At 51.7% G+C, this 57671-nt stretch carries 47 protein-coding genes (2 of these 47 cut by a window edge); 8 read left to right on the forward strand and 39 right to left on the reverse strand.

Features of this window, described 5'->3' with window-relative positions:
• From K1558_RS20970 to K1558_RS21015, 10 genes are all read right to left on the reverse strand, one after another.
• A protein-coding gene (locus tag K1558_RS20970) for a carbohydrate ABC transporter permease (protein ID WP_420800457.1) crosses the window boundary here: on the reverse strand, positions 1 to 184 show its 5' portion. It extends 587 nt beyond the left edge of the window; 184 of the gene's 771 nt are visible here — the first part of the coding sequence; it begins with the start codon at positions 182 to 184; its stop codon lies off the left edge, out of view.
• A 56-nt stretch (positions 185 to 240) separates the two neighbouring features.
• Entirely contained in the window at positions 241 to 1128 is an 888-nt protein-coding gene (locus K1558_RS20975) for a carbohydrate ABC transporter permease (protein WP_238653622.1), read from the reverse strand.
• A gap of 13 nt (positions 1129 to 1141) precedes the next feature.
• Positions 1142 to 2545, reverse strand: coding sequence for an ABC transporter substrate-binding protein (locus tag K1558_RS20980; protein ID WP_238653623.1), 1404 nt, complete (start codon positions 2543 to 2545; stop codon positions 1142 to 1144).
• Positions 2546 to 2677: 132 nt separating this feature from the next.
• Positions 2678 to 4444: a sensor histidine kinase gene (locus tag K1558_RS20985; protein WP_238653624.1), complete on the reverse strand. Its 1767-nt coding sequence runs from the start codon at positions 4442 to 4444 to the stop codon at positions 2678 to 2680.
• Complete coding sequence (locus K1558_RS20990) at positions 4441 to 6027, reverse strand: response regulator transcription factor (protein ID WP_238653625.1); 1587 nt, start codon at positions 6025 to 6027, stop codon at positions 4441 to 4443. Before K1558_RS20990 ends, K1558_RS20985 begins: the two co-directional genes overlap by 4 nt.
• Before the next feature lie 497 nt (positions 6028 to 6524).
• Positions 6525 to 7823, reverse strand: a complete 1299-nt coding sequence (yunB, locus tag K1558_RS33195; protein ID WP_420800456.1) for a sporulation protein YunB — start codon at positions 7821 to 7823, stop codon at positions 6525 to 6527.
• 170 nt (positions 7824 to 7993) lie between these two features.
• Positions 7994 to 8608 carry a TVP38/TMEM64 family protein gene (locus tag K1558_RS21000; RefSeq protein ID WP_238653626.1) on the reverse strand — a complete coding sequence of 205 codons (615 nt, stop codon included), beginning with the start codon at positions 8606 to 8608 and terminating at the stop codon, positions 7994 to 7996.
• A 216-nt stretch (positions 8609 to 8824) separates the two neighbouring features.
• Positions 8825 to 9715 (reverse strand): glycine betaine ABC transporter substrate-binding protein, encoded by an 891-nt coding sequence (locus K1558_RS21005; RefSeq protein WP_238653627.1) that lies wholly within the window; start codon positions 9713 to 9715, stop codon positions 8825 to 8827.
• 16 nt (positions 9716 to 9731) lie between these two features.
• Positions 9732 to 10568: an ABC transporter permease gene (locus K1558_RS21010; protein WP_238653628.1), complete on the reverse strand. Its 837-nt coding sequence runs from the start codon at positions 10566 to 10568 to the stop codon at positions 9732 to 9734.
• Positions 10565 to 11764 carry a quaternary amine ABC transporter ATP-binding protein gene (locus K1558_RS21015; RefSeq protein ID WP_238653629.1) on the reverse strand — a complete coding sequence of 400 codons (1200 nt, stop codon included), beginning with the start codon at positions 11762 to 11764 and terminating at the stop codon, positions 10565 to 10567. Before K1558_RS21015 ends, K1558_RS21010 begins: the two co-directional genes overlap by 4 nt.
• A gap of 260 nt (positions 11765 to 12024) precedes the next feature.
• On the opposite strand from K1558_RS21015, the gene K1558_RS21020 reads away from it, so the two are divergent.
• Positions 12025 to 12579 (forward strand): GbsR/MarR family transcriptional regulator, encoded by a 555-nt coding sequence (locus K1558_RS21020; RefSeq protein ID WP_238653630.1) that lies wholly within the window; start codon positions 12025 to 12027, stop codon positions 12577 to 12579.
• 445 nt (positions 12580 to 13024) lie between these two features.
• Here the strand turns inward: K1558_RS21020 and K1558_RS21025 are convergent, their stop codons facing one another.
• Positions 13025 to 18172: a carbohydrate binding domain-containing protein gene (locus tag K1558_RS21025; protein ID WP_238653631.1), complete on the reverse strand. Its 5148-nt coding sequence runs from the start codon at positions 18170 to 18172 to the stop codon at positions 13025 to 13027.
• A gap of 280 nt (positions 18173 to 18452) precedes the next feature.
• On the opposite strand from K1558_RS21025, the gene K1558_RS21030 reads away from it, so the two are divergent.
• The gene (locus K1558_RS21030; RefSeq protein WP_238653685.1) at positions 18453 to 19469 is read left to right on the forward strand and encodes a LacI family DNA-binding transcriptional regulator; all 1017 of its coding nucleotides are present in this window, start codon (positions 18453 to 18455) and stop codon (positions 19467 to 19469) included.
• 202 nt (positions 19470 to 19671) lie between these two features.
• On the opposite strand, the gene K1558_RS21035 is transcribed toward K1558_RS21030, so the two are convergent.
• Complete coding sequence (locus K1558_RS21035) at positions 19672 to 20682, reverse strand: ketoacyl-ACP synthase III (RefSeq protein WP_238653632.1); 1011 nt, start codon at positions 20680 to 20682, stop codon at positions 19672 to 19674.
• 207 nt (positions 20683 to 20889) lie between these two features.
• Between K1558_RS21035 and K1558_RS21040 the strand changes: the two genes are divergently transcribed.
• Genes K1558_RS21040 through K1558_RS21050 form a run of 3 tightly spaced genes read left to right on the forward strand, consistent with a single transcriptional unit; the run spans position 20890 to position 22618 of the window.
• Positions 20890 to 21459, forward strand: coding sequence for a TetR/AcrR family transcriptional regulator (locus tag K1558_RS21040; RefSeq protein ID WP_238653633.1), 570 nt, complete (start codon positions 20890 to 20892; stop codon positions 21457 to 21459).
• A 14-nt stretch (positions 21460 to 21473) separates the two neighbouring features.
• Positions 21474 to 21983: a flavodoxin family protein gene (locus K1558_RS21045; RefSeq protein ID WP_238653634.1), complete on the forward strand. Its 510-nt coding sequence runs from the start codon at positions 21474 to 21476 to the stop codon at positions 21981 to 21983.
• Entirely contained in the window at positions 21980 to 22618 is a 639-nt protein-coding gene (locus K1558_RS21050; RefSeq protein ID WP_238653635.1) for an NAD(P)H-dependent oxidoreductase, read from the forward strand. Before K1558_RS21045 ends, K1558_RS21050 begins: the two co-directional genes overlap by 4 nt.
• 2 nt (positions 22619 to 22620) lie before the next feature.
• On the opposite strand, the gene K1558_RS21055 is transcribed toward K1558_RS21050, so the two are convergent.
• The 17 genes from K1558_RS21055 to K1558_RS21135 all read right to left on the reverse strand — a co-directional run bounded on the left by K1558_RS21055 (position 22621) and on the right by K1558_RS21135 (position 41677).
• Positions 22621 to 23877, reverse strand: coding sequence for a hypothetical protein (locus tag K1558_RS21055; protein ID WP_238653636.1), 1257 nt, complete (start codon positions 23875 to 23877; stop codon positions 22621 to 22623).
• Positions 23874 to 24704 carry an ATP-binding cassette domain-containing protein gene (locus K1558_RS21060; protein ID WP_238653637.1) on the reverse strand — a complete coding sequence of 277 codons (831 nt, stop codon included), beginning with the start codon at positions 24702 to 24704 and terminating at the stop codon, positions 23874 to 23876. Before K1558_RS21060 ends, K1558_RS21055 begins: the two co-directional genes overlap by 4 nt.
• Positions 24705 to 24896: 192 nt before the next feature.
• Complete coding sequence (locus K1558_RS21065; protein WP_238653638.1) at positions 24897 to 25451, reverse strand: VanZ family protein; 555 nt, start codon at positions 25449 to 25451, stop codon at positions 24897 to 24899.
• A gap of 1 nt (position 25452) precedes the next feature.
• Positions 25453 to 26589, reverse strand: a complete 1137-nt coding sequence (locus tag K1558_RS21070; protein WP_238653639.1) for a sensor histidine kinase — start codon at positions 26587 to 26589, stop codon at positions 25453 to 25455.
• Positions 26579 to 27274 (reverse strand): VanR-ABDEGLN family response regulator transcription factor, encoded by a 696-nt coding sequence (gene vanR, locus K1558_RS21075; protein WP_238653640.1) that lies wholly within the window; start codon positions 27272 to 27274, stop codon positions 26579 to 26581. Before vanR ends, K1558_RS21070 begins: the two co-directional genes overlap by 11 nt.
• Before the next feature lie 86 nt (positions 27275 to 27360).
• Positions 27361 to 28602 (reverse strand): insulinase family protein, encoded by a 1242-nt coding sequence (locus tag K1558_RS21080; RefSeq protein WP_238653641.1) that lies wholly within the window; start codon positions 28600 to 28602, stop codon positions 27361 to 27363.
• On the reverse strand, positions 28574 to 30409 hold the full coding sequence (locus tag K1558_RS21085) for an ABC transporter ATP-binding protein (protein ID WP_238653642.1): 1836 nt from the start codon (positions 30407 to 30409) through the stop codon (positions 28574 to 28576). The genes K1558_RS21080 and K1558_RS21085 overlap by 29 nt, the downstream gene beginning before the upstream one ends.
• A 74-nt stretch (positions 30410 to 30483) precedes the next feature.
• Positions 30484 to 30696: an Apre_1838 family putative sactipeptide bacteriocin gene (locus tag K1558_RS21090; RefSeq protein ID WP_076161002.1), complete on the reverse strand. Its 213-nt coding sequence runs from the start codon at positions 30694 to 30696 to the stop codon at positions 30484 to 30486.
• 57 nt (positions 30697 to 30753) lie between these two features.
• On the reverse strand, positions 30754 to 32328 hold the full coding sequence (locus K1558_RS21095; protein WP_238653643.1) for a radical SAM protein: 1575 nt from the start codon (positions 32326 to 32328) through the stop codon (positions 30754 to 30756).
• Positions 32329 to 32490: 162 nt separating this feature from the next.
• Complete coding sequence (locus tag K1558_RS33095) at positions 32491 to 33795, reverse strand: sensor histidine kinase (RefSeq protein ID WP_238653644.1); 1305 nt, start codon at positions 33793 to 33795, stop codon at positions 32491 to 32493.
• The gene (locus K1558_RS21105; RefSeq protein ID WP_238653645.1) at positions 33789 to 34532 is read right to left on the reverse strand and encodes a LytR/AlgR family response regulator transcription factor; all 744 of its coding nucleotides are present in this window, start codon (positions 34530 to 34532) and stop codon (positions 33789 to 33791) included. Before K1558_RS21105 ends, K1558_RS33095 begins: the two co-directional genes overlap by 7 nt.
• 168 nt (positions 34533 to 34700) lie before the next feature.
• Positions 34701 to 36023, reverse strand: a complete 1323-nt coding sequence (locus K1558_RS21110; protein WP_238653646.1) for a glycoside hydrolase family 28 protein — start codon at positions 36021 to 36023, stop codon at positions 34701 to 34703.
• A complete protein-coding gene (locus K1558_RS21115; protein ID WP_238653647.1) occupies positions 36016 to 37143 on the reverse strand; it encodes a glycoside hydrolase family 88/105 protein in 1128 nt (375 codons plus the stop codon). Before K1558_RS21115 ends, K1558_RS21110 begins: the two co-directional genes overlap by 8 nt.
• 53 nt (positions 37144 to 37196) lie before the next feature.
• On the reverse strand, positions 37197 to 38072 hold the full coding sequence (locus K1558_RS21120) for a carbohydrate ABC transporter permease (protein ID WP_238653648.1): 876 nt from the start codon (positions 38070 to 38072) through the stop codon (positions 37197 to 37199).
• Between the two features lie 21 nt (positions 38073 to 38093).
• The gene (locus K1558_RS21125; protein WP_238653649.1) at positions 38094 to 39062 is read right to left on the reverse strand and encodes an ABC transporter permease; all 969 of its coding nucleotides are present in this window, start codon (positions 39060 to 39062) and stop codon (positions 38094 to 38096) included.
• A 112-nt stretch (positions 39063 to 39174) separates the two neighbouring features.
• The gene (locus tag K1558_RS21130) at positions 39175 to 40725 is read right to left on the reverse strand and encodes an extracellular solute-binding protein (protein WP_238653650.1); all 1551 of its coding nucleotides are present in this window, start codon (positions 40723 to 40725) and stop codon (positions 39175 to 39177) included.
• A 691-nt stretch (positions 40726 to 41416) separates the two neighbouring features.
• On the reverse strand, positions 41417 to 41677 hold the full coding sequence (locus K1558_RS21135; protein WP_238653651.1) for a hypothetical protein: 261 nt from the start codon (positions 41675 to 41677) through the stop codon (positions 41417 to 41419).
• 163 nt (positions 41678 to 41840) lie between these two features.
• Here K1558_RS21135 and K1558_RS21140 point away from each other — a divergent pair, with 163 nt between their 5' ends.
• Positions 41841 to 42020, forward strand: coding sequence for a CopG family transcriptional regulator (locus K1558_RS21140; RefSeq protein WP_238653652.1), 180 nt, complete (start codon positions 41841 to 41843; stop codon positions 42018 to 42020).
• A 140-nt stretch (positions 42021 to 42160) separates the two neighbouring features.
• Positions 42161 to 42433 carry a DUF6809 family protein gene (locus K1558_RS21145; RefSeq protein ID WP_238653653.1) on the forward strand — a complete coding sequence of 91 codons (273 nt, stop codon included), beginning with the start codon at positions 42161 to 42163 and terminating at the stop codon, positions 42431 to 42433.
• Positions 42434 to 42640: 207 nt separating this feature from the next.
• Here K1558_RS21145 and K1558_RS21150 read toward each other — a convergent pair whose 3' ends face one another.
• The 4 genes from K1558_RS21150 to K1558_RS21165 are packed head-to-tail and all read right to left on the reverse strand — an operon-like array spanning position 42641 to position 47364.
• The gene (locus tag K1558_RS21150; RefSeq protein WP_238653654.1) at positions 42641 to 44488 is read right to left on the reverse strand and encodes a hypothetical protein; all 1848 of its coding nucleotides are present in this window, start codon (positions 44486 to 44488) and stop codon (positions 42641 to 42643) included.
• A 40-nt stretch (positions 44489 to 44528) separates the two neighbouring features.
• The gene (locus K1558_RS21155; protein ID WP_238653655.1) at positions 44529 to 44972 is read right to left on the reverse strand and encodes a GNAT family N-acetyltransferase; all 444 of its coding nucleotides are present in this window, start codon (positions 44970 to 44972) and stop codon (positions 44529 to 44531) included.
• 29 nt (positions 44973 to 45001) lie between these two features.
• Positions 45002 to 45844, reverse strand: a complete 843-nt coding sequence (locus K1558_RS21160) for a DUF4037 domain-containing protein (RefSeq protein WP_238653656.1) — start codon at positions 45842 to 45844, stop codon at positions 45002 to 45004.
• Positions 45841 to 47364, reverse strand: a complete 1524-nt coding sequence (locus K1558_RS21165) for an extracellular solute-binding protein (protein WP_238653657.1) — start codon at positions 47362 to 47364, stop codon at positions 45841 to 45843. The genes K1558_RS21160 and K1558_RS21165 overlap by 4 nt, the downstream gene beginning before the upstream one ends.
• A gap of 396 nt (positions 47365 to 47760) precedes the next feature.
• Between K1558_RS21165 and K1558_RS21170 the strand changes: the two genes are divergently transcribed.
• Positions 47761 to 50100, forward strand: coding sequence for an AraC family transcriptional regulator (locus K1558_RS21170; RefSeq protein WP_238653658.1), 2340 nt, complete (start codon positions 47761 to 47763; stop codon positions 50098 to 50100).
• Here the strand turns inward: K1558_RS21170 and K1558_RS21175 are convergent.
• From K1558_RS21175 to K1558_RS21200, 6 genes are all read right to left on the reverse strand, one after another.
• On the reverse strand, positions 50075 to 50845 hold the full coding sequence (locus tag K1558_RS21175) for an EGFR-like transmembrane domain-containing protein (RefSeq protein WP_238653659.1): 771 nt from the start codon (positions 50843 to 50845) through the stop codon (positions 50075 to 50077). The two genes, K1558_RS21170 and K1558_RS21175, sit on opposite strands and share 26 nt — an antisense overlap.
• A gap of 66 nt (positions 50846 to 50911) precedes the next feature.
• Positions 50912 to 51661 carry a VOC family protein gene (locus tag K1558_RS21180; RefSeq protein WP_238653660.1) on the reverse strand — a complete coding sequence of 250 codons (750 nt, stop codon included), beginning with the start codon at positions 51659 to 51661 and terminating at the stop codon, positions 50912 to 50914.
• A 126-nt stretch (positions 51662 to 51787) separates the two neighbouring features.
• On the reverse strand, positions 51788 to 53617 hold the full coding sequence (locus tag K1558_RS21185; RefSeq protein ID WP_238653686.1) for an APC family permease: 1830 nt from the start codon (positions 53615 to 53617) through the stop codon (positions 51788 to 51790).
• Between the two features lie 235 nt (positions 53618 to 53852).
• Positions 53853 to 55295, reverse strand: coding sequence for a glycoside hydrolase family 32 protein (locus K1558_RS21190; protein ID WP_238653661.1), 1443 nt, complete (start codon positions 55293 to 55295; stop codon positions 53853 to 53855).
• 69 nt (positions 55296 to 55364) lie between these two features.
• Positions 55365 to 56984, reverse strand: a complete 1620-nt coding sequence (locus K1558_RS21195; RefSeq protein WP_238653662.1) for an ABC transporter substrate-binding protein — start codon at positions 56982 to 56984, stop codon at positions 55365 to 55367.
• Between the two features lie 20 nt (positions 56985 to 57004).
• Positions 57005 to 57671: the 3' portion of a carbohydrate ABC transporter permease gene (locus tag K1558_RS21200; RefSeq protein ID WP_238653663.1), read on the reverse strand. Its footprint extends 215 nt past the window's final position; the window shows 667 of its 882 coding nt (coding positions 216–882); its start codon lies beyond the right edge, outside the window; the stop codon is at positions 57005 to 57007.

A 57671-nucleotide genomic window follows, 5' to 3' on the forward strand; every position in this document is an offset into this window, starting at 1 on the left:
CCAGTACAGTAACCACGATAATCAGCGTGTTCCGGAAGAAAATATCGAACGGCAGCAACGTAAGCGCTTTATGAAAATTACTCCATTGAAACGGCGCGGGAATCCATTCCGGCGGCATGGTGAAGATCTGTGACAGATTCATCAGCGAGCTGCGGATCAGCCAGACAAACGGAATGATGAACATTCCCGAGATCAGGATCAGCGCCCCGTAGCCTGCGGCAAGTGACAGCTTCGATGGCCTCAAGCGCGGTCCCCCCCTTCGTAATACACCCATGACTTCGAGGTTCTGAAGACGATGAAGGTGAAGAACAGAATGATGAGGAACAGCACCCAGGCCAGCGCAGACGCATAGCCCATCTCGGCATCCCGGAAGCCCGTTCTCCACAGATAGAAGACATAGAACAGACTCTGATTATTCGGCCCGCCTTGCGTCAGAATATACGCTTCATTGAATACCTGGAAGGACCCGATAATCGTCATGATCGTATTGAAAAAAATAGTGGGCGTGACCATCGGAATGGTCACATGGCTCAGCTTGTGCAGCCAGCCGCCCCCGTCCACCTCAATCGCCTCGTAATACTGCCGGGGAATGCCGGACAAGCCGGCGAGGAAGATAATCACGGTGCTCCCGATGCCCCATAATGTGGTCAGCACTACCGATGGAATGACACTGCTCTCCCCGTATAGCCAATTGCTGGTCGGCAGATGCAGACGGCTCAGCAGCGAGTTGATCAGGCCGAGGTCGGGGTTAAGCAGCCACATCCAGATCATCGCCGAGGCGACTGCCGGAACGATACTCGGAAGGTAGATGATCGTGCGGAAGATCGCCCTTCCCTTGACGTTGAGATTCAGCAGCAGCGCGATGCCGAAGGAGATCAGAATGACCGCAGGCACACGCAATAAGACGAAATAAAAGGTGATTCCCAGCGATTTATAGAACAGCTCATCCTTGCCTGAGAATAGCTGAATGTAATGGTCCAGACCGGTAAAAGCAGTCTGTTCCTTGAATACATTATAGTTGGTCAGGCTAAGCACCAGACTGGCGATCATCGGCCCCAGCGTGAAGATGGCAAACCCGAGGATGGCGGGGGCCGTGAACAGCAGCCCGTAGAACATTCCTTTTCGCATACCGGCCTCCAGTCTATTCCTTGATATCGCGCCGCCCCTTAATCTGGGCCTGAGCCTTCTGCGCAATCGAGTCCATCGCTTCCTGAGACGTCTGCTGTCCGAGCCACACCTTATCCAGCGCAGGATTGACCAGATCCATAATATTGTTGAAATTCTTCACATAGCCGGTCGGGGTCTGATGCCCCTTGGTCAGAATCACATCGACAATGGCTTCCTTATAGCCGGACGGTCTGGCGTCCAGATTCTCCGTCCATTTGGCCAGAAGTGCAGGATCGGTATACCAGTCCTTGGGAGCCGGCATCCAGGTCCCCGCTGTAAGCATGTCAATGGAGGCTTCAGGATCAAGCAGTGCCTTCAGCAGCTCCCAGGCCTCCTGGGGATGCTTGGAGGATTTGAAGATGGAGAACATCCCGCAGACGACGGTAGTCACCGGCTCCTTCATCACAGGCATAACCCCGACATTGAAATTGAACTTGGATTGGGCGAGAGCTGCACTGGCCCATTGCCCGTCTACCGTCATCGCTACTTTTTTGGTCTGAAGCGCCACATTGGTCGACGGAATGTTTTTGGACTGCACTGGTGAAGGAGAGACATGGTGGACATTCATCAGGTCGGATATTTTCTGGAGCGCCTCCACCGCCTCCGGCTGGTTCAGCCCGAAGGTTTTGCCGTCTGCCGAGATGAAATCCCCGCCGTTAGAATAGATGAAGTTACTGTACACCCCCCACCAGGTGGAGATATTTACGCCATATTGCTTGATTTTTTTAGGATCGAAGTCCGGGTCAGCCGCTGTTTTGCCATTGGTATCCACCGTCAGCTTTTTGGCCACCTCAACGAATTCATCCCAGGTCCAGGCATCGGCCACATTCGACGGGGGAGGCGCAATGCCGGCGTCCTTGAAGATATCCTCATTGTAAAATAAGCCGAACGATTCGGGCCCAGGCCCGATTCCGATCACATTGCCCGGCTCCAGGGAATAGGTGATATTAGGAACCAGCGTATCGGGACTGATCTCGGTATCCTTATCGAGGAATTCCTGAAGATTATAGAATTTGCCCTGCTCCGCCATCGGAAAAGCAATCGTACCCGACTCCATCATCGCGATGTCAGGCACATCATTGCCGGCAACCATCGTGGTCAGCTTGGTGTCATAATCAGCGGCAATATGCTGAAGCTCAACCTTGACGTTCGGATGCTTGGACTCGAAATTCTGGATGGCCTTTTTGTAAGGAGCCACTTCCTCCGGTGAGCCCCAGACGGTCATGCGCAGCTTAATATTTTCCTTCGCTCCGGCATTCCCCGAAGACGCGGAAGCCCCGGGATCGGCAGTATTGGCGTTAGAGCAGGCAGACAACACAGCGGCAAGCATCAGCACCAGAGCCATGGCCAGGAAGACCGGTTTCTTGGGTTGCAACATATTTCTGAGCCCCTCTCCATTCTTAAGTTGAGACCGGATCATAGCTGCAGTCTATGATGTGCTTTTAGTATAAAATATTAGTTAGCGCTTACATAACCCTAATCTCTTTGGATTGGTGGACTGGGATTGGGCTTACTGCGGCAGCGTGATACGCACCCTGGTTCCCTGTCCCGGCGAAGAGAGGATCGAGATTCCATACTCGCTCCCGTAGGTCATCTGAATCCGGTCAATGGTATTCTTAATGCCCACCGAAGCAGACTTATGGTGCAGAATCGCGTCTACCGTCTCCCGGCTCATGCCGCGTCCGTTGTCCTCCACCTCGAAATACCGTGCCGCCCCCTCCAGCCAGCCGCGGATACGGATGACGCCGCCCGATCCCGTCTGGTCGAAGCCGTGCAGAATCGCATTCTCTACAAACGGCTGGAACAGCAGCCTCGGCACCTCGGTCTCCATAAGAGAGGGGTCCATAGCGTACTCGACGGTGAATTTGTCCTCGAAACGAATCGACATAATATAGAAATAATTCTCCATCCAGTTCATCTCTTCGGACAACGGCACGGCGGCCCAGGTCTTCCTGGAGGTATAGTGCAGCATACTTGACAGGCAGACCAGCATCCGGCTAAGCTCCTGCTGATCATTTTCAATCGCCGTCCAGTTCATCACATTCAGCGTATTGTAGAGGAAATGCGGATGCATCTGCATGTTCAGCGCCTGAATCTCGGCCTCCTTCTCCTTCAGCCTGATCTCGTAATTCTCCGTCACCAGCAGGTGAATCCGGTCATTCATCCGGTTAAAGCGCTGCGTCAGGATGCCAAATTCATCATGGCCCACCACCTCCACGCGGGTCTGAAAATCTCCCTCAGCGACCGACCTCATCGCACTTAACAGCCGCTTAATCGGCTTGGTGATTTTGCCGGCCATGAAGAAGGCGAAGCTCATAGCCACGATCCCCATGACTACCGCCAGAACCGTAAGGGACGTACGAATCACCGGCACGAAGCTGCTCACCAGCCCCGCCTCCGGCATCCACACCACCGACAGCCATCCGGTGACCTCCGAACGGTCGAAGCAGACGATGAACACTTCGCCGTTCAGCTTCATCCGCCGCGCCCCGCTGTTCTCCTGCTGCAGCTCGTCCAGCCATGCTTCCCTGTTCGTCTGCGCAGCCGTCCCCGGCTCACTGCCGGCGACCACTCTGCCTTGCGGATCAAGCAACATATAATGCGAGCCTCGCGGAATGCTGTCAGCATACAAGGAATTCAGCACCTCAGATTTGAAGCTGATGACAAGTACAGGACGTTCCACGCCGGCATCCATTTTGGCAAGCCTGGTATTGCCCAGATAGGTGAAGTCAAGCAGGCGTGCGGCCGAGAACAGATAGCGGAATTCCAGATTGCCTTCCTGCAGGTACGGCTGATTGAACATGGTTACGAAGTCGTATGTGGGCACCCACACCAGCTTGCCCCCTGCCTGCCGGGCCATCCGGTCAATCTCCGATTGAGTGGGCTCTCCTTGGGGCAACGTCTGTCCGAAGGTGAAATAGGAGGTCCACAACTGATAGGCATAGATATCCTGATTCTGTGAAAAGGTCTTGCCCAGTACAGCCGTCACCTGCCGGTCCGCTGAGAACAACTCTGCCGGGTTGGCGGGATCAAGCTGGCTGAAGATACGGAACAGATCCTTATCGAGAAATAAGGACATGCTGTTCTGGTCGATGATCCGCAGCTTCGTATCCATAACCTCATTGCTCTTTTTGACAATCTCATACACATTCTTCTGGGCCTGCTCCGTAATGATCTTCAGGCTGGTCCGGTAGAACAACGCGCCCAATACAAGCAGGGGAATCGCAATCAGCAGGATGTAGCTGGCCAGCAGCCGGTAACGAAAGGTAATCCTCATGCTTCCCGCTTCCTTTGGGAGAGTGCCTGCTGGTAGGCCTTGGGCGACAGGCCGTAAGACTTCTTAAACACGCGGCAAAAATATTTGGTATCCTGAAACCCGCATTCCTGCGCAATCTCGTATATCCGCTGCTGCGGCTCGGCAAGCAGTGCCTTGGCCCGCTTCATCCGGGCTGCCGTCACATGCTCGGAGAAGGTGGTGCCGGTTCTCCCTTTGATCAGCGTACTGAAATAGGAGGGATTGAAGTGGAAATGCTCCGCTGCCCGCTCCAGCGTAAGCTCCTCCTTCATATGCCGCTGTATCCAGCTTAGGCATTCAGCGATCATGCTCTCGCCCTGATTCTGCCGGGCTACGGTTAAGGCCCGATGCGCTTCGCGGAGGGCCTGCCCCAGCTGGGAGACCAGTCCGCTGTAAGCGCTGCATGAACGGATCAGCAGCGTGGCCGTATCGGTCAGGAGCTGCCCGGCCTTTTTGCCCAGGAGCTCCTGATGGTCACTGCGGACCTGAAGCAGCATCAGCGAGGCCTGCTCCTTCAGCAGTACCGGGCGGGTCCGCCCGCCGCATGACAGCCGTTCGACCTCCTCCGCGCAAGCTTTCTGAACCAGCGCGGCATCATCTGTGTACAGCGCCGCATACAGCTTGCTCCAATCCGCAGCAAGGACCGCCGGGGCGGCCATCCACTCATCTGCGAACAGCAGCCCCTGCCGGAAATCGTAAAAGTTGTAGCTGTTCACCGTCCGGGCGGCCAGATAGGAATCCGGTGCTTCAGTCAGGAGGGAACGGCAGTGTGGCCCGATGGTGTGGACCAGCTGCCCTGCACCCGCACACTCCGCCCCGAGCGCCTGGGCAATCGCCCCCGCCTCCTCGCGGGTCTCCCGGGTCAGCCGGGGCTGCTCCACCAGAGTAACGGCGGACAGCAGGCCATCCTCCGGTATCCTGTTCAGGGGAACCGTTATGGATCTGCCCCACTGATTCCAAGCCTGCTCCAGAGCGCGGATGAAGGCGGCGCTGTCCGGGCTGTCACCGCAGCCTTTCAGCTCCGAGTACACGATAGCCCCGCCCTCCTTCAGCCACTCATGCCGCTTCAGCTCCTCCAGCTCCTCCGGGGCGGCGCTTCCGTTCAGCCAGGACAGCATTAGCCGGTTCAAATTCTCGGAGGAAGCCAGCGCAAGCCGCTGCTGCAATTCCTCTTCTTCCCGGCGCCGCTCCTGTTCAGCGGTTAACAGCTGGTCGATCCGGCTTAACACCTCAGAGACCTTTTGGATATCCACCGGCTTCAGCAGGTAATCATAAGCGCCGTGGCGTACCGCCTTCTGCGCATACTCGAACAGATTGTAAGCGGATACCATTACAACCCTGGTGCGGAGTCGCTCGGTCTTCAGCTGCTCCAGAAATTCAAGTCCGTCCATGCCGGGCATGCGGATATCGGTGAATATGGCGTCCGGCTGGTGCGCTTTTGCCCAAGCCATCGCGGACAGGCCATCCTTCACCGCCTCCACCTGATCCTCCGGCCGCAGGCGTCCGATCAGATTGACCATCCCTCTAAGATGTCTGGGCTCATCATCCACGATCAATATTCTCATTATGCTCAGCTCCCCAAGATTGGCTTACAGCCGCTGTCAGCCGCAGCGTTGCCCTTATTATAGAAGCCATCCCGGTTCATTCCTAGTGGATTCATATTGGAAAGGTGGATTTGGATTAGGTTGGCCCGGCCGCACCAGGAAACCGCCATTCGTCCATTAACAAGTGCCCTAAATCCACCTGCTTCTCTCTCACCATCCATCGACCTCACCGCCCGGCAGACTGCCAACTTATCCACACTTCATCCGCACTAACTCGTAGCAACCCGTCCGGCACAATAAAAAAGGGACTCCCATTCAGCCATCTGATGACTGCCGGAGTCCTTTTCCTTGGTTATCTAGTTCTCTCTTGTCTGATTACCCGGTTATCTGTTTATCTGTTTATCTGCTTATCTGCTTATCTGCTTAACTGTCTCCCTGTCTGCCTTCCTACTATTTCACTCTTTCACTATTCCCCTGTTTCTCTTCTCTCTTATCCCAACCTTGTCCGCGGCCCTTTCCTACTCCGAGCCGTCCCCCGCATCTCCGCCTCCGCTTCCTGCATCCGGCGCATTATTGCCGCCGGCTGGCGCGGGGCTCTCCCCGCTGCCCGCAATTCCGCCTGATCCGGCGGGGACGGAGCCGCTGCCGCCTGAAGGCGTGCCTTCCGTGCCTGAGCTACCCTTCTCGGTGTTCAGCGAAGGGGCCGGGATGGCGATGCCCGGAGCGTTGCTGCCGTTCTCGCCGACCGGCTTGCCCTGGTTGTCGTAGTAGTACATCGGAACATCGCCGACGACCATCAGGTAGGAGACCGGGATCTCGGTGTCCACCACCTGCGGTTCCATATCGAACGGGACCACGACGGCGACCTCAGTCACGATATGAATATAGACCTCAACGAGGATCATATTGATGCCGGCATTCTTCTGCCGGGTATTCAGCTCGACCTTGACCGCACCCTGCGGCTCGACCTTGACCGGAATGTCCGGTCCATAGGAGGCAACCAGCGGGCTGCCGAGCGCCTGGCCGAGCGGAATATGCTCCGTCCGGTTATGCAATTCCTGCAGGGTGGACTGAATGACCTCGGCGGCCTGCGAGGTGATCCGCATATGCTCCTTGTAATTGAGCATGAAGCCGGAGATTTTACCGTTCTTATCCGTCTTCCAGTCGATCAGCGCCTCCGCGTTCCCGCCATCCGCTACTTGGGATGTAATCGCCTTGTTAATGGATTCCGTCGCAATCTGCTTCACCCGGATCTGGGCGAGGTGGGTAATCGGCGGCTTCAGATGCTTCTCGACATAACGCAGCCCCTGGAGCACGGCCAGCATCAGGAGCAGGCTCAGGATGATCCAGAACCTGGCCCGTCTGCGCGGCCTCCGACCTACTCCGCCCGCCGCCTCCGGCCGCTGCCCGGACCCCGACCGGCTCCCGAACAGGCGGAAGCGGCCGCCGCCAGTCCGCCCGGCCTTCCGCCAAACCCGGTGTCCCGGAGCACCCTTCGCCGTTCCGGACGGCCTGGCCGCTTCGTAACCCGCTCCGCTGCCGCTCAGCCGGACACCGGACCTGGAGGGCTTCGCCACGAACCGGGCGCTCCGCCCCCAGCCCCAGCCGGACGCCCCTGCCCCCGCTCCAGTCCGGGACGGCTTCGCCTCGAATCTGGCGCTCCCGCCCGGCGGCCGGAGTCCGGCACGGGACGGTCTGGCCTTGAACCGCCGTCCGCCCGTCCCCCCAAGACCGCTGAAGCCCAGTCTCGGCAGCCGGAGACGGCTAAGCAGCGGCAAGCCTGCTTTCCGGTTTCCCCATTTTCTGATTCTGCCCATGCCCTGCCGTCCCTCCCGACATTCCGGCGGTCAAGCCGCCCTGTACTACTAACCTATTCAGCGCCCGCACGAAATAACCCCACAAAAAGTGGGGCTATCGCTTTGATTATGGAGCAGGATTGTTGCAAAAAAAAGAACATCCCCGCGACATCCGCCGCAGCAACGTTCTTCTAATGTCCCATCCGCTTGCGCTTATCCTCCTGGAGATGCCCCCAGTGCAGGCGGACAAAGACGGCGAGCAGAATCAGCATAAACACCCCGTACCACAGCAGAAAACCGTTCCAGTCCTCACGCGGCACGATCAGCGAGGAGCTGATGGTACCGAACAGCCAGATGAAGGACAGATTGCCCAGCACCGTGCCCCAGATGTAAGCCGCAGGCTTCATGGAAGACACCGCCGACATCAGATTGATGATATTGCTCGGCACAATCGGGACCGTACGCAGCAGCACCAGTGTCCAGATACCGTAGCGGTCCAGGTAGACCTGCCATTTGTCATACTTCTTGAGCCTGTATCCCCACTTCCGGTCGAACCAGTCGAAGAGATACCGCCGGAACAGATAATAGACCAGCACCGCCGCTACATTGCAGGCAATCCAGCTTACTGCCATCCCGCCAATAATCTCAAACACAGAGACATGAAGCACAATCAGCACCGCGAGGGGGAAGAATCCGAACAAGCTCTGCAGGATAGTAAGCGGAAAGGTGGCGAATACAATGTAAGGGCCGCTAAGTCCAAGGCTCTGCAGCAGCCAGTCGATCCAGGCGTTGATGGTCTCGGTCATGGAGCTCTCTCCTTTCCTGACTCCTTGCAGCAGCCGATTCTGTACACATCCTGTCACTCTTGCAGAAAAACACCCCTTCCGGGGTGTTCAAGAAATGACTTGCGTACGATATGCGTATGAAGTTAAATGATGGGCCCGTTGGTTACAAAATTGTAGCTATTATTCCTTCATCATAGCACACATCCGCTTCTGCTGCCAGCCGCCTGGCCGTCCTATTTATTCTTTGGAAGAAACACCGGCAGTCCATTCATTCACCTTGGCTTCGTTGCTCTCTACCCACTCTTTGGCCGCTTCCTCCGGCGATTGTCCGCCCTGAATCTTGACCATCACCTGTTCCATATCCTCTGCAGTCCACTTGAATTGGCTCAGGAACTTGTGCACATCAGGCATATCCTCCTGAAGCCCCTTGCGGGCCATGGTGTGGATCTGCTCGGCTCCGCCGTATACATTCTGGGGGTCATCCAGATACTTCAGGTCCATGTTGGCGAACATCCAGTGCGGAGTCCAGCCGGTGACCACAATCGGTTCATTCTTGTCAAAAGCCTTCTGCAGCTCCTGTGCCATCGCCGCCGACGAGCTCTCCAGCAGCGTATAGTCGCTTAAGCCGTAGGTCTCCAGCGCCTTCTCGGTAGCCGACATAATGCCTGCACCCGGCTCAATCCCGATAATCGTCTTATTGAGCGAAGAGGCCACATCGGCATTCTTCAGATCATCGATCGAGTTAATGTCCATATAGGCCGGAACGGCCAGACCGGTCTTCGTTCCATCCAGGTTCACTCCTACATCCTCTATATCCTTGCCGTATCTCTCCAGATAAGAGGCATGGGTGCTGGGCAGCCAGGCGGCTACCATCGCATCTGCGCTTCCGTCGGCAATCCCTGCCCACATCGGTCCGGCATCCACCTGCAGCATCTCGACCTTAACGCCGAGCTTCGATTCAAGCACTTCCTTCACTACATTGGTACTGGCAATTTCCGAGTCCCAGGCCACATAGGCCAGCTTCACCGTGCCGCCTTTATCGGACGAGCATCCAGCTACCAGGACTACAGCCAGCAGCAGCATCAACCATACCAGCGGACGGCGTTTCATCAGTTTACTTGTGTTCATAATGTTCATACACTCCTTATCCTTGTTGTTTGGCCTTGAACAGCTTCTGGGTCAGACGGTCCAGCAGGATGGCAATAATGACAATCGCAATACCCGCCTCGAAGCCCGCACCGGTCTTGGCCTGCGAGACCGCACGGTACACATAGACTCCGACCCCCTGGGCGCCAATCATGGACGAGATGACGACCATCGACAGCGACAGCATAATCGTCTGGTTAATTCCGGCCATAATGGTCGGCAGCGCGATGGGCAGCTGCAGCTTGAACAGCTTCTGCCCGGCAGTAGAGCCGAAGGCATCCGCTGCCTCCACCAGCTCCGGCGAGACCTGACGAATCCCCAGGTTCGTAAGCCTTATCGTTGGCGGAATCGCAAATATAATAGAAGCAATAACTCCGGGAACCACGCCCAGTGAGAAGAACGAGACAGCCGGCAGCAGATAGACGAAGGCCGGCATCGTCTGCATGAAGTCCAGCACAGGGGTGGCGATATTCTGGAAGGTCCGGCTCTGGGCACAGAGCACACCGAGCGGAACCCCAATAATGACTGCCAGCAGAGATGCTGTCAGCACCAAGGCCAGCGACTGCATCGAAGGCCCCCATAACCCCAGGTTATCAATCAGCAGCAGTCCGACCACTGCGAACAATGCCATCCGCCATTTGCCGATCCAATAAGCCAGTGCGGCAATCAGAAGGGTCAGCACAATTGCCGGCAGGAAGTTCAGTGCCGTCTCAATTCCGCTCACCATTCCGCCAATTACGGTGTGGATGAATTTGAACACCGGTCCGAAGTAGGCGGTCAGCCAGTCTTCGATCCATTCTACGCCCTTGCCGAGCGGTATTTTGGGTAGATTCATGAACCTGTTCCTCCTTCCGGAACGGCATTGCCGGCCAGTGCTGACAATACGGCTCCTTTGATTACAATGCCCTTCAGCTTGTTGCCCTCATCCACGACAGCAACCGGCAGATGGGTCTCCGACATCAGCTCGAACAGATCATTGAGCAGGGTATCCGGAGACACCTGGGGAATCTCACGCTGCATTACGTCCAGAATGCTGCGGTTCTCCTTCAGGGCCTGAGACGCATTATCCGCCGTAAGCAGACCTTGCAGGCGCATCTCATTATCCGCCACATACAGGCTGGACACCCCGCTGTCCCGCATCAGCTGCAGGGCTACCCGGGGACCGCGTTCCGGGCGGATCATCTCCGGCTGGAGCATGACATGCGAAGCGGTCAGCACCTTTGACAGATCGACATCCTCCACGAAGCGCTCCACATATTTGTTGGCAGGCTGAATGAGAATTTCTTCCGGCGTTCCGATCTGCACCACGACCCCGTCCTTCATCAGGGCAATCCGGTCCCCGATCCGCAGTGCCTCATCCAGATCATGCGTGATGAATACAATCGTCTTCTTCACTCTGGACTGCAGCTCCAGCAGCTCCTGCTGCATATCCTTGCGGATCAGCGGATCCAGCGCACTGAAGGCTTCATCCATCAGCAGAATGTCAGGATCATTCGCCAGACCGCGCGCCAGACCGACACGCTGCTGCATCCCGCCGCTCAGCTGGTCCGGGCGGTGATTCTCCCAGCCTTTGAGGCCGACCAGTTCAAGTGCCTCCATCGCAAGCTTCGTCCGCTTGCTTTTCTCCACACCCTGAACCTCCAGACCGTATTCTGCGTTGGCCAGCACCGTGCGGTGCGGGAACAGTGCGAACTTTTGAAAGACCATGCCGATATTCTTGCGCCGGAACTCCCGGAGCTGCTCCGCATTCATCTTCACAACATCCTGGCCCTTGAACAGCACCTGGCCTCCGGTAGGCTCAATCAGCCGGTTCAATAGACGGACGAGCGTAGATTTTCCACTGCCAGACAAGCCCATAATGACGAAGATTTCTCCTTCTTCAATACTGAACTCAGCCTTATTCACGCCAACGGTCAGCTTGGCTTCACGGGCAATTTTCTCCTTGGACCAGCCTTGCTCTAATAAGGAAAGCGCCCGTGCCGGATCATTACCGAATACTTTGGTTAATTGTTTCACCTCTATAATTGGCATAGTGACCTCCTTCTCTATCTTTAGACTTTCGCGCCTGATGCTACTGACCTAGTGTAATGGACTTACGAAAAGAGACGCAAAGCGCATATACGCTAAAAATTTAGTGTACAGTTTTAACTTTACGTACTTTACGTATAGAATACTCTGTTTTACGCCAAATTACGTTCCTGATGAATTCTTTACTTCTGGATGGGGATTTGATTACAATACAGTAGGAGAGGCATGTAAGCCTGTCAGCCTTATTCCTCAGGAGGGACATCATGAATGATTTAGAGGGGCTTCCGCCCGAACAAATAGCCAAGATCAGAAAGGTCCGGGAACGGGTCATTGATTCGATCGGCAAAAATATGGATCTGTACGGCATCACCTTGTCCATCGGACATCTCTACGGTTATATGTACTTCAACGAGGGTCCGGTTACGCTGGATGAGCTGAGCAGTACGATGGGGATGAGCAAGACTTCCATGAGCACCGGAGTCCGCACACTGATGGATCTGAAGATGATCGACAAAGTCTGGGGCAAGGGCACCCGCAAGGATCTGTTCGAGGTGGTTCCCGACTGGCACCAGAACTTCAGCGACTACTTCTCTATTAAATGGAGAAAAGCAGTGGAAGGGAATATGAGCGCCCTTAACAAATCGCTGGCCGAGATCCGGCAGATGAGAACGGATTATGCGGACGAGCCTGAGCTGGTGCGCCTGCTTCAGACCGATGAGGTCAAGATTGAGGAAGCGGTCAAATATTACCGCTGGCTGCTGAAGCTGATTGAAGCGCTGGAAACCGGCAGAATTTTTGAATTTATCCCTAAGGAATAATCATAGACATAGACGTTCATCCTATTCCGCTCAAGCTGAAAAGGCTGTCACCAAAAGCCATGAAACGGCGCTTGGGGCAGCCTTTTATTTTTGGAGTTGGTGGAATTGAGGAGTAGGATTAACGTGAGCACTTGGGTGGACGCTGCTTGAAAGGACCGTTGTTCCGTTCTCTCCGCTGTTTAAGCGGGAAATGGAACTACCTATTCTGGACACCCGCTCGCTAGCAAATGTATGCTGTTTTCCACATACATTCGGGCCAGCGCCTGCGTTTGAGCATAATGTATGCTGTTTTCCACATACATTTGGTCGAAATGATGCTCTAACAGGGGAATTATAGTTTCCCTACAAATATCAGAACGGCCGCGCCCCTTGAACTCAAGGAACGCGGCCGTTCTTTTATCCTATGTGGCGGGCATATCGGAATATGCTGCCGGATGGCATAGACTTACAGATTCTCTGTGAGACTTACATTATCGATATAGATATGATTGCCTGCTTCGATAGCGGCATTCGTCTCTGTACTGTTGCCGGGATTCAGGCCCAGCAGGAAGACCAGATGAGCGCCTGCATCCGTTCCGCCGTCCATGGTGAAGGTGTAGCTGAAGCGCTGCATGTCGCCCGTTAACGCCACAGCGGTTGCAGGGAGATACTTCGTGTAATCCCCTCCGAAATGCTCCACCGCCACTTCAATCAGGCGATTAATATCCGAGCGGGCGCTGAAGGACAGGGTGTAGCTTGTGCCTTCGGTCAGCTTCAGATCTCTGTAATCAACCTGGGCAGCGTAGTTGGCCGAGCCCGTGAAGTTCAGTGAGACTTCGAGTTCGCCGGACTTCACGGCGGCACTGCCTGCAGCCTCGAAATACTGGGTCCAGCCCTTAAGTGCCGGCTCGGCATCGAACGTACCGTTCTCCAGCTTGCCGCTGGCCGGAGGAGTGACCGGACCGCCCGTCACCTCACGGACTGCTATATCGTCTAGAGAGATCGTATGCGGCGTATGATTGGCCGTCTTATCCTCACCCATGGTCGCTCCGATCAGGTAATTCAGCTTCAGCGGATTATCGTTCGTAACGGTGAACTGTGTGCTGTAGGTTGCCCAAGTGGCCGTGATATCGAACTTTGCCTGCGCCGCCTGGGCAGAGGTTCCACTGTATTCTACAACAATCTGCCGGGGAACCGTGGACTTCGCTTTGAAGCTTAGCTCATACGTTCGGCCGGCTTCCAGCGGAATCTTCTCCTGATAGAGCTGGGTGTGCCAGGCTTGTGATCCGGCCGCCGTAATCAACACCTCTGCTACTCCGTCGACCACTTGGAAGGACGAAGCTCCGCCTTCACCGGACCAGGTAGACCAGCCTGTGCTGCCGCTGGAGAATGAACCGTTGATGACCAGATTGTCATCATTGGCCAATATGGTCTGAACCACCCGCGCGCTGACATACCCTTCAGCCTCTACAATAATGCTGTAGCTTCCTTCTGCCGGAAAAGCCGCCGCCTGAATCGTAATGACACCAGGCTTCACCGTGTACAGTTCAGGCTCCAGTACAGTCCCGTTCACCTTCACCGCCTTAATATGGTCCGACCACTCGGCCTTCTCCATGAAGGTCAGCTCTATCGGCTGCGACACCCGGTTGCCGGTATGGTCAGGAGCCAGCTCCTGCGGCTTCGCCGGGGCATCCTTGATCTCGAATCTCACATTATCGATCACAATGTCATGACTCTGCGGAACGCTCACCCCGCCCACCTTGCCAAGCAGGAATTTCAGCGAGAGCATATCGTTCGCCCCCTGCCGGAATTCGAACCGGTAATGCTGCATCTCCGGTGTCAGCTCCACCGTCTTATCCATGGAAGGGGTGTAGCTGGCATTCTCCGCCTTCACGCTAATCTGCCGGGCTACGCTGGCGCTGGCATCGAATTCAACCACATAATCCGAGCCGGCGGCGCTCTTCAGGTTATTCTGGAACAGCATGACCGAATACGGCTGATTCCCCGTGTTCGTAATGCTGAATTTCGCTGCCCCGTCTGCTACGGCAGCCGAACTCTGCCCGCCGTCCTCAGTCAGCAGCCGCTCCCAATTGTTGAACCCGAAGCTGAAATCGCCGTTCAGCAGCGGATAATAGATGAGATCGGGATCATAATAGAAGCTGGTGCGCACGAGCAGGAACTGGTCCAGCAGCACCGTCCCGGTGCCACCGCTAAGGCTCAGCACGAACTGTCCAAGCCGGTCGCTTGCCCCCGGGAAGTTCTTGAAGACCACCTCTGCCACCTGATGGCCTGCCTTAAGCTCTACCGGCTGCGAAGCATACAGCGTTCCGTCATGGCTGCGCAGTTCTACCGTTGCGCTCCGCGCAGAGGAGCTGTCTGCCTCGAAGGTCAGCTTATAATCCTGGCCCTGCACCAGGAAGATCCCCTTCTGGAGCAGCGTAACCTCGCCGCTGCCGCCGTCCGTGCCTGCAATGTCCAGCTTCAGGCGGCCGTCAGCATCAACGGCCGGATGGACCTCCGCAGCGCCTGCGCCATCAATATGCCAATAGCTCATCCGGTCGGGTTCTCCCAGATCGAAGCTGCCGTTGTAGAGATGATTGCCGCTGCCGAGCGGCGTCTTGGCGCTGTCATGATCGAAGGGAATGCTGTCGATCTCTTCCAGCCGTGCATTGCCGAGCCATACCGGCGAAGCATTGGTTCCGAGGTTGAACTCAATCCGCGCAGCGTTGTCCGAGTTCTCCTTCATCTGGAACATCGTCTCGAAATGCTGAACCTCTCCCGTCAGTCCCGCCTTGAACGCCGGAGAATAAGCCGGGAAGCCCAGCGGTGCGCCGCCGGTCAGCCGGGCGGTCAGCTCGCGGGCCGTATCCGTTCTGGCATCGAAGCTCAGCTTGTAGAATCTGCCCTTCGCCAGCGATACAATCGCCTGCGGCTGAATCGAATAGGTGTTGCCGCCCGGCTTCCGGATATCTACCTTCAGGAAGTTCTTGCCGCCGACGGGCTCCAGGGACAGCGCTGCATCCGCACCTTCGTCCTTGTACAGCACCCAGTGGGCCGTGTTCGGGATGCCCAGCCCGGGATCGCCCGCCACCTGCTCTGTGAATCCGCTGTTATAGATGAAGTTGCCGTCTTCGAGCGGTTGCTTGGCCCCCTCCAGATAAGGCTCCTTCTCAATCTCTACCGGCACGGGCTGGCGGTATTCGCGTCCGGTCAGCTCATAGATGCGGACATAATCAATTTCCATCGAACTTGGGAAGACCGTCTCCGCCGTAGGGTTGCCGTCGAAGTTGCCGCCTACCGCCAGGTTCATCAGCAGGTGGAATTTCTGGTTGAACGGTGCCGGATAAGCATTCACCGCCGGCTGGCCGTTGCTCTTGCTGTACCAGTCATTCTTGGTGGAATACAGCACTCCGTCCACATACCAGCGGATCTCTCCCGGCTCCCACTCAATCGAATAGGTATGGAACTCTTCAATGGTGGAATCGCCCGGAAGCACATATTCCTTGCCGGAATAGACATTATCCGGCCACTGGGAGCCATAGTGAATCGTTCCGGCGACCACATTCGGACGGCTGCCCCAGCCTTCCATAATATCCAGCTCGCCGGAGGCCGCCCAGTTGCCGTAGACATAGTTCTCCGGCAGCATCCAGATCGCCGGCCAGAGCCCCTTGCCTGCCGGTGCTTTCGCCCGGATCTCGAACTTGCCGTACATTTTGCTGTACAAGCCGTTGGTCTTGATTCTTGTGGAAGTATACGGCTTGCCGCCCATCGCCTCTTTACGTGCGGTGATGACCAGTTTACCGTCCTGCTCCTTCACATTCTTCGGATCATTGGTGTAATACTCCAGCTCATTGTTGCCCCAGCCCGGATTGCCGACTACCGTGCCATCTCCCAGGTCATAGGTCCACTTCGCAGGATCAATGACATTGTCATCGAACTCATCATTCCAGACGAGCGTCCACGGATCAGTGGTTGGTGTGGAGGTCGGCTGCGGCGTCGGGGCTATTGTAGACGTCGGCTCTGGTGTCGGCGTAGCCGCTGGCGTCGGCTCCGGCGTCGGTGTAGCCTCTGGTGTCGGCTCGGCCGTGGCTACTGGCGTCGGCTCGGGCGTGGCCGCTGGCGTCGGTTCGGGTGTCGGCTCTTGTGTTGCTACCGGCGTTGGCTCTGGTGTAGCCGCTGGCGTTGGCTCCGGTGTAGCGGTGGCCGTCTCGCCCCCGCCTGAGACCACTGGCGGCAGGCCAGCCTGCGGCGAAGCCAGATTCAGATTGCTGCGGCTGCCCTGCAGCAGGGCCATGCCCCCGGCGGTCACAGCCTCCGCCTGGTTCAGCACGCTGCCGAAGCTTCCACTGCCCGTAAGCGCCGTGCCCTTGGCACCGGAGGTGAGCAGCAGCTCCGCCACCTGCGCCTGATTCATCAGCACGACCTTGCCGGGCGTGCTCCAGATCAGCTTGGACAGCTTGCCGGATACGTTCAGTGTAAGGCTGCCTGCTGCCGGATTAGCTGCGGAGACTACCCCGTAATTGCCTATAATAGTGACCGTATGCTCCCCGGCCGGGAGCATCACATTGGTGAATCCCTCCCCGGTAAGCGCCCCCTCTTCAAGAATTGCGCCGGAGACAAGCCGCACGGTTCCGGCGGTTGTCGTTCCGCTGGCCACGATGCGGACGATACCCCGGGGCTTCGCTACCTGAACAGGCCCAAGAGTACTGTTCACCAGGCTCACACTATGCTCACCGCCGCCGCGGATATAGGTAGTGCCCTTCACCTGCACCCCCTCCAGCCGCACCTCCCCCTCTCCGATGCCTTCGGTCAGATAGAGGTTCCCTTCGATAACACTGTCCCGGAGGGTGATGCCTTCATGGCTCAGCACGACATTCCCCTGCACGGTGCCCAGCTTCACTTCCCCGCTGGAGGACTGAAGTCCCTGCACCAGCGAATCGGCCAGCTTCGCCAGCTCAGCGCGCGTAATTTTCCCGTCCGGCTTGAACAATCCTCCCGGGTAACCCTTCATATAACCCGCTGCCGTTAACACATCCGCTGCGGAGATGACCTCACTATCCGCGCCTGCAAGATCACTGTACACCGCTTTGGCCGAATTGCCGGTCTCCAGCCGAAAAATCTTTTGCAGCGCCACCGCCGCCTCCCCGCGCTTCAAAGAAGCTTCAGGCTGAATATGCTGATCCGCGCCAGCACTCAGATATCCCGCAGCTACCGCCTTCGCGATATCTTGCTTATACCAGGCTGCGCCTGCAACATCCGCCGGAAGAACAGCCGCCAATTCCCTATAACCGAATATGCGGTTCATCATCGCGGCGAATTCCGCCCGGGTGACCTGCTGATCGGGCCGGAAGCTGCCGTCCCCGTAACCGTTGAGCACCCCGCTGCGGCTCCAGCGCTGCAAGGCAGAGACCGCCCAGTGACCCGCACCCACATCAGTAAACGCTTTCAAATTACCAATAGCGGAACTTCCGTCCTTCCCCGATACCGGTGCTTCTGCTGCCGCTGTCAGCCTGCCCTGAGCAGGCAGCGCACCTGCCGCACCGCTTCCCAGCGGCGACAGCAGCCCGGTCACGATTACTGCGGCTGCGAGCAATGCGGATACATTCTTTTTCATTCGGTAGATGCCTCCTCTAGTTTTCTGCCTTGTTCTACCGCAACCCCATGAATACCTTTTCTTCAAATCGACAAATCGAAATCGGTTTCGGTCGATAAAACACGAATTCCTCAATGCAATTAACCTTTGACTTGTTTCGGCAAGTTAGAATAGACTCTAGAAAGGACTGCTTGCTCCTGGCAGGCAGTGTCCGATGAACGGTCTGAAGCCTCTTGAACCCCTGGCATACCCGTCTTTTGGCCCGTTCCATTCTCTAGCGGGGGTGGCAAACGCCATGCAAATGAATATCAAAAAAATTGCCGAAATGGCCGGGGTCTCTGTATCCACTGTGTCCAAAATCATGAACAACTACAGCGATGTTTCCGAAAAAACGAAACGGAGAGTTCTCGAAATTATCGAACAGACCGGATATACCCCCTCCAGCTCGGCCAAGACACTTGCAACCAAGAAATCGAATCTGATCGGAGTGATATTTGCCGGTGAGCTGAATGTGGAATTTACCCATCCTTTTTTCGTCGAGGTGCTGAATTCCTTCAAAAAACAGATGGGCGTACTGGGTTACGACCTGATCTTCTTCTCCAATGAGAAGTTCATTAATAGCGGCGATTACTTCTCGCGCTGTCTGCATTTCCATGTGGACGGCTGTGTCATTATCTCCGGGCAGGAGATGGAGCCGGCGATCCGCGAGCTGGACAGGAGCGATATCCCGTGCATCGGTGTGGACCTGGAGCTGACCGGCAAAAAATCCGGGTATGTCATGTCCGACAATTACCAGATTGCTACCAAGGTAGTGGAACACTTCTACCTCCTCGGCTACCGGGAGCTCGGCTTCATCGGCAGCACGGCGGATTCGGACATCTCTAACCGGCGCGAGGCCGGGTATACCAGAGCCATTGCCGGCTTCGGCCTGGCGATGAATCCCCATTGGTTCGTGCACGGTGAAGATTTCTTCGAGCCCAGCGGTTATGCGGCAATGAAGACACTGATTCAGTCCGGCTCTCTGCCGCAGGCCATCTTCGCGGCCTCGGATCTGCTTGCCCTCGGCGCCATTCGGGCCTTGAAGGAGCATGGCCTCCGGGTTCCCGAGGATATTGCCATCATCGGCTGCGATGATATCGAGGCCTGCCAGTATACCAGCCCTACGCTGACAACCATCCGCCAGAACAAGGAGCGGCTCGGTGTGCTCGCGGCGCATATGCTGTTCGACCTGATCAACAACCAGTCCGAGGGCGGCTCCTTCGTTGTGGAACCGGCGCTGATCGTCCGTGAATCCTGCGGCAGCGGATTAAGCCGCTGACCGCCCGCTTTGCTCCAAGAGCTGGCAATCCCTCCCCTCCCGTCCGGAACTTCGCTTGGCTGCTGTGTGCAGCCGCCCGAAAACGCTTTCGGTTATATAATCGCTCATTTGCCGCGCAGCGGCAAGGCACCGTTTTTTGGGTTAAGGGGACCATTTTTCGGATTGGCCCCCATCTTCTGTCTACGCTCATCCTCCTGCCCGCTTACAGCGGTGCAGGCTCGCCGGTCTGAGGATCCAGCGACAGCCGGACCAGCATCCCCGCATGGGTAAGACCCGCGCCGAAGCCGTACAGCAGGACCTGCTGGCCGCTCTGCACCTTCCCTTGACGGATGCCCAGATCAAGGGCAAGCGGAATACTCGCCGCTGAGGTGTTGCCGAATTCCTCCAGACTGTATAATGCTTGCTCAAACGGATAGTTCATCCGCTCACAGACCGGCTCAATCATCCGCAGATTGGCGCTGTGTGGGATGAACCAGTCCACTTCGGCAAGAGACGCGCCCGCCTTCGCCAGCACCTGCTGCACACCCTGCGGAACAGTCCGTACCGCCCACTTGAACACTTCGCGGCCGTTCTGCACCAGCTTGCCGGTAGCCGTAAGCTGCACACCATTCACCTGGTCCGCCAGTCCCGAGAGGTAGACATGATGTCCGCCGCTTCCGTCACTTCCCAGATTGAACCCTCTGAAGTTGTCCTGCTCCCCGCCGCTTTCCACCAGCACAGCCCCGGCCCCGTCGCCGAACAGAATGCAGGTGCTGCGGTCGGTATAATCCGTGATTTTGGACAAGGTATCCGCGCCGATGACCAGCACTTTATGATGCATTCCCGAAGCGATGAGCGCATGAGCCATATGCAGGCCATAGACGAAGCCGGCGCAGGCAGCACTGAGGTCCAGCACTCCCGCAGTCTGCGGGATGCCCAGACGGTTCTGCACAATGGCCGCCACAGAGGGAAAAGGCATATCAGGCGTACTGGTCGCCACAAGGATCATGTCAACATCCTGGACGCTTTTGCCATACCGGTTCATCAGGTCCCGCACGGCGGCTGCACACAGATCGCTGGTATATTCATCCTCCCGGCTGATCCGGCGCTCCCGGATTCCGGTCCGCTGCACAATCCATTCATCATTGGTATCGACCATCTGCTCCAGATCCACATTCGTCAGCCGCCGCTGCGGCACGTATGAACCCACCGCTGTGATTCTTGCACCCTTCATCGCGCTCACCTCTTATTTCAAATTTTATTATTAGTATTAGGTATTAGTACTTGGTACTAATTATAACCTGCTTGCACCTATATTGCAAAAACTATTACCCTTCCGCCCGCCAAGCCCCCCATCTTACCATTGTAAAGATAACAGAACCGTGCTACAATCTTACCAGTGTTAAGATAACAGGCAAGAATGAAAGGAGTAACGCAACCCTTGAAAGAGAAGCCCTATCACCACGGAAATCTGCGCAACCAGCTGATTGAAGCGGGCATCAAGCTTATTAACTCGGACGGCATCAGCAGCTTCTCGCTGCGCAAGGTCGCCGCCGAATGCCAGGTCAGCCACACCGCCCCCTACAGTCATTTCAAAAACATAGATGAACTGATCGCCGCCATGGGCGAGCATGTCACCGGACAGTTCATGGACACGCTGCACGCCTCGGTCCAAGGGCTGGAAGGAAAGCCCGAAGCGATCACCCTGCTGGGCCAGGCGTATATTGACTTTTTCATCGAGCATCCACAGTATTTCCAGTTCCTGTTCTACCATTCCGGCATCGTCATTGATCTGGATAACTATGAGGCGGACAGCTATCCGCCCTTCGCCCTGTTCCGGTCAACGGTCTACGAAGTATTCCGCAGCAGCGGTCTGCCGGAGTCAGCATTCCCTCAGCATTTGATTACACTCTGGTCTATGGTGCACGGAATTACGGCACTGCTGACTAATAACGGGGTCCGGTATTCGGGGAATTGGCGCGATCTGCTGGAGCTTAAATCTATCTTTTAGGGGGATAAAATTTCATGAGGACGATCATTCACGATCTGCAGGAGCAGGAATTCGCGGGCTGGCTGGGGGATACGGCACAGGAGGAGGTGACGGTCATCTCGGATAGCGGTGCGATCCGTTCGTGCATGGGCTGCTTCGGCTGCTGGACCCGCACACCCGGAGAATGCGTGATTAAGAAGGATGGATATGATAACCTGGGCGAGCTGTTCTCGCGCAGCGATGAGCTGATGATCATTAGTAAGTGTATGTACGGAAGCTATAGTCCCTTTGTGCTGAATGTGCTGAACCGGAGTATCTCCTACATGCTGCCCTATTTTGTCACCGATAATGGAGAGACGCATCACCGGCCCCGCTATGACCACCAATTCACATTATCGGTACATTTCTATGGCAATGACATTACGGAGGCTGAACAGAATACGGCCAGAACGCTGGTCGCGGCCAACAGCCTGAATCTGTATTCGCTAGGGAACAACGTGTATTTCCATACCAGCCCGCTTAGCATTAAGGAGGTCCTTCAATGAACATCGCGATGATCAACGGCAGTCCCAAGCCAAGCGGCAGCAACTCCGGTATTCTGCTTGGCATGCTGGAGCCGCTTATTTCAGACGGAAACGAGTTGCACTACTATACGCCGAATAAAAGACCGCTCAGCTCTGAAGAATACAGCGAGCTATGCCGCATGGATGCGCTGGTCCTGGCCTTCCCGCTCTATTATGACGGTATCCCTTCACATCTGTTCCAGCTGCTGGTTACCCTCGAAGGGTACCTGAAGGCAGAACGCGACCGGGATATTTACGTCTATGCGCTGATCAACAACGGCTTCTATGAGGGCCACCAGAACCATATTGCGCTGGAGATCCTCAGACACTGGTGCACGCGCGCCGGTGTTCACTTCGGGCAAGCCTTGGGCCAAGGCGCCGGGGAGATGCTGGGCTCCCTGGGCAAGGTTCCGCTCGGCCGGGGCCCGCTGAAGAACCTGGGCCGCGCCATGCACAGCCTGGCCGGGAGCATCCAGTCCAGAAGCAGCGGGGAGTCCCAGCTGTTCAGCCCCAACTTCCCGCGCTTCGCCTGGAAATGGAGCGCCACCCACTCCTTCTTCCGCGCCACGGCCCGGAAGAACGGGCTGAGGCCGAAGGATCTGCTGCGGCGGAAGTAGGGCTACTGAACCTGGTGACGTCTGAATGCCCGACCGATCAATGGAAGACTAACAACTGCGATAATTACGTATAGCCCAACCCTCATGGTGATTATACTTATGGTCAGACCGGGTAAAGGGTAAGAAAAATAGGAAGAGTAATCAGCAGGAAATACGGGCTGCACCGCCATGTAAGGAAGCAGCATAAGAATATGATTCAATATGCCGTTCGATCCGCTAAGTCCTAAGAAGACAGGCAGAAGGACAATTAACACATCAATGACAAGCACTACAAATGCTGTTTTCATTTTGGCGGATAACAAGAGAGTTACAGCAATCATTCCGAGCAGCACCGAATAGAGTACTCCAACCCATATCAATGCTGCTTCAAGCATGGTGAACGGGTAGGGAATAGTAACATTTAGAATTTGCAGCGGCAAGTTCCAGCCATCCATTCCAAACGCAACAAGCTGAATTCCGGCAGCCAACACCAGATGAACGCTAAAAACCAGTAAGCCATACAGGAATGCTGCCATAATCTTTGCCCTGATCAGCATAGATTTACCGTATCGGGTAGACAGAATAACGCTGTCCGCACCTGTCTGATATTCACCTGCAAATACAGGAGCAACACAAATGCAAATAGCTATAATAGAAACGATCAGCAGCTCAAAGCACTGAAACAGACTTTTCCAGCCGGCATGATAACCATATTCGTAAGGGGCTTCCACTTGGCTGTTTTTTGCATTCCAGAAAGCCTTCTCTTGCGGCGAATAGGTCCAATCGGAAAAATCCATATTCAAATAACTCGTCACCTTATCCGTACGGGCCTGATAGAACGTTGCGGCTTCCTGCGGCTTCAGGTCCCGGAGTACGGTAAGACTGTTATCAGTAACCTGAGGCTCCAAAAAGGCATCATCAATCATCTTATAATAAGAGTAGTACGGCAACACATAACGGGTAAACATGTCTTCTCTCAATTTCAACTGATTTCCATCCTTGATCACATTCTCAGATTTAGAGAATAACGCCTGATAGGCCGCAATATCCTTTGCCACCCGCTCTTCGGTTAGCGTGCCTTCAAGCTCCCCGGCATATTCCCGCTCTAGTTGGATGGCCGCAAGGCCAGTGACCTGGCTTCCGTCCCGCTCCAGAGAAATGTAGCTTTTGATAGGCAGAACAAATAGGAGCAGGGTTAGACACAAGCTTACCAACACCACGACCAGATTCATCCGCTTCTTGGCAATTTTCTTGAATTCATATTTGAATAAAGTGTTCATTGGAGCCCCCTGTATTCATTCGGATTGTTGTGAAAATGGTATAAATACAAATCCTCAAGTGTGGGTGCCTCATTCACAGCCCCCTCCATCGGTATCGTATCGCTAAGCACGCGAAGGATAACCCTGTCCTCTTCTCCATGATGAAGATTGGCTACACAGAATGAACGGCTGACCGCTTCAGCCTCTTGCTTTGGCAGCACACAACTCCATACCTTGCCGTCCATTTCATGGGCGATGCTGTCGGCTGGACGGTTAATAAGCAGCTTGCCGTCCTTAATCATTAGAATAGTGTCTGAAATGTATTCGAGGTCAGATACAATATGCGTAGACAATATAACGATTTTATCCTTGGAGAAGCTTGCAATTAAGTTACGGAAATGCACCCGCTCCTTCGGATCAAGTCCTGCTGTAGGTTCGTCCAGCACCAGTATACTCGGGTTGTTAAGTACCGCTTGGGCGATTCCGAGCCGCTGCTTCATCCCGCCGGAGAAGGTACGAATCCTTTTGGCAGCGACTTCAGTTAGACCAACCAGTCCCAGCAGCTCCGTACTCCGGCATTTGGCCTCCTGCAGATTCATTCCCTTCAGTGCGGCAATATAGAGCATGAAATCCTTCGCGGTGAAATCCGGATAATAACCGAAATCCTGCGGAAGGTACCCGAGGACATTACGGTAATTCTCCCCCAGTTCCTTAAGCGTCCTTCCATCCAGATAAATATTGCCCTGTGTAGGGTTAAGCACACCGCAGATCATGCGCATCAGCGTTGTTTTTCCGGCCCCATTTGCTCCGAGCATACCGTACACTCCCGGCTGCATCTGAATTGACATTTGATTAACTGCTGTTTTTCGCCCAAATTGCTTTGTTAACTTATCCAATTCTAATTCCATGCTCCATCCTCCCAGAAGGTTGAAATTTGGAGACAAACAAAAATCTGCCTACCCGTGATTATTTTACCTCGGGCAGGCAGATTGAACTTTAAGATTGAATCGTGATTTCATTTAGATAATCCTAAGAAAACATTAAGCTTTGCTTCTACCGGTCCGCGAAGTGTGCATAGAACGCTGGAGGCTGCGGTTGAGAACCGCAAAGAGGAAATAACCCGTTATTCCTCCCAACACGTTCAGAAGAATATCATCAATATCTGCAGAAGCTCCCAGAAAATATTGCACAAATTCAATTATGAAGCTTGCAGTAAATACTATCAATGTGCTTCGTCCGAAAGACCTCAGCCTTGAAAATAAGAAGGGCAGAGAACAACCGAAGGGAATAAACATAATGATATTGGCAACGGCCTGTACAAGCATTTTCTCCTCTGACATGCCTTCTGAAGCCCTGAGCCAGCTTAAGGGAATAAGGTTCAAATGATAGACCTTCGGACGGAAGGCGTCTTCCCCCCATGCGGAGAAGATTGTAGCATACAGCACAATAACACTGGCTCCGGCAAATAATAATACGCTCAGTTGCTTGACTACACTCACTCTCCCCCTCAAAATCAAAAACACCGGCAGATAGAGCACTGCAACGGCGCCAATCAATATCCCCCCAATGATGAAATATCCCATTAGATCAGCCATATTAACCTCCTTGTGAGAAAAGCGGTAGCCGGACACAGAACATCGTTTTCCCTTGCTCGCTATGCAGTTCAATTTCTCCCCCATGCAGGCTGATAATTTCTCTGGTAATAGCAAGTCCAAGCCCTGATCCTCCGGTCTTCGTAGAACGGGCATCATTCAAGCGGTAGAACTTTTCAAATATTTTATCCTGTTGATCGTGGGGAATCATCGCCCCAGTGTTTATAAAGGAAATGATCGCCATTCCTTCACGAGTCTTCGCGTATACCCCAATCGTGCTGTTATCATCACTGTAGGCAATGGCATTCTTGAGAATGTTATGGAATGCCCGTGCCAATTTATCGGAATCGCCATGAACTGTTATTGTATCTTCCACCTCAACAATCATCTTCTTCCCGGAGGGCATCAGTGTAGGATAGAATTCATCGGGCATTTGGACCAGCATATAAGAGATATCGACAGGCTGCTGATCTAATTGGATAGACTGCTGATTAAACCGTTCAACTTCAAAAAAATCATTGATTAAACGCTCCAGATGATACGCTTTATCCAAAGCTATTTTCATATAATGCCGCTGCTGCTCTTCCGGCAAATTAGGATTTTCACTCAATAAGCTTAAATATCCAAGGACAGAAGTGAGTGGTGTCTTAATATCATGAGCCAGATACATCACAAGATCCCTTTTGTTCTGCTCAGTCAGCTGTACCTCCAGAGCACGCTTTTGAAGAGTTTGCTTAATGAATATCAGCTTCTGCTCCATAGAAGACATCTCCGGTGACAGCTGGATCTCCGCATCATCCTGGATCAACGCATCGACTCCTGCATCGACCTCGTTAAAATACTTGGTAAACCATGATAATGAAAAATAAAAAAACAGCAGAAAAAACGCTGATATGGCGGTCAGCATAATAATCTCCCAATGTTCACGAAGAACACTATTGTAAATGGCAAGCGCCTGTTCATACTTATATCCAGTAAAGAACTGCAACAGCCGGACCCCCTCCTTGCCCAGCCTTCCCCGCACTAATAGATACAGCCCATCCACTGCCACAAGAGCAAGAGCAATCAATACAAGCATCCTAATAAATACTTTCGCTCTCAGCTTCGCGTAATTCAGGCTCATTGGCTTTTTAGGTTTCAATTTTATATCCAACTCCCCAGATGGTCCGAATCCATTTCGGATGTTCTACGGAATCCTTCATTTTTTCACGCAGATGCCGGATATGTACAGTGATCGTATTGTTATTTTTATTGTAATATTCATTGCCCCATATCGCGTGAAATAATTGCTCGGAGCTAACCACTCTTCCCTTATGCTCACACAGCATTCTGAGAATTGAAAACTCAGTTGGTGTAAGGGATAAAGCCTCTTCGTTCAGCCAGCACTCATGCGTCTCCACATTCATGCGTAAGCCCGAGCAGGAGATCATCCCTTCGCTGGATTCCGACATGGACCGGTACTTTGTATATCTGCGCAACTGTGCCTTCACCCGGGCAACCATTTCAAGCGGACGGAACGGTTTGGTGATATAGTCATCTGCTCCCAAGGTAAGACCGGTAATTTTATCTGTCTCTTCATCCTTGGCCGTGAGCATAATGACAGGAAAATGATACTTTTCCCGGATACGCTGGCACACTGTAAAACCGTTGAGATCCGGGAGCATAATATCCAGAATAGCGAGATTCACCTTTTCACGCTCAATATAATCCAAAGCGTCTTGTCCGTTATCGAATTTTGCAACATTGTAATTCTCATTTTTCAGGTAAATCTCAATGAGATCAGTAATGGCTTGCTCATCATCCACCACCACAATAGTCCCACCCATTTGGTTATCGCCTGCCTTCATTGCATGAATACAGTTATTGTAGCAGAAAATCCCAAAATAATTGTAGCAATTTTCTTATTAAATTCTTAAGGTTTTCCTAAAATAGTGGAAAAGTGTTCATCCAGCCACGCTTCTTCCACTACCACTGCAACCTCTTCACCTTGATTAAGCCAGGCAGACAACTGCTCTATAACCTCTTCAGAGGATATCTCATCCAGAAATGAACAATACTCCTCCGTTGCATATACGGGTTCGTGATAAAGTGCTGATGATACCAATTCTTTCATAACTAGCTCCGGTGAAAGTTCATTTATAGAGATTTGGCTTTTGTAGGCTCTTATAATCTCTGGTAACAACTGATTGTTAACCAACACACTTATTGTTTCACGATACAAATATCGGGAACTCTGATCTGGAGGTGAACAACACTGAATAAGGTCTGATTGGAGAAGATATATACACAGAAATGTGCAGAATTCATTGTAACGAAGCTTAGCTATATGGATTGATTCCGTTGAAAAGGCAGTACGAAGACAATAATCCAAAACTACAAGTGCTGTATCCTTAGTGACTTTACTCCGAGCACGATCTTCATAGCCTTCCGGCGCTTCGCACACAAATAAGCCACACCTGGTAGCTTTGGCTGTTTTTAATACATATTTATTAGCTAGCACTCTTTTAAAAGGGGATTGGCTCTCTTCATATAATGGCTGAAAATGTTCGATAGTCCTGACAGTTTCCCTATCCTTCAGGAAGCATTCTTCACCGCTCCGGCTCACTGCTATAATATGAGCTGGCACATTACAGTATGTTCTTTGGTGGAACACTTGTATATCCTCATAAGTAATGTTATTCAGTCCCTCTCGCCTTCCAAGGGGTTTAGAGTCGAATAGCTCAGTACAACCCATCAGGATATTGAACAGACTGTTTGCATTATTCTCATTGAGCCGTTCGTATTCATCATTAATATCTCTCATCGCCTCCTCCATATCCCTTTCTTTTAACAAACGTCCTGAATAGATTTCAAGCAATAGCTCAATCGCCTGGCAGATATCCTCCGTATGATCAGAACAAGTTATCTCATAGAGTGTTTTATCGAAATCTGTTGTTCCTTTAATTCTGAATCGGCGTGGAGCAATCTGTGAAGCATTCGCCAGAGAGAGAATGAGCATATGCTCCAGATAATGTGCTATTCCTTTGCAATCTCCATCGCTAAGTGACCCTACTTTAACGGCTAAGGTAATGATAGCATCACCGTCTTTACTTTTTTTGAAATGTGTATATTTCAAATTCCGATCCTTATCCATGAACTGACAGCCTTCCTTCATTGACAACGTCTCCTACATTATATTTCTCGGCCTGAAGTGTGAACATTTCTCTGAATTTGCCCTCCTTGCACATAAGCTCTTCAAATGAACCGCACTCGCAAATTCGATGATTGTCAATCACAATTATCTGGTCCACGAGTTTAGCTGTAGTAAATCTGTGTGAAATGAGAATGCAGGTCCTGCTTCTGATCATCTCTTCAATTCCCATATAAAACTCATGTTCAGCAACAGGGTCAAGGGAGGCTGTAGGCTCGTCCATAATGGTTATTGGTGCATCCGCAAAAAAAGCACGGGTGATCGCAAGCTTCTGCCACTGTCCAACAGAAATTTCCGTCCCTTCGGACCATTCATTCTGCAACTGAGTTTGGTAACTATGGGGCAGCTTATGGATGAATTCCGCAGCGCCTGTACGCTGTGCGGCCTCATACATCCTCAATGTATTCGCTTTATCTTCATAGTTGCCGAACTTGATATTATCTTCAACACTCATTGGATAATGGATGAAATCCTGGAATACCACCGAAAAATTGTTCCTGTAAGAATTTTTGCTGTACGATTTGATGTCAACGCCATCTACAGATATATAGCCAGAGCTAGGCTCATACAGGCCGCTAAGCATTTTGATAAGAGTGGTTTTACCGGAGCCGTTCAAACCAACAACAAGATAGGATTGTCCAGCCCTTAACTCAAGATTAATATCTTCAAGAACATAGGATTCAAGCTTCGGATATTTAAAATATACATGATGCAGGTTAATGGTTCGAAAATCGTTGAGCGAAACCTCATTCCCGGATGACGAAGAGGTTATTTCTTTATCCAGCAAATTGAACAGGGCGCTCATGTATAAGTTATCATTGTAAGTGTTAGCAAAGGTCACGATCATATTTCCAATGGCTTGCATAAGGTTCTCAATGGAATTAATGTACATGACTATAAGACCTACACCGAGTTTTCTTTTTATACCATCAATAATGATGTAAAGAGTGAAGCAGAACTTAGTGAGCAATTCGAGTGAATCTCCACTGGCCTGAATTGCTGTATTCCGTTTTCGGATGCCTCTGTCTTCCGTCAAATATTTATTATACGTAGAGGAGACCCTCTGGATCAGTTCGGGTCCTGTACGGGTAATTTTGAGCTCTTTAATATTCTCATATCTGATCATTAATGATTTGATCGCCGTAACCAGTCGCAGGTTCTCCAATCTGCTATTATAGATGTTATGCAGTTTGGAAGATATCTTAATATTGATGACCAGCACAGGAATAAACGTCAACAAAAGCAGACCGATAATCGCCGGTTTGTACAATATAATGATTCCGATTACCCCTAATAGAACCACGCCATTCTGAAGAATAGACACTAGATTATTTAGTATGCTGATGGATCGGCTTAATGCCTCGCTGTTCACCTTATTGAGCTGGTCATACAAAATGGGATCATCGAAATGACTAACTTCCAGACTGTCGATTCTATCAAGAATCATATTTGTTATGTATAAATTCACATAATCACACTGCATATCTTTATAAAACTTATTAAGTTTTTGGAGAACACCATTAATCACCCACATCCCGCAATTCAACGCGAGCCATAAGATCACATCGCGTAATTCATAGTCCTTGCTTATATAAGCCAAGGTATTTAAAAACCGGCTCCATATAATGGTGTTTATTGGAACGATGGCTCCAAGGAGAAGGGTTATGATTAAGATTGCTGTCATTGTTCTTCTTGATGCCTTCCAGACAAAATGCAACGTTCTGCTGGTAATGCCTATATTCGTCCAAAAACCAGGAAGTAATGATTTCATCTTAACACCTGCCTGTAAATCAACAAGAAGAAGCCCTTCGATAGCAGAACTTCTTCCCGTCAATTTAGATTACGTTAGCTTCTGTGAATCGTCGTAGTAGCATTTCTATCATTGCCGGAACCATAACTGGAGCTGGTACAGTCGCAGCCACAGTGGAAGCAACTATCACTATTGCCACGCGCACCGGTAAACTGTCCACCGCCGGAACCACACATGCAAGCCATCGGCTCAAAGTGCGCCTCCAGACCCGAACTCATGTCCCGACCAACAGGATTGATCAGTTTCATGCTTATTCCTCCTTTTTAATCTCATTTATAAAAATATACATTTGTATATTTTTACCGTCATTTTGCAATAATCTCATTAAGCTCCATTAGGGATTCAGGATCATGCTCCAGAATTTCATGATAGAGACTGAGACTCTGATCAAGAAGATACCTGATGTATCGGCAGCCGCTATGGCGGTAAGATAAATCGACTTTTTCCTCATCAAAACAATCAATGTAACAGCTTGTACAAAGATGCACTGCCCAGCATTTATCGCAGTATTCAACAGATTTCTCCATAAAATTATGGACGTAATGTTTCTGAATGGATTGAATGTTAAAACCCTCATCCACGTTACCCAGAAAAGGAACACTGCCTACCCGCTCACATGGAAGGAAATTACCATCCACATTAACATGAAGCCTTCTTGATCCGGGCACACAACAACCATTAAAATAGTAATTCTCCATTGGGACCGGCCGTATATCCCGTCTATGGATCATATGAAGAAACTTCCTCATTTGGCCGTTGGAAAAAAGCTTATTACGGGCATGTGCATCTCTCTTATTATCGACACTCCAGGAAAACAGCGGATCAATGGATTTATCTTCCCTATAGGATTTATCCTCAATACTGGTTGGTTCCAGATACTCTTCTGCAGTACGGCCATAAGACACATAGGAGGCATTCACAGTCACTGGCTTGGGCAACCATTCTGTGTTGTCGAAAAAGTCCTGAATCTTATTGTATTTCTCCACCAGATTAGAGCCGCTTGCAACCAGGCTGAAGTATAACGTATCTCCACTTTCATCCTTAGAGTGATTCTTCTCTTTGGCTTCTACAAGATGTTTTATACCACGCATAACATGCTTGAAGCTCCCACTTCCGTCCTGGAAGACACGGTTCTCATCATGAATCTCCTCTGGCCCATCCAGACTAACCAGCACAACAAAATTGTGTTCTACCAGATATTCAGCGATCTCCTTCGTTATTAAGACTGCATTGGTAGTCATTGAGAATCCCAGTTTCTTATCAACTACAAGATTCTCCGCATACTCAACACATTGTTTAATCAGTTTAAAATTCAGCAGAGGCTCTCCACCGTAAAATGCCAGAAAAAATTCCTCGGCCACTCTAGGGTAGGTATAGTCTATAGCTTTTTTTGCCGTTTCAAATGTCATATCCCGGTCATTATATCCGTGAAAATCATTATGGGAATCTTGATAAATGCAGTAATTACATCTTAAGTTACATCGTTCAGTAACCTCCAAAGTGAGCTGGTTCATGTTGTATTGCAGATAATTCTCCAAAGCGCTGACGTGCGGGCCGGAGAAACATGTAACCGGAGGTGCAGATAAGATATGCTCTTGATCGGTGCATTCCTTGATTTCCTGCAGGGCTGCTTCAAGTGCTTCCTTCTCCATATCAAGCTCGAAAAGCGAATCAAACTGATCAGAGTCAAAAAGACAGGATAGAACGGTATACACATTCTCATTAATCCTAAAAATTTTCCCCGTTCCTGTATCGTAGAAGTACTTCCGTTCAGATGTCTCAAAGGGTTTACCTAACCGGTAGAAATGATTGCCTCTTTGTAAGTTTTGAAAAAAGGGTTTAAATTTCATAATGTTAGCGTCCAGCGTTTCATTAATCATAACGTTCTCCTCCATCTTTTTTCTGGGCATGGCTGGATTATGTTAATTTTTTCACAAAGATGATCTCTAACTAGAAATTATCATTCCGAACCAATAATGTATATAATTTCAAACTGAGTGGTATCTATTTCTTACTGTGCGGTATTCTAGGGGAACAACTTCCTAAGAAGCACTAACAGGAGATATGGGAATAACTATAGTGGATGTGAATACATGACTATTATATGAATACTTGAAAGTTCCTCCGCAGTTGCTGACAGCCGTCTTTATCGAACTTAGTCCATAGCCATGATGCAGCTTGTCTCGTTTGCTTGTTCGCAGCAGGCCATTAGCAGGAATCGGTTTGTGATAATATGGATTAACAACTACGATCGATACATAGTTTTTGTAACAGAACATTTTCACATTAAGATACCTTTCCTTCTCGTTAAGGCCTAAGTTTGCCTCAATAGCGTTATTCAGAACATTAGAAAGTATAGAAGATAGACAGGTAGGGGGAATGCTTAATTCTGGTATACGATCAATTTCAAATTGAACAGCAATACCTTGTTTTTTGCATACAGCGATTTCATAGTTCAATATAGAATCAATATATTTACTGCCACATTGTATTACAGGCTTAGTGCCTTCCAGCATGGCTGCAATAGCCTGAATATATTCTATAGTCTCCTCAATACAATTCTCTTTCAATAAATAAGCGATGTTTGCCAGATTATTCCCGATATCATGTCTGATACGCTTTAAGTCACGCGCTGCAATTTCATCAGTTGCCAGTTGCTGCTCCAGTGCTTTATTTTGCAGCTCAAGGCTGGCTTTTTGCTGCTCCTTCTGATAGAACAATTCCCCGAACAGGTAAGTAATTAATAATGACATTAGCAAGAAATACATAGACATTCGCAAAGAGAGCCATAACAGATCAGGGCTTGGAGTTGAGAATCGGCTGTTTATCGCTCTCAAATAATGAACAACGACTACCAAGGCTTCTAACACGACATCAATGCAAACCCAAGACTTAATGGATAGCTGAAAGTTAAGCTTTCGGATAAATACCGAATTTAACTGAAGGATCCCTGTTCTAATAGAAAAAAATATCACAAGTTCTAACATGCTACATAATTGATTCTCCAGGTTCGTCCAATTCGCTAAAGCAAATATATTACTAGTCAAAATATCGCTAATAATGAATACGTACTCCGTCAAAAGAATCAAAAATACTTTCAGGAAAATACTGTTCCGGTATAGAATGTGCACTAGTAATAGTGTCATTGCCATGATTACAAGTGTTCTCCAAACAGCAGACACAACAGGAAATAATGGAGCAATTAGAGAGACAGCAATTACAACTGGAAGAATCACAGCTATTTTCCCAGGACCTTTTATTCTACACTCCAGAAATTTATTGACAAACCAATACCGGAGGACATTCTCTATAAGCGAAAAGACAAGTCCGCCGGATACTCCTAACACCGGTTGACCTCACTGATCACATCAAGAAACTTGTCGATAACCTGAGGTTTCTTTCTTCTGCTTAATGGCAGGGTAATTCCGTTATCCAGACGGATTTCCGAATCATCTATGGAAAATATGTATTTTAAATTAACGATACATGCCCTATATATTTCAACAAACCCCAAAGTACTGTAGTGCTCTATCAAATCTATGAATTTGCAGCAATGCAATTCATATGTTTTAGTTCGGGTGTGTAAATAGGTTTTTCTGTTGACTGTTTCAAAATATATAATGTCATCCAGAGGTACTTTTATCACCATTTCCCTGCCGCCTGTACGATGAATTCTGAAGATTTGGTTCTGCGGATGTTCTTCCTTAATGGCATTGACCATTCTTTTAATAATTCCAGGCATTCTATCCTCAAGTAGCTGCTTAGGCAAAAAATCACTCACATTATACTGAAAGGTATTTAATATCTCCTGTTCATACGAAGTAATAAATACCAGTTTAAAATGACTATCCATAACACGAAGTCTTCTTGCCGCCTCTTTTCCATTAATAGAGGGCATGTTGATATCCAAAAATATCAGATCAAAGTACGGGTTATACTCTTCAAATCTTTTGATTAAAGTATCCGCTTTTGTAAAGCAGTAAATGGAGGCTTGAATCTTCAAAGCCTGGAATGTCTTTTGAACTACAGGAAGAACTTCATCTAAAAAATGACAATCATCATCACACAACGCCACATTTAACATTCTTTCCCTCCTAGGTTACTCTTTATAAAAGATTAACTGGTAATCATTCACAATAATAATACCATAAAAGTGTAATCATTTCCCATAATTTATAATTATAAGGATTCACAATCCAATTACAGCCTAAAGAGCCCGGTCCCATAAGGACCAGGCTCTTCTATTTACAGCTTATATCCGCTCCACCAGCTCCTCCGGCTTCGCCGTATTCCTGGAGCGGCAATGCAGAAACTCGACCTCTTCCCCGTTCTCCACATAGAAGGCCGGGCCGGCATGGTTCTCGATCGTGACCTGCTGGAATTGTACCTCGCGGACGTTGCCGAGGAAGAAGCCCCGGCGCTGCATGTCCTCAAGTCCGGCCATCATATCGGGCTGGCCGGGCACGGCATGCTCCGCCATGGAGATATCGATGTTGGTGAAGGTAATTTCCGACACCGCCTGCTCAGCCAGCCCATACAGGAATCCGGCGGCAGCATGGACGTTGCGGGCGGTAATGTTGGCGTAATGAATCCGCCGGAACTGCGGCGTCTCCTCCGTCACCGGATAAGGATTCTTGTCCCAGACGTATTTCTCCTTGCCCCGGGGCCCGCAGAAATAATAGAGATTCAGCGTGAAGGGGCAGATGACCTCCTCCATCACAATATTGCTGACCCGGATGTCCTCGATGATTCCGCCCCGCCCGCGCCGGGACTTCATGCGGATGCCGCGGTCTGTCTGCTTGAACACGCAGTTGCTGATGGTCACATTGCGGATATCGCCGCTCATCTCACTGCCCAGCACCACCGCGCCATGCCCGTGCACCATAACGCAGTTCGTGATCGTGATATTCTCGCAGGGAATCCGTTCCCGGGTATCCTCGGTCCCGGCCTTGATGGCAATGCAGTCATCGCCGACATCGATATGGCAATTGCTGATCCGGACATCCCGGCTCGACTCGGGATTAATCCCATCCGTATTCGGCGAATCCGCCGGATTCAGAATCGACAGATTATCGATCAGCACATTGCTGCAATTGACCGGGTTCACGGTCCAGCTCGGCGAATTGAGCAGCGTCAGGTCGCGGAGAGTCACCCGGCTGCAATCGTCGAAGGCGATCAGCCTTGGACGCGGATAGGCCAGCTCCTCCCGGCGGTGACGGTGCTTCTCCCACCAGGGTGCGCCGTTGCCGTCCAGCGTTCCGCTGCCGGTGACCGAGACATTATTCAGACCAGCCCCGTAAATACAAGGCGTATGAACCTCCCGCTTCACCCCCTCCCAACGGGATTCCACGGGAGGATAATCCGCCGGGTCGGTGCTGAAGGACAACACCGCACCAGGGCTAAGATGCAGCTCGATGTTACTGCGCAGACGCACCGCTCCGGTCAGGAAGGTGCCGGCCGGAACATACACTGTCCCTCCGCCGTCACGGTCTGCCGCTGCAATGGCATCCGTAATCGCCTGCGTTGCCGGTACTCCGCTGTCCCGCTGCGCTCCATAGTCCACTATGTTATACACTGTCTGCCTCCTCCGCCGGATACAGCTCCTGCATCTCCACGCAGGCCATCACCAGCGCGCCCACTCCGTGAAGATCGTTGCTGACCTTCGGACGGGTGACATAGCTGTTGTAATCTCCCGCTCCGGTGCCAATGCAGATGTCCGGCAGCACCAACCGGTCCTGCTCATCCCACTCCAGCACCTGCAGCAGACCCTCGTAGCCTTTGCGCGCTGCTGCTGCCGCCTCCTGCGCCGCTGCTTCCGGCAGGATGCCCAGCTTCACCGCCCGGGCGATCGTGTACACGAACAGGCAGGAGCCGGAGGTCTCCAGCCAGTTATCCGGCTCGTGGCCCTTGTCCACCACCTGATACCACAGGCCGCTCTCTGCATCCTGGTAGCGGATCAGCGCCTGCACGAACCCGGCCAGCTCGGCGGCCAGCTCCGCCCGGGCCGGATCATGCTCCGGCAGTTCATCCATGAACTGCGACACTGCCAGTCCATACCAGCCTAGCGAGCGCGCCCAGAACTCCGGCGAGCAGCCGGTTTCCGGGTCCGCCCACGGCATCCGGCGGCGCTCATCCCAGGCATGGTACAGCAGGCCGGTGTCCTCATCCTTCATATATTTACGCATCAGCCGCTCCTGGTGCAGCACCTCTTCGCGCAGGCCCTCCTCACCGTAAGCATTCGCGTACTTCAGCGAGAAGACGCCCGCCATATACAGCCCGTCGAGCCACATCTGGTGCGCATATTTATCCTTATGCCAATATCCGCCCTCGGCCGTCCGGTTCAGCGTCAGCAGCAGATGGCGCAGCTTCCCGGCCGCCACCCGGTACTTCGGCTTCCCGGTCCGTTCATGCAGGTTGAACAGCAGCAGCCCGGCCTGCACGGCATCAAGCTCATCCCGGGCAAAATACAGATTGCCCTGCTCATCCACCAGATCATCCACATATTCCTGGATGTAATTGATATAACGGTCCTCCCGGACCTTCTTCCACAGCAGCTCCATTCCGCACAGGAACACGCCCTGGTGATAATGCCAGCGGTGCGCAGGCGGGAGCTCCCCCGCCTTGTACGTATCCATGAGTGAATCACAGGCCTTTTGCGCCCATTCCATCGGTGTTTGCGGCAGACTGCCTATCATCGTTATACCCCTTTCTCTATGTCAAAATGTCCGGTCCATCGTCATCCCCAGCCTCAGCCCTTCATCGAGCCCAGCATCGCACCCTTGGCAAAATGCTTCTGCAGGAACGGATACACCATCAGAATCGGCAGCGTAGCGACTACGATAACAGCCATCTTGATCGTCTGATCCGGCGGCGGCACCGTACCGTCCAGGGTGGCACTGTGATCCATCCCGCTGGCCAGCACGACAATCTGCCGCAGCAGCACCTGAATCGGCCATTTGGCGCTGTCGTCGAGATACAGAATGGCACTCATATACGTGTTCCAGTAGGTCACGGCGTAGAACAGGGAGATGGTGGCGATTGCGGGCAGCGAGAGCGGCAGGACGATTTTGAACAGAATCCCGAAGTCATTACAGCCGTCAATCTTGGCCGATTCCTCCAGCCCTTCCGGTATGTTCTGAAAGAAGTTCTTGAGGATAATCATATTGAACGCACTAATCGCCGAAGGCAGAATCAGCGCCGCGTACGAGTCAATCAGCCCCAGCTCCTTCACCACGAGGAACGTCGGGATCATCCCGCCGTGGAACAGCATCGTGAACACCACCAGGAAGTTGAATACCCGGCGTCCGTCCAGATCCTTGCGGGAGAGGCCGTAGGCCATCAGCGCCGTGATGAACATGCTGAACAGCGTACCCACCAGCGTGACCCCGATCGACACCCCAAGTGCCCGGAAGATCGTATTCGTGGAGAAAATAAATTTGTACGCCTCCAGGCTCCACACCTTCGGAATCAGCACAAACTTGTTAGCAGCCAGCTCAGCGCTGGTCGTGAAGGAGCCGGCCACCACGTGGATGAACGGGAGCACCGTTACCAGCGCGATGAGTGCAAGCAGTATAAAGTTGACGGCAGAGAACAATCTGCCGCTGATCGTGCGGTCTTCTACCATTTGAATTCCTCCTGCGGCATTTTAATAGACGCCTTCTTCTCCGATTTTTTTGGAAATCTTATTGACGGTCATGACCATGATCAGGCCGACAATCGATTTGAAGAAGCCGATGGCGGTGCTGTAGCTGAACTGCCCTTGCCGCAGTCCGGCGGTGTAGACATACGTATCGATAATTTCCGCCACCTCGCGGTTCATGGAGTTGAGCAGCAGGTAGACATGCTCGAAGCCCAGGTCGAGGACGGAACCGATTTTCAGAATGAATAGGGTGATGATCACTCCCCGGATCGCAGGAAGCGTAATATGCCAGACCTGCCGGAGCCGTCCCGCTCCATCCATACGCGAAGCTTCATAGAGCCCCGGATCGATAGCCGCGATGGAAGCCAGATAGATAATCGTCCCCCAGCCTGCTTCCCGCCAGATCACCTGAAGAATATACATCGGCCGGAACCAGCCCGGACTCAGCAGAAAGTTCACCTTGGCGAAGCCGAAGTAAGCCAGCAGCTCGTTGATAATCCCGCCGTCCATCGTCACCATGACGAAGGAGATCGAGACAACGATGACCCAGGACATGAAGTGCGGCAGGTAGACGAGGGTCTGGAAGAATCTTTTGAAGAAGGTGCCTCTCAGTTCGTTAAGCATCAGGGCCAGAATAATCGGAATCGGAAAATAAATCAGAATATTCATCCCGAACAGAATCAGCGTATTGCTCAGAATGTTCAGGAAATCAGGCTCGGTGAACAGCCGGCTGAAATGCTTCATCCCCACCCACTCGCTCCCGCTGATGCCCTGGTAGGGCTTGTAATCCTGGAAGGAGATGATCAGTCCGTACATCGGCAAATATTTGAACACAATGAAATACAGCACGCCGGGAATCAGCATCACATAGAGTAATTTGTTGCGCCACAGCCGCTTTTTCAGCTCACTGCTGCTTTTGTATTTCTCCGGCTTCGGTTTGGGAGCTGTGCGGGGCGGGGCCGTCACTTCCTGCATGGTTCTCTTCCTTTCTAAGTCAATTCTCGATTGTGGAAAAAAGGCTGCCGGAACGCTATCCAAACAGCCCTCTTTCCGTGATCAGTGCACTGCTGTTGCTAATGTGCTGTGCTTATTTTTTGTACGCGGCATTGTATTCTTCGATGATCTTCGCCCCGCCCCGGCTCTTCCAGTTCTCGACTTCCTTCTCGAAGCCGGCCTTATCGATCTGACCGTACATGTACTTGTAAGTGGCATCCGCAATAATCTGCTGAAGCTCTACGCCCTTGGACGTATAGGTTGCCGAGTCGAGCGCCGCCGTAGGATCTGCGACCCCATATTTCACGTTCTCCAGCACCAGCTCCTCCGCATGAATCCGGCCCGGCAGCACGTTCAGACTCTGATACATGCCGTTCGTTTCGTATTCGCCAATGACGCTGTCCTTGAAGCCTTTGACTTCGCGCTCGATCAGCTCTTTATTGTCAGTTGCCTTGGCCTTGCCGTCTACCACGGTATAGTGGGTGCCTTCAATGCCCCAGTACATCAGGTTGGCTACCTCAGGAGTCATCATCGCGTCGAAGAACTTCAGAATCTTCTTCAGCTCCGCTTCATCCTTCACTGCCGATTTCGGGAACAGCACTACGTTGTTGTAGCCGGGAATCATCCACTGGGCGAATTTGCCGTCAGGTCCAGCCACCATACTGTGCGTATCCAGCACGGCATCCGGCACGTTTTTGATCAGGTCCTTGTTCAGGGAATCGATGTCCTGCATCGAGCCGCCGATATACAGCCCGGCCTTGCCGCTGGTGAACATATTGACCGCATCCGTCTTGCTGGTCGCGGCGAAGTCCTGGTTCATGTAACCGCCTTCACGAAGCTTTTTGAAGAAATCCATCGTATCGATGTATTGCGGAAAAGTGAACTCCGGCGCGAGCTGGCCGTCCTTCTCGGCCCAGTTGTTCGGGGTGCCGAACCAGGAGGAGACCGTTTTGAATGCACCGTACACCAGCTCATTGCGGTCCACCACGCCGATCGTATCCTTTTTCCCGTTGCCGTCCGGGTCCTGCTCGGTGAAGGCCTTCGCCATAGCGAAGAGCTCATCCGTATTGGCCGGTGCCTTCAATCCCAGCTTATCCGCCCAGTCCTTGCGGTAGATAATGCCCTGGCGGGCCAGCGGGCGGCCGATGTACAGCGTGTACAGCTTGCCGTCCACCTTCGTATTGTTCAAGATCTCCGGCTTCAGCTTGTTCAGGTTGGGGAATTCGCTGAGCAGCGGCCCGATCTCCCAGAATTGCCCGTCCTTGATCGCCTCCTTCATCTGCAGGAAGGTCGTCTGGTTCTTCAGGTAGGTCACCTGCGGCAGAGAGCCGGTGGCGAATGAGGAATTCAGCTTCTCCTCATACGTGTCGGCCGGGAAGAATTGATAGGTCAGCTTCGTATTCGTCAATTTCTCCACTTCATTCTTGATCGTATCCGGTGGAGTATCTGTCGTGTTCAGCGGCAGCATAATCTTGATCTCGGTCGGCTTCTCCGGCTCTGCGGCTGCTTCCGTAGCGGCTGCCGTATTCGTTCCGGTGCCCGGGTCTGTGGTGGCAGCTGCCTCTTTGTTGTTGCCGCCGCAAGCGGACAACATGCTGAGTGTCAGCAGCGAGCTCAGGAGCAGGGTGAAGGATTTTTTCGTCATTCCTCTTTGACCTCCGTTTAACTTGTAATGGTTACAAGCCTTACCTTACAGATCGCGAAGGATTACGAATACAATCATTTGCTCATAAAAGCTTGCTGGGTGTGGGGGTGTGGGTTAATGATTATCGTGTGATAGGGGGAGGGGGATAGGCATTGAAAGCTAGTGTGTGGTAGTGGTGACGGTATGGAGGAGGATTAGCGTATGGAGGGACTACGATAGGCGAGCGGCGGCGGGCGGGACTCCAAGAGCTTTGGACTTCCGGCCGCTGTTAGGTTTGGATTTCCTGATTCGGACCGCTAGCTGCGGTAGAAATCCAATACCTAAAGGCGGACGCTACCGCTCCTCCAGTTCCAAACCTCCCTCCGTCCCTTTCTGCCGCTCCAGACTGGGGCTTTCAAGGCCTATCCTTGAAAGTAGGTATAAGAAGGCCCCGCTGCTTCGCGAGGCGGGGCCTTCTTGGATAAGAGAGCTGATTAGTCTGCTTTTACTCAAAAATCCTGCACAAATTGCAACATTCCGCTCATGAAACTAACCATCATCCAAAAATGTTGCAGAAAAGGCAGCATTCTTCCTCCTCTAAGCCGCCCTAAGAGAAAATTCCTGCATTTCGTGCAACATTCCTTTGTAGTGTGCTGATATGGACAATTCAGAGATGCATTATTTGCAACATTTTAGCGCATCTCCAGGAGAACTATTTTCCTCTTACAGCTTTCTTTAAATAACTCTTCGCTTCAGCCAGGGTTAACTGTGTAGATACAATGGATACGTTTAATTCTTCTTGAGTTGTTTCATTGTATAGCGATTTTTCACCCAATGAATCAATATCTCCAATTAATTTGTTTAATAAGGAAGGGAGTTTACTTTGAACCTCAATGATGGAGAAATAATTCTCTTCAGTCTGTACAGCAAAGAAACCTAACCGTCTATACTCCACATAGACTTGACCTCTCATTGACCGACTCCTCTCCCTTTACCATTATTCTTATCTTGTTCTGCACTTTTATTGTTGTTAGCTTCATTTTTTGGCTGAAAAGATAGGTCAATCATGAAGGGCTTCATTGGCTTTTTGTCCTGATAATAATATATTGTTATCAGGACAAAAAAGGGGTGATGTAATGTCCTCTAAAAAGTTGGGGCGTCCACTATCTGATAATCCCAAAAGCAAAAAGATTGAAATACGTGTCGATCAGGAAATTCTGAGCAAGCTTGATGTTTCTGCAGAAAAGCTTAATATGTCACGTTCCTCAGTCGTTCGCAAGGGAATTGAAAAGGTGTTTGACGAGCTCCAAAAGTAAAGAAGGAAGCAGCGTAAGTCCCACAAAGAACACCGCTACTTCCTATCCCGCAATCGCTTGGATAAGCAGACCGCATAAATATCCTACCATGTGCAGGAACCTCATTCAAGCGATGCGACGAACATAATGGGAGGACAATCATGAAAACAATTTTGGAAGCCCTGTACCACGGGAAGCTTCAACCCAATATGACTATTGTGCCGTCACATCCAGAATATCGTTCCGCATACAAACAGGTAACAGCAGAGACACTGCAATGGCGCGAACGGTTGGGCGAGGAAGTGTTTAGAGAGCTGGAGGAATATTTGGATTTGTACGATAGCGTGAACAGCATGCATGTGGAAGCGGCCTTTCATCAAGGGTTCAAGTTGGGGGCAAACCTTCTGATTGAAACAATGAGTAATCGTCCATAATCCTCGGTGGATATATCGTCTGTAGCACAGATTAGTCCCATAGCTAAGCCCCACCGCTGAAGCGGCGGGGCCTTCTTTTGAAAATGGCCCAGCAGTATACCTGAAGTCTCATTGAGTGCGGCGGTGATTGGATAAATTAGAATAACATCAGCAGTGTAGAGGTAATGGTTCGTTTGAGGATTGTTGGAGAAATAGCTTGATCAACTGTTAACCTGTAATGCTTCTGGATTGCTTAAGGATGTTGGCGAAAACGCCAAGAATCTTATGTTTCTCATCATTGATCAACTGATATTGCTGAACTGACTTTGATAGAAATTCTAAGCCGCTGTGATATTCACCTCTGTCTAGTAAGTACTTAGCCAGTTCCAGCAGTAAATTAGCTTGACGGTCAAGAACTAATTTGCGCGAATATCTCACCTGGACCAGATCAATAACCCTCTTCTCTAGGTCCTGCTTAAATTGTTGTAAGATAGCATTGATATTAAAGTTGTATTTATTAGCAGCTTTAAGCATATACAACAACCCGGTAATTCTCTCCTCTTGATGTGCGTTAAGGTAGGCAGAATATTGCTCAATTACAGTGGAATCGCCACTTACCAGCTTTGTCAAAAGAATATTAGCTTTGGACCACTCCATGAACAAACTTTTCCAACGCTCGACCTCATCCCCTTGCTCTCTAACCCAGTTCAAATCAGCATAACTCGTTATATAACCCAAAGCCCCCTCATAATCACCCAGCTCATCGCAGACATTTCCGCGCAGCAAATTACTGTACGCAATGTAAAAGAACAGCGGTCTGCCGGGAAGCTTGACGGGTTCGGATGCTCTGCGATGGTCCCGGACCTTCAGGTCATATTGAATTCTGGCTTTATGGCCCATTTTGGCGGCGTATTCCTCAACCTTGTCCCAGCGCTGTAAGGAGCGATATGTATTGGCAAGCTCTTTGAGTGCATCGAGCTGATCGCCTTCATGTAGCCGTTCCACAAAAGGCTCGAACCGGTTCGCTGCCCACAGATTCTGGTTCTGGTCATCGCTGAGCGAAATAGTGAACAGCCTGAAATGACATAACGCCAATCGTTCGGAATGCTGATAGCGTTCGGCTTCGGCGACAATCTCATAGATTGCGGCAGCAGCTTCCTTTTTCCCAGCGATGAAGAGTTCTTCTGCACTATCAAATAACAGGGGAGCGTACATCAGATTGTCCATAATATGGCGGGCCATTCGCTCAATACTGTCCAGCTTGTTCAGTTCGGCACATCGGAGCAATAGCGGTCCAATTCTCCGCCAGTCGGAAGAACCGCCAATAATATAGTCATTGATGTACAAGTCGTAGAAATACCCTTCCTCCTGCCCCATGGCCTGAGTAATCGGGTCCAGCTGCTGCATCGCAATCGGACGGTGCCCGTGAAGAATATTACTGAGTGTCCGGGTGTTAAAAGCCTGATCAAACTCCAGCAAACGCTCATAAAGGATAAACTGAAAATAGTCTGGTCCAAACCACATCATCCAAGTAGAACCAAACCAAATATCCTTAACATAGAAAGAGTGTCCGGGAAGAGAGGTGGGATCAATTGCGACTGTAACACTATCCATTTCCTTAAGTTTTAAATCATCAGTCGCCCTGCCGTACTTCTCATATTGCCCTAGATCAACATTTTGCTGCCAAAAATAATCATCTTCAGGATATATGCAAGCTACAATTCCAATATTCTCTTCAAAAAAGGTGTCTGCATAGGCTACCCACTCTTCCAGTTTTATTTCACTGCTGGTATTAAGGCCAATAATCAGGGAGGCAGCGTCCCTGCCTTTGTTGATCATGATCTGATTTCCATTGGAATCGATAACAGTTATAAAGACAGGAGCTTTCTTGCGCAGCTCTTTTATAAAACAAACGGAAAAATCCTTTTTGCAATATTTTAAAGCCTCACCTTTTGTTACGACATCAGACTTAAATTTTACTGGATTAAATCCAGGAGCCCTTTTGATCCAATCTATTACATTTCCTAATTCCAGATATTTGTTTTGAAAAATAATTCTTAACTGGGTCTCGGGCATATGCAGCACCTGCTTTATCAAAGAATATAACTATAAAAACTCACATCATATAACCCAAAATAACATCCCCGTTGTCCTCAAACTCCCCAGTCTCGGTGAATCCCACACTCTTATAGAGCTTATTAGCCGTTAGATTAATCGGGATATGCGATACCCTGATCTGTGTACAGTCCTCACGGCTGCCCAGCATCTTTATGACCTCTTTAATTGCTGCTTTCCCGTACCCTTCGCCCTGAAATCTTGCGTCTATCATAAATCTCAGAATCCAATAATAGCCATCTGTATATCTCTCATTATCAAACAGAATAAAGCCGACCATCTCTTCTTCATTGAAAATACCGTAGGGTACAGAGGTAGGTTCATTGGTTGCATGTACAAGTGAGTCGGCATTACTTGCCACCAAGTTCAGTTGCCCGGCGCTTACGCTCAATTGAGTGCACTTCTGTTCCAGCTCAGGGGTAATCTTATGTAGTGTAATATTCACGGTGTAATCAATCCTCCATATTGTCTGACCTAAAATGTACTAAAAATATGAAATGGTTTTTGAAAAACCATACTGTAGTTGTCAATACACTCTAATTCAATCGAATCATGCTTAATCATAAATTGCTTCATATTTTCATGGACTTTCATAAACTCTTTATAATCATCTTCTTCACAATGTGATACAGCTATTTTATCAAGAGCATCTCTTAACCCAAAATCCTTTTGTAAATTAACTAATCCCGCTGATAACCATTTCGTTGGATAAAAATATTGATTATTTAGGACATATACCAGCCTGAGCATTGCTTCTATTGCTCTATATTGATAGATCCGCCCTTCAATTATATTATTTCTTTTCAATGCTTCGCAGAAATTGTACTGTCCACTGTCATTAATTGTAACCCATAGACCACGAATAATCTTCTTTTTAATCTCATCCGGATAGCATTCAACCTTTTTTTGCGATAATGCTAAGCTTCCTTTGGGGTCCCATACTGGAATAGCTCTCATAATATTGTTTAACGCATAAGGATCAAACTCATTCCAGAATCTATCCATTTCATCATTCATAAGGAGATCAAATTTCCAATACGCTCCGCTAAACCCGTAAGACACTCGTACCCCTTGATACCAATAGGTTTCGCCCGTAAAAAGTTCTCTGATGCTTTGACGGATATCCTCATCAATATCCATGTCGATATAATAATCTAAATCAATATCCGATTGTTCATCACAGAATCCATATGCAACCGAACCTTCAATGAAGATCATCATATTATTGACAACCTGTTCAGAAATCAATCGGAGTTTTGGAAGTATTACCGTTTCGAAATGTTCCTTACCCTTTCTTACGAACTCATTCTGTCTCATTCCTCCAACCCCCTCGCTGCCTCCCCATACTCCTGAATAATCAGATTCCCGCCGCTGGCGTGCCACTTCTCCACCTCGCGGGCGAAGCCGGCGGCGTCGAGGTTGCCGAGGATGTAGTTGTAGGTGGCGTCGGCGATGATGGTGGACAGCTCAGCGTTCTTCTCGTCATAGGTCGGCGAGGTGAGGGCGACGGTGGGGTCATCGACCAGGAACTGCTCGTTATCGCGGCTGAGCTGGTCGGCCAGTGCGGTCAGTTGCTCCTTCTGGGCGACCTCCCTAATATGGGGATTGCCTACATCGGCGATCATCAGGGAGTTGAGCGGATTGACCTCATACACCCGGAGCTGGGATGTCTCTTCCGGCAGGATTACCTTGCCGTCTCCGTCCAGTTGATAGTGGCGGCCCTCGAAGCCGTAGGCCATCAGGCTGGCGACATCCTCATCCATCGTGCGGTCGAAGAACGCGAGGACCTGCTTCAGCTCCTGCTCGGTGGCAATGGCCTTGCGCGAGAAAAGATACAGGCCGTTAAACTTCGGAATCGACCATACCTTATACCCGTCCGGCCCCTTGATCCGGTTAATCAGCGTCAGCTCCGCCTTGGGGTTAATCGCCTTGGCTTCGATGGACAGCCGCTGCACATCCGTCATGCTGCCGATGAAAATCCCCGCCGTTCCCCGGATGAACTTGTCGCGCTGTACCTCTTTGCTGGTCAAGGCGAAATCCTGGTTGATGATCCCCTCCTGGTATAATTTACGCATGAAGTTCATCGTGTCCATATACTGTGGGGTGGCGAATTCCGGGATGAACCGCCCGTCCTCAATCTTCCAGTTATTCGGTGTGCCGAAGTAAGAGCTTAACGTCTTGAATACACCATACACCAGGTCGTTGCGGTCCACCAGTCCGAGGGTGTCTGCCTTGCCGTTACCGTCCGGGTCATTATAGGTGAACTGCTTCATGACCTCATACAGCTCGTCCAGCGTTCCGGGCGGACTGAGGTGCAGCTTGTCCAGCCAGTCCTTGCGGATAATAATGCCCTGCCGGGAGGCCGGTCTCTCAGTATAGAGGCCATAGATTCCCCCGTCCACCGAAGTCTGCTTAAGAATCGCCGCATTCAGCTGACTGAGATTCGGAAATTCCGCCAGATAGGGCCCAATCTCCCAAAAAGCGCCGGAGCGGATCATATTCTTGACCGGATTGTAGTCGGTGAACTTGACGAACGTTACCTTGCCGAGAGAGCCGGTGGTCAGGGCAGTATTCATTTTATCCGTGTAGACGCCCTCAGGCACCCAGGTAATGTTCAACTCCGTCCCTGTCAGCCGCTCAATCTCAGTGATCAGCTCACCCGAAGGAGTCTGCGGGAAATGCAGTGGGGCCAGAATCGAGATGGCCGGGCGGACTCCCGCAGGAATTGAATTCCCTTCCTGCTTCTGGTCACTGCAAGCGCTTAACATAATGAACGATAACAAGAGAAGGAGACACCCTGCCAGAGTACCCTTCTTGCCCGCGATCCGGTTGAACATGGTCATACCCCCTGAAGCTTAATATGTATATAAATTGAAGAGATATATAATAAGCACTTAAGAAATAACGAAAAGCGAAAAGAAGCGGAGGGGAAATTTGGAACTGTAGGAGCGGTAGCGTCCGCCTTTGTCAACGGATTTCATCCGCCGACAGCGGAATAATTCAAGAAATCTGGTGACAACAGCGGCCGGAAGTCCAAATGTTCACCGGAGTGACAATTACGCTATAAGGACAAATCTTAAGTATATCTTCTATATTTATTGAAAAATCCACCATTTTAACTGATCATCCGAGAAAATGATTATTGCCGTACCAGATGATTATTGTTATTATCCATCGTGATGCGTACACTTAGAGCAGTGATTCTACTATTCTTGCAAAGGTGCTGAACTCCGTTGAAACATCTGAGCTTTCTCAGTAAACTTACCATGTTCGCGTTCGCCATCAGCATCCTGCCGGTGCTGTTCATTGGCTCCTTCTCTTATTTCACATCCTCTAGCGAGATTCAAAAAAATGTTAACCAAAGCAAAATGGAACTTATTTTACAAATCACCTCAAATGTAGAGCATAAGCTGAGTACTGTCAACCAGACATTGAATCAGGTCGTGAACTCCTCCGTCCTCAAGAAGGCGCTGAACAACCCGCTAAATGAAAACGATTTCATTTTATATAATGACCTTCGCAACGAGATCCGCAATATGCAGTCCTTCGATACCCGGTTGGAGGATGTCGTCCTGCTCAACCAGCGGCAGAACTGGATGATTAAGAATTCCGGGCTCTACCGCCTGAATGAATACCGGAATTATGAACAGCTCACGAATCTGCTGAACATTGAAGGCAGCTCCTCCTGGGTGCTGAATCCGTCCTCTCTGTTCTACAGTGAGGAGAGCATTAACGTGACCGGCTGTGATTACAGCATCAGTCTGGTGAAGAAGCTGCCGGTCACCAAGCTGCAAAAGTATGGATTGGCCATCGCCAACATTCCGGCCTGCAGCCTCCAGGATTTCATCAACTCCGAGGTGCAGCCGCTGGACAGTATTATAGTGCTGGACAAGACGGGGCGGATTCTGCTGCACCCTGACCGCAGCCTGATCGGACAGCCGGCAGAGGCGGGCGGATTCACCGGGTTCCAGCAGATTGCGGCTGCAGCCGAACCGTCCGGACAATTCAAGACCGAGATCAACAATGCCGATTATTCGATCAGCTATATGCGCTCCCCGCAGAATGGCTGGACCTATCTGTCGGCCACCTCCATCAAGAGCTTGACCCGGGAATCCGGCAAAATCGGTACCTACACCGTACTCGTCTGCCTGTCCATGCTGCTCGTATCGGTGCTGCTGGCGTGGCTCGGCTCCCGGCGGATGTATACCCCGATTCAGCGGCTGCTGACTCAGATCGGGCTGCGCCGGCCCGGCCTGCGGGCAGGGCATTCGGATGAATTCCAGCTCATCGGGGAGCAGGTGCATTCCCTGTTCCAGTCCAAGTCGCAGCTGGAGAAGGAGGTCAGCCAGCATCTGGGGCAGGTGCGGACCTTCTTCCTGATCCAGGCCCTTCAAGGCAATCTGCGGAAGCGCGAGCTGCTGGAGGAGCTGGAGCAATACGGGTACGGCCGTCAGGCGGAGGAATGGAAGACGATGGCGGTCATTACGCTGAGCATCGACTTCTCCGAGGAGAGCAGCTATGAGAAAAAGGATCTCAATCTGCTGCTGTTCGCAGCGCATAATATGATCGAGGAGCTGGTGGCGGAAGAGCACAGGCTGACTCCTGTAATCATGGGTCAGGTTCTGGCGGTCGTGATCGGGAGCGGGGACGCAGATACGGAGGCTTTTCACCGGAGGCTGTATGCCTTAACCGAGAACCTGCAGCAGGAGATTAACTATGTGCTCAAGCTGCAGATCAGCATCGGGCTCAGTCTGCCGTTCCATGCGTTTGACAAAATGCCGATTGCCTACCGGGAAGGCCTGGAGGCGCTGAAGCACCGGATTACGCTCGGCAAAGGGATCATCATCCAGTATGAGAACCTTAACTCGGGCAAGCATTATCTGAATCTGAACTATCCGACCCATACGGAGAATGACTTGATGGATGCCATCAAGCTCGCGGACAGGGAGAAGGCGAAGGAGCTGCTGCATAAGCTGTTCAAGTGTATTTTTGCGCTGGGGCTCTCGCCGCAGGAATATCAGATTCCGCTGACCCGGCTGCTGAACAATACGCTGATCATGATGCAGGAATCGGGCATTACTCTGAACCAGATCTATCCTTCTGGAGGGTCGTTATTTGAGGAGCTGACGGATCTGCATATTGTGGCCGAGATCGAAGACTGGTTCTGGACAATTGTCATTCAGCCGGTCATCGTGATCTTCCACAGCAGGCAGAATGCCCAGTACCATAATATCTCCGAGAAGCTGATTGACATCGTGCAGCATGAATACGACCGGGATCTGACGCTGGAGGAATGCGCCTCCAGGCTGCATTATAACGCCAACTATATCAGCAGCGTGTTCCGCAAGGAGACCCAGTACTACTTCAGCGATTACCTGACAATGTACCGGTTCAAGATGGCTAAGAAATGGCTGGAGGAGACCGATATGCCGGTGAAGGATATCGCCTCCCGCCTAAGATACAATAATTCGCAGAACTTCATCCGTTCCTTCCGCAAGCAGGAGGGAATGACCCCCGGCCAGTACCGGGACAGCTTCCACTCGAAGCCTAGAGCTGTCCGGGAGGCGGATTAAAGGCAGGGCCTTCAGGCGGAGCTTTGGGCTTGCTGCGGGATTGTTTTCTCCGACGGATAAAATAAGTAATCAGCATAGCTATAATCAGCAGCAGGCCGCCGCCGGCAATCGCAATATTCCTGATGTCAGGCACATAGACTGACAGCTGGATCGGCTCAGAATCTGCCAGCGACACATGCCAGGTTAACGTGTTGCCGTCTTGCTCAGCCGCATTATTCTCACCGTACAGGTCATAGGGAATGGTTAATTTGAAGTCTACAGAGAAGCTGCCCATCAGCAGCCGGACCAGGGACTTCGGAACATTCAGGCTGCCCAGGCCGTCAATAATCTCATCTGAGTAGGCATTCAGCTTCGGCTGGGCGCTTATGTTGTATTTGGTATACAGCCACCGGTCCGTCTGGCTGACCTCAGCATCCACAACATCTATGCCGCTGCTGCTGTTCTTCAATTCCTCTATGGAAGCGTAGGATTTCTTAAATTGATATTCGGTGGACTTGCCGCTCGCGGTCTTCTTCAGCTCAATGCCGGCTGCTGCCAGCCGGTCCGACAGCTGCTTCTCCACTGCGCCGCTGACCAGCTTCTCCGCCCGTGCATCGAGCAGCAGGCTGAAGGCCAGATCCAGCGAGCCGTCCTTCTTCACAGTCATATGGGCGGTCCCCTGTGCACAGCCGGCAAGCAGCAGGACAAGCATGAGCATAATCAGTATTGTCTTGATTCTAGTGCCGTTCAACCTGCGTTTCTTCAACCTCTGTCCCTCCATCCGCTGACTGTTGCTGGTGACTTAACCGTGTCTTGCTGGGAGAAGTCAAGCTCACTCTGAATTGCGGATCTGCAGATCGCCAAGCCTCATTGTCTTGCCGGCGTGCTCTGCACGATTGCAGTTCAGGATCACTTCTACTCCGTATGTACCCGATTCCCGGAACCGTATCACCTGAGACCCCAAAGGAATGTTCAGGGTATCTCCCTGCTGCTCCCAATCAGGGAACAGAGCATGAATGATCTCCAAGTCCTCCAGTGTTAAGGTCCCCTCAACCGTCACCTCCGCAATCCCCATGATATCATTCTCTATGCTATTAGGTACCATGTACTGCTCCATGAAATGCCTTGATTTCTCATCGTTCATCTGCTGCAGGAAGAATTGAAACGGCACTCCTTTGAAGGCAGGAAGATAGCTGTTACGCCAAGGCATCGTCCGGGTCAATAGATTAAAAAACCAGCGGAATCGCAGCGGCTCCGGCGCAGTGATCCCGATATTCAGCGCCTTCAGCCTCTGATATGTCGCATCAATATCCTCTACTTCCAGGGCGAAGCCGACTAACCCCCGGTGGCCTTGCAGATAACGGGTAGTCCAATCGCTGATCCATCCGCCGCCGTCTCTGGTTTTGATTCGGACAAGCTCGAAGTATTCCCGGCCGATCCACAGATTGGATACCTTGAAGCCTCTTGTTCCCTTCCCCCATTTGGGCTTGTACGGCAGTCCCATGGACTCGATCTGCCTGATAACCTGTTTATCCTCCTGCACAGATGCATCCACATTAACAACAAGGTGATCAATTTTCAAGCTAACTCCGCTCCTGTCTGCTGATATCACTCAGAGTCAGCTTACCACATCCTTATAATTGGATAAAAGCACGGAAAGCCCCAGCCGGCGGATATCCGAAGCTGGAGGCTTCTGTACATAATGTTGTTATTTTTTCAAATGATAAGGAACAGTTGTAATAATGACATTGCGCCGGTACAGCAGATGCGCGCGGATCAGCAGGCTGGACTGGTTATGCAGGATGTTATGCCAACCCTTCTTCGGAATGAACTGCGGGACGATAACGGTCACCTGATAATTCGATTCGCTGGCCTTGCGCTGAACCGTATCAATGAACTTGGTCAGAGGATGGATAATGCTGCGGTAAGGCGAATAGAGCGTCACCAACCGCACCTCGGGGTGGAATTTCTTCCACTTCTCCTCGAAGACTGCATCGTCCTCCCGCTCGAAAGGCACATGTACAGCGATGATCTGCTCAGCTCCCAGCGACTTGGCATACCGCAGTGAATTCTCCACAACATGCGTAATCCCGGCCACCGGCAGAATGATAATGTTTCCTTCGATCGCCAGCGGCGGCTCACCGCAGGTCGTTATCCGCAGCTGGTCGGCAACCGATTCGTAATGCTTGTAAATCCGATAGAAGAACAGGATGATCAGCGGCAGGAACACCAGCACCGGCCAGACCTGCGGGAATTTGGTCAGGAAGAACATGATCGTAACAATGAAGCTGATCAGTGCCCCGACCGCATTGATAATCAGCTTGGGCAGCCAGCCCTCCGGCTTGTGCCGCAGCCATTTGACGATCATACCCGTCTGAGACAGCGTGAACGGAATGAATACACCGACCGCATAGAGCGGGATCAGATGCTCCGTCCGCCCCTTGAAGGCGATGATCAGAATAATCGACAATACCCCCAGGCTGACAATCCCGTTCGAGTAACCGAGCCGGTCGCCGCGGACCGTGAACATCCGGGGGATGAATTTGTCCTTGGCCAGATTCACCGCCAGCAGCGGGAAGGCGGAGTACCCGGTATTCGCCGCCAGCACCAGGATCAGGGCTGTTGTCCCCTGCACGAAGTAATACATGAAGTTCCGGCCGAATACATGCTCGGCAAGATCGGAGACGACCGTCACCTTCTCGCGCGGGGCGATGCCGTAGTAATACGCCAGGAACACAATACCTGAGAATAACAGCGCCAGCAGAATCCCCATCGCCGCCAGCGTCTTGGCCGCATTGTTCGGTGCCGGGGCCTTGAAGTTCGGAATCGCATTCGAGATGGCCTCCACCCCGGTCAGCGCCGAGCTCCCTGAGGAGAACGCGCGCAGCAGCAGGAACAGGCTGACTCCGGCCACCGGTGTCCCAATCGCCGTATGCAGCTCAGCCGGTACCCGGCCGCTCAGCACGTTGAACAGGCCCAGACCGATCATGATGAACAAGGCCAGGACGAACAGATAGACCGGATAAGCCAGGAACGAGGCGGATTCGGTGACCCCGCGCAGGTTCAAGGTCGTAATCAGCAGAACGAAGAGGATGGCAATAGGCACATTATAAGGATGTAGACTGGGAAAAGCCGAGGTAATCGCATCCGTCCCGGCCGATACACTTACCGCCACCGTCAATATATAATCGACGAGCAAGGAGCCGCCGGCCACCAGGCCCGGATATTTGCCCAGATTCTCCTTGGACACTACATAAGCGCCGCCCCCGTGGGGATAGGCAAAAATAATCTGCCTGTAGGACAAGATCAGAGCCAGCAGCAGCACCAGCACTCCGGCTGCAATCGGTATGGAATACCAGAATGCGGCCGCGCTGATCGTAACCAGCACCAGCAGAATCTGCTCGGGGCCGTAAGCCACAGAGGACAAGGCATCTGAAGACAGAATGGCGAGGGCTTTGGTTTTGCTAAGCTTCTGCTCGCCGAGCTGCTCGGACTTTAGCGGCCGCCCGATCAGGAACCTTTTTACCGAGGACATCATCATCACTCACCGACTTTTTTATTGTTATATTACCCATGGTGCACCAATAAAATCTCAGCCTATAACTGGGTTCGGACACTGGATTTGCCGCCCGTTCGATACTACATTAATCCTTTTGCCGCATTCTGTATAGATGCAGATTCCCCATAACCTGCCCGCACCAAAACAAGGGTGTTCTACAAGCGTTTTCACACGCCTTGCAGAACACCCTTATCCATTTCATCCTATGATCAATTTACCGTATGAAAGACTGATTACCGCGCAGCCGCACATTCCCGCCCTCCGCATAGAAGGTCAGGCCCGAGCAGACTCCTCCGGGGAAAATCAGGCTGGTGATGGACACCTCTCCATCATTGGCGAAGACCTCCACCGAGCAGGCATCGACCAGAACCGTCAGGTTCTTCAGGCTGCCGATTCCTTCAGCAAGCTGCGGCATAGGGAACAATTCCGAGAAGCCGGTCTCGCCGGATTGATCCCGGCGCAGCGTCAGGGTACCTTCCGCAGCAGAATAGATCAGCTCTGTATACTCAGTGTCCGTATGATGAAGAATAAGACCGAATTCGTCTGCGTCACTTTGCTCCAGCTTAAGCTCCAGCTTCAGCGCTGCGGTATATCCGCTGTCAATCCGCCGCCGCTTGCCCGGTTCCAGCAGCAGCTCCGGCAACGCCGCTGACTCTGCGGCGAAGTATCGGTCCAGCTCAGCTACCGGTTGCTGGCGGATCACAGTGCAGCCCTCTGTCTCAAGCAGCGTTAACTCACGCGGAAGGGTCATCGTGCCGCGCCAGCCCCGGCTTGGAATCTGGTTGGCGTACCGCCAGTTATTCATCCAGCCGATATAGATTCGCCGCCCGTCTACCGCCGGAATATCCGAGAAGCTGACTCCGGCATAATTGTCTCTGCCGTAGTCCAGCCAGCGGATATCCTGATGCTCCGGCGTGAAGACAGAGCCGTCGAAGTCCCCAACGAAATATTGCGTCCGCGAGCCGTAATTCAGCCTGCTGTTATCGCCGATGCTGACTAATAGCACCCATCTGGATGACTCGGTCCCTTCGACCGGAAGCCGGAACAGATCCGGGCATTCCCATACCGCTTCATGAGAGCCTGCCCCTTCACCAAACTCACTCTCCAGGCTCCACTCCCGCAGATTCGGCGAGGAGTAGAAGGTAATCGTCTGGTCAGTCGCCAGCACCATGACCCATTTACCCTGCTCCTCAGACCAGAACACCTTCGGGTCACGGAAGTCAGCCTTCTCTGGATGGGACAGGACCGGGTTGCCCGCATATTTGCTCCAGGTCCGGCCATTGTCATGGCTGTAGGCCAGACTCTGCCTCTGCATAGCAGGCGACGCTGCCGCCGGCTCCAGATGGCTGGTATAGACCGCCACCATACCGGGCTTATCCGGAAATAGGCCGCTTGTATTGTTCCAGTCAATGACCGCACTTCCCGAGAAGACAGTACCGTGCTCGTCCGGGTACAGCGCAATGTCCAGCTCCTCCCAGGTAATCAGGTCCTTGCTGACCGCATGGCCCCAGTGCATTGGCCCCCAGATGCTCGAATGCGGATGATGCTGATAGAACAGATGATACTCTCCCTCAAAATAGACCAGCCCGTTCGGATCATTCAGCCAATGCTGCTTAGGCGTAAAATGCAGCACCGGCCTATGTTTGGTACGCTCCATGATATCCACTCCATTACCACCTTTATCTGTTTAAGTTAATTGGCACCTCTGTACTGCATTTATCCGGCCTTAGCCTTTATTCTTCAGATAGCTGTCATACCCCGCCTGCTTGATCTTCAGCCATTCGTCCAGCCCAAGCCGGGTCAGCTCGGCCTTGTAATCGCTCCATTCCGCTTCCACCTTGCCGGTCTTGATCCATTCTGCCCGCTTGCGGTTCACGTAAGGGAACAGGTCCGTCTCGATATTCGTCAGCTTCTTCTGGTCCTCCAGAGAGTAGAAGACGCGCGGGAAGTTGTTATCGGCCTTCATATAAGGGACAAGCTTCTCCTTCATGAGATCCAGCCGCCAGGCAGCATCGTCCGGCTTGGTCGTCACGGTGCCGTAGTACTCATCCAGAATCGCCAGCGGACCGCCGATGCTCGTTTTCTGGCGCAATTCCACCGGAGCCGCACCCTCCAGCGGCAGATGCTTCAGCATCTGAGCAGACTCATCGTATTCAAAAATATTCTGCTGCGTCTCATCCCCATACGTCCCCCAGTTATCCTGCACCGACTGCAGCGGCTCATAGAGCTGATCCACCCATTTAGCCGTAAGCTCCAGGTTCTTGTTCGCCCCGGTGATCACCATGCGGCCGCGGTCGAAGCCAAAGTTGTTCGTCCGCGTCACATTGGCCTCCCCGTCCGGCCCGGCCAGCGGCTGCATCAGATCGTATTTGTCGTTGAAGCCGGTAATATTGGATTTATCCCACTGGAAGTAGAGACCGTAGCGCTCACTCTGCCCTTTTGCCAGATAGGTATTGTAGTCCTGTTCGAACGCCTCTTCGTCGATCAGATCCAGCGCATACAGCTCATTCAGATACTTGATGCCCTCCTTGTATCCATCCTCACCCGCGGTGAATACCACCTTGCCGTCGTTCGTAACCACCGTGTGGTCGCCGTTATCCCCGAGACCGAACGAGCCGAACAGGAAGTTCAGATCCTCATTTCCGTTATTCATCACGAACGACAGGGGAATCTCATCCTGCTGGCCGTTTCCGTTCGGATCATCGTTCTTGAAGGCAAGCAGAACCTGCTTTAGTTCCTCGGTCGTAGCCGGCATCTTCAGCCCCAGCTTCTTCAGCCACTCCGTGTTAATCCACGGCATCCCGTTAACTGAATGAATGCTCTCCTTGCCGGAGCCCAGCTCCTCGATCCAGGGAAAAGCATAGATATGCCCGTCCTGCGCCGTCATCATCGATTTGTACTCCGGGGCAGCGTCCAGCACCTTCTGCAGATTCGGCATGTATTTGGCAATCAGCTCCTCCAGCGGAACAATCGTCCCATCCTTGCCCAGAGTGAGGAGATCATAATCCGAGTAAGCTGCGTCGATGATCGCATCGGGGAGGTCGCCGCTGGCCACTGCCAGATTTCTTTTCTCGACAAAAGCGTCATTCGTATAGTTGGTGAAGTCGATGTGCACTCCGGTCTTCTCCTCCAGCCGCTTGTAGATCAGCTTCTCATTCGGATCGGCAGGCGCCAGCGCGGAGCTCTGGGACATGAAATGGAGCGAGACCTTCTCCTTCAGCGGCAGCGTCACATTCTCCAGCTTGTAATCCTCAGAAGCCGCCGAATTGCCGCCCCCGCCGCCGCAGCCGGACAGCACCGCAGCCGAGAGTACCACAGCGGATAAGGTTTGCACGGTTTTGTTCATAACTAAGATTCCCCCTATTATTATTTGATGGAGCCTACCATGACGCCCTTCTCAAAATACTTCTGGAAGAACGGATACATGACGATCAGCGGCAGGCTGGAGATCACGATGGACGAATATTTAATCATTTCAGACAGCTTCTTCAGCTCCGCCTGGGCCAGTGCATCGGCGATCATGCCCGGCTGTACCTGATTCTGAATCAGGATAGAACGCAGTACCAATTGCAGCGGGAACAGCCTGGAATCCTCCAGATAGATCATGGCGTCGAAGTAGGAATTCCACTGCCCCACGAAGGCATACAAGGCGAGCACGAAGATGATCGGCTTGGACAGCGGCAGGACGATCTTGAAGAAGATTCCCAGCTCCGAAGCCCCGTCGATACTCGCCGCCTGGAACAGCTCTTTGGGCAGCCCCTGGAAATAGGTCTTCGCCAGAATAATATTGAACACGCTGACCGCTCCGGGCAGAATGACCGCCCACACCGTATTCAGCATCCCCAGATCCTTCACCACCAGATAGGTCGGAATCAGGCCGCCGCCGAAGAACATCGTAATCAGGAAAAAGATCATCACCGGACGCTTCCCCGCCAGCCCCTCAATGGACAGCGGATACGCCGCGAAGACAGAGAAGAACACCGTAGCCAGCGCGAAGGCGGATGAGTATAGAATAGCGTTGAAGAAACCGCGG

The organism is Paenibacillus piscarius, assembly GCF_022234545.1.
In the GTDB taxonomy this organism is placed as follows: Bacteria; Bacillota; Bacilli; order Paenibacillales; family Paenibacillaceae; genus Paenibacillus_AQ; species Paenibacillus_AQ piscarius.

Bases quoted from the DNA above. Each gene is read 5' to 3' on its own strand.
- K1558_RS20975 (WP_238653622.1), bottom strand. From the start codon at position 1,128: ATGCGAAAAGGAATGTTCTACGGGCTGCTGTTCACGGCCCCCGCCATC.
- K1558_RS20980 (WP_238653623.1), bottom strand. From the start codon at position 2,545: ATGTTGCAACCCAAGAAACCGGTCTTCCTGGCCATGGCTCTGGTGCTG.
- K1558_RS20985 (WP_238653624.1), bottom strand. From the start codon at position 4,444: ATGAGGATTACCTTTCGTTACCGGCTGCTGGCCAGCTACATCCTGCTG.
- K1558_RS20990 (WP_238653625.1), bottom strand. From the start codon at position 6,027: ATGAGAATATTGATCGTGGATGATGAGCCCAGACATCTTAGAGGGATG.
- yunB (WP_420800456.1), bottom strand. From the start codon at position 7,823: ATGGGCAGAATCAGAAAATGGGGAAACCGGAAAGCAGGCTTGCCGCTG.
- K1558_RS21000 (WP_238653626.1), bottom strand. From the start codon at position 8,608: ATGACCGAGACCATCAACGCCTGGATCGACTGGCTGCTGCAGAGCCTT.
- K1558_RS21005 (WP_238653627.1), bottom strand. From the start codon at position 9,715: ATGAACACAAGTAAACTGATGAAACGCCGTCCGCTGGTATGGTTGATG.
- K1558_RS21010 (WP_238653628.1), bottom strand. From the start codon at position 10,568: ATGAATCTACCCAAAATACCGCTCGGCAAGGGCGTAGAATGGATCGAA.
- K1558_RS21015 (WP_238653629.1), bottom strand. From the start codon at position 11,764: ATGCCAATTATAGAGGTGAAACAATTAACCAAAGTATTCGGTAATGAT.
- K1558_RS21020 (WP_238653630.1), top strand. From the start codon at position 12,025: ATGAATGATTTAGAGGGGCTTCCGCCCGAACAAATAGCCAAGATCAGA.
- K1558_RS21025 (WP_238653631.1), bottom strand. From the start codon at position 18,172: ATGAAAAAGAATGTATCCGCATTGCTCGCAGCCGCAGTAATCGTGACC.
- K1558_RS21030 (WP_238653685.1), top strand. From the start codon at position 18,453: ATGAATATCAAAAAAATTGCCGAAATGGCCGGGGTCTCTGTATCCACT.
- K1558_RS21035 (WP_238653632.1), bottom strand. From the start codon at position 20,682: ATGAAGGGTGCAAGAATCACAGCGGTGGGTTCATACGTGCCGCAGCGG.
- K1558_RS21045 (WP_238653634.1), top strand. From the start codon at position 21,474: ATGAGGACGATCATTCACGATCTGCAGGAGCAGGAATTCGCGGGCTGG.
- K1558_RS21050 (WP_238653635.1), top strand. From the start codon at position 21,980: ATGAACATCGCGATGATCAACGGCAGTCCCAAGCCAAGCGGCAGCAAC.
- K1558_RS21055 (WP_238653636.1), bottom strand. From the start codon at position 23,877: ATGAACACTTTATTCAAATATGAATTCAAGAAAATTGCCAAGAAGCGG.
- K1558_RS21060 (WP_238653637.1), bottom strand. From the start codon at position 24,704: ATGTCAATTCAGATGCAGCCGGGAGTGTACGGTATGCTCGGAGCAAAT.
- K1558_RS21065 (WP_238653638.1), bottom strand. From the start codon at position 25,451: ATGGCTGATCTAATGGGATATTTCATCATTGGGGGGATATTGATTGGC.
- vanR (WP_238653640.1), bottom strand. From the start codon at position 27,274: ATGGGTGGGACTATTGTGGTGGTGGATGATGAGCAAGCCATTACTGAT.
- K1558_RS21080 (WP_238653641.1), bottom strand. From the start codon at position 28,602: ATGAAGGAAGGCTGTCAGTTCATGGATAAGGATCGGAATTTGAAATAT.
- K1558_RS21085 (WP_238653642.1), bottom strand. From the start codon at position 30,409: ATGAAATCATTACTTCCTGGTTTTTGGACGAATATAGGCATTACCAGC.
- K1558_RS21090 (WP_076161002.1), bottom strand. From the start codon at position 30,696: ATGAAACTGATCAATCCTGTTGGTCGGGACATGAGTTCGGGTCTGGAG.
- K1558_RS21095 (WP_238653643.1), bottom strand. From the start codon at position 32,328: ATGATTAATGAAACGCTGGACGCTAACATTATGAAATTTAAACCCTTT.
- K1558_RS21105 (WP_238653645.1), bottom strand. From the start codon at position 34,532: ATGTTAAATGTGGCGTTGTGTGATGATGATTGTCATTTTTTAGATGAA.
- K1558_RS21115 (WP_238653647.1), bottom strand. From the start codon at position 37,143: ATGATAGGCAGTCTGCCGCAAACACCGATGGAATGGGCGCAAAAGGCC.
- K1558_RS21120 (WP_238653648.1), bottom strand. From the start codon at position 38,072: ATGGTAGAAGACCGCACGATCAGCGGCAGATTGTTCTCTGCCGTCAAC.
- K1558_RS21125 (WP_238653649.1), bottom strand. From the start codon at position 39,062: ATGCAGGAAGTGACGGCCCCGCCCCGCACAGCTCCCAAACCGAAGCCG.
- K1558_RS21130 (WP_238653650.1), bottom strand. From the start codon at position 40,725: ATGACGAAAAAATCCTTCACCCTGCTCCTGAGCTCGCTGCTGACACTC.
- K1558_RS21135 (WP_238653651.1), bottom strand. From the start codon at position 41,677: ATGAGAGGTCAAGTCTATGTGGAGTATAGACGGTTAGGTTTCTTTGCT.
- K1558_RS21140 (WP_238653652.1), top strand. From the start codon at position 41,841: ATGTCCTCTAAAAAGTTGGGGCGTCCACTATCTGATAATCCCAAAAGC.
- K1558_RS21145 (WP_238653653.1), top strand. From the start codon at position 42,161: ATGAAAACAATTTTGGAAGCCCTGTACCACGGGAAGCTTCAACCCAAT.
- K1558_RS21150 (WP_238653654.1), bottom strand. From the start codon at position 44,488: ATGCCCGAGACCCAGTTAAGAATTATTTTTCAAAACAAATATCTGGAA.
- K1558_RS21160 (WP_238653656.1), bottom strand. From the start codon at position 45,844: ATGAGACAGAATGAGTTCGTAAGAAAGGGTAAGGAACATTTCGAAACG.
- K1558_RS21165 (WP_238653657.1), bottom strand. From the start codon at position 47,364: ATGTTCAACCGGATCGCGGGCAAGAAGGGTACTCTGGCAGGGTGTCTC.
- K1558_RS21185 (WP_238653686.1), bottom strand. From the start codon at position 53,617: ATGATGTCCTCGGTAAAAAGGTTCCTGATCGGGCGGCCGCTAAAGTCC.
- K1558_RS21190 (WP_238653661.1), bottom strand. From the start codon at position 55,295: ATGGAGCGTACCAAACATAGGCCGGTGCTGCATTTTACGCCTAAGCAG.
- K1558_RS21195 (WP_238653662.1), bottom strand. From the start codon at position 56,984: ATGAACAAAACCGTGCAAACCTTATCCGCTGTGGTACTCTCGGCTGCG.